The 57,121-nt window shown below is 69.3% G+C and carries 53 protein-coding genes and 1 tRNA gene (1 of these 54 cut by a window edge); 23 read left to right on the top strand and 31 right to left on the bottom strand.

Annotated elements, in window-relative coordinates; all coding sequences use genetic code 11:
- Positions 1-283: the 5' portion of a transketolase gene (gene tkt, locus MHY20_RS05015; RefSeq protein ID WP_239375366.1), read on the bottom strand. 1,808 nt of this gene lie to the left of the window's left edge; the window shows 283 of its 2,091 coding nt (coding positions 1-283); the start codon lies at positions 281-283; the stop codon falls past the left edge of the window.
- Positions 284-636: 353 nt separating this feature from the next.
- Here tkt and MHY20_RS05010 point away from each other — a divergent pair, with 353 nt between their 5' ends.
- Genes MHY20_RS05010 through MHY20_RS04980 form a run of 7 tightly spaced genes read left to right on the top strand, consistent with a single transcriptional unit; the run spans position 637 to position 8,116 of the window.
- Positions 637-1,548 (top strand): heme o synthase, encoded by a 912-nt coding sequence (locus MHY20_RS05010; protein ID WP_239375363.1) that lies wholly within the window; start codon positions 637-639, stop codon positions 1,546-1,548.
- Positions 1,549-1,565: 17 nt separating this feature from the next.
- Complete coding sequence (locus MHY20_RS05005) at positions 1,566-2,555, top strand: site-specific tyrosine recombinase XerD (RefSeq protein WP_239375361.1); 990 nt, start codon at positions 1,566-1,568, stop codon at positions 2,553-2,555.
- Positions 2,552-3,424, top strand: coding sequence for an AAA family ATPase (locus tag MHY20_RS05000; protein ID WP_239375359.1), 873 nt, complete (start codon positions 2,552-2,554; stop codon positions 3,422-3,424). Before MHY20_RS05005 ends, MHY20_RS05000 begins: the two co-directional genes overlap by 4 nt.
- A complete protein-coding gene (locus MHY20_RS04995; protein WP_239375357.1) occupies positions 3,425-4,318 on the top strand; it encodes a pseudouridine synthase in 894 nt (297 codons plus the stop codon).
- Positions 4,315-5,409 carry a prephenate dehydrogenase gene (locus MHY20_RS04990; RefSeq protein ID WP_239375355.1) on the top strand — a complete coding sequence of 365 codons (1,095 nt, stop codon included), beginning with the start codon at positions 4,315-4,317 and terminating at the stop codon, positions 5,407-5,409. Before MHY20_RS04995 ends, MHY20_RS04990 begins: the two co-directional genes overlap by 4 nt.
- Positions 5,410-5,447: 38 nt before the next feature.
- The gene (gene der, locus MHY20_RS04985) at positions 5,448-7,619 is read left to right on the top strand and encodes a bifunctional cytidylate kinase/GTPase Der (protein WP_239375353.1); all 2,172 of its coding nucleotides are present in this window, start codon (positions 5,448-5,450) and stop codon (positions 7,617-7,619) included.
- Between the two features lie 2 nt (positions 7,620-7,621).
- Positions 7,622-8,116: an NUDIX domain-containing protein gene (locus MHY20_RS04980; protein WP_239375351.1), complete on the top strand. Its 495-nt coding sequence runs from the start codon at positions 7,622-7,624 to the stop codon at positions 8,114-8,116.
- 33 nt (positions 8,117-8,149) lie between these two features.
- Here the strand turns inward: MHY20_RS04980 and dhaM are convergent, their stop codons facing one another.
- The 6 genes from dhaM to MHY20_RS04950 all read right to left on the bottom strand — a co-directional run bounded on the left by dhaM (position 8,150) and on the right by MHY20_RS04950 (position 15,533).
- Positions 8,150-8,566, bottom strand: coding sequence for a dihydroxyacetone kinase phosphoryl donor subunit DhaM (dhaM, locus tag MHY20_RS04975; protein WP_239375349.1), 417 nt, complete (start codon positions 8,564-8,566; stop codon positions 8,150-8,152).
- On the bottom strand, positions 8,563-9,204 hold the full coding sequence (gene dhaL, locus MHY20_RS04970; protein ID WP_239375346.1) for a dihydroxyacetone kinase subunit DhaL: 642 nt from the start codon (positions 9,202-9,204) through the stop codon (positions 8,563-8,565). The genes dhaM and dhaL overlap by 4 nt, the downstream gene beginning before the upstream one ends.
- Complete coding sequence (dhaK, locus tag MHY20_RS04965; RefSeq protein ID WP_239375343.1) at positions 9,201-10,202, bottom strand: dihydroxyacetone kinase subunit DhaK; 1,002 nt, start codon at positions 10,200-10,202, stop codon at positions 9,201-9,203. The genes dhaL and dhaK overlap by 4 nt, the downstream gene beginning before the upstream one ends.
- 89 nt (positions 10,203-10,291) lie before the next feature.
- A complete protein-coding gene (locus MHY20_RS04960; protein WP_239375340.1) occupies positions 10,292-12,436 on the bottom strand; it encodes a PhoX family phosphatase in 2,145 nt (714 codons plus the stop codon).
- Positions 12,437-12,696: 260 nt separating this feature from the next.
- Entirely contained in the window at positions 12,697-15,357 is a 2,661-nt protein-coding gene (gene asnB, locus MHY20_RS04955) for an asparagine synthase (glutamine-hydrolyzing) (RefSeq protein ID WP_183374389.1), read from the bottom strand.
- 102 nt (positions 15,358-15,459) lie between these two features.
- Positions 15,460-15,533: transfer RNA gene (locus tag MHY20_RS04950), tRNA-Pro, on the bottom strand.
- A 247-nt stretch (positions 15,534-15,780) separates the two neighbouring features.
- Between MHY20_RS04950 and MHY20_RS04945 the strand changes: the two genes are divergently transcribed.
- The 3 genes from MHY20_RS04945 to MHY20_RS04935 all read left to right on the top strand — a co-directional run bounded on the left by MHY20_RS04945 (position 15,781) and on the right by MHY20_RS04935 (position 17,582).
- A complete protein-coding gene (locus MHY20_RS04945) occupies positions 15,781-16,215 on the top strand; it encodes an FHA domain-containing protein (RefSeq protein WP_183374391.1) in 435 nt (144 codons plus the stop codon).
- Positions 16,212-16,901, top strand: a complete 690-nt coding sequence (locus MHY20_RS04940; RefSeq protein ID WP_183374393.1) for a MerR family transcriptional regulator — start codon at positions 16,212-16,214, stop codon at positions 16,899-16,901. Before MHY20_RS04945 ends, MHY20_RS04940 begins: the two co-directional genes overlap by 4 nt.
- A gap of 105 nt (positions 16,902-17,006) precedes the next feature.
- Positions 17,007-17,582, top strand: a complete 576-nt coding sequence (locus MHY20_RS04935) for a MerR family transcriptional regulator (protein WP_183374395.1) — start codon at positions 17,007-17,009, stop codon at positions 17,580-17,582.
- Between the two features lie 101 nt (positions 17,583-17,683).
- Here the strand turns inward: MHY20_RS04935 and MHY20_RS04930 are convergent, their stop codons facing one another.
- Together MHY20_RS04930 and MHY20_RS04925 are read right to left on the bottom strand one after the other, a co-directional pair.
- Positions 17,684-18,478 carry an AAA family ATPase gene (locus MHY20_RS04930; RefSeq protein WP_183374397.1) on the bottom strand — a complete coding sequence of 265 codons (795 nt, stop codon included), beginning with the start codon at positions 18,476-18,478 and terminating at the stop codon, positions 17,684-17,686.
- A 40-nt stretch (positions 18,479-18,518) separates the two neighbouring features.
- Positions 18,519-19,472 (bottom strand): PAC2 family protein, encoded by a 954-nt coding sequence (locus MHY20_RS04925; protein ID WP_183374399.1) that lies wholly within the window; start codon positions 19,470-19,472, stop codon positions 18,519-18,521.
- Positions 19,473-19,611: 139 nt separating this feature from the next.
- Between MHY20_RS04925 and MHY20_RS04920 the strand changes: the two genes are divergently transcribed.
- Positions 19,612-20,982: a DUF2252 domain-containing protein gene (locus MHY20_RS04920; protein WP_239375337.1), complete on the top strand. Its 1,371-nt coding sequence runs from the start codon at positions 19,612-19,614 to the stop codon at positions 20,980-20,982.
- 23 nt (positions 20,983-21,005) lie between these two features.
- Positions 21,006-21,896, top strand: a complete 891-nt coding sequence (locus tag MHY20_RS04915; protein WP_239375334.1) for a rhodanese-related sulfurtransferase — start codon at positions 21,006-21,008, stop codon at positions 21,894-21,896.
- Positions 21,897-21,990: 94 nt separating this feature from the next.
- Here the strand turns inward: MHY20_RS04915 and MHY20_RS04910 are convergent, their stop codons facing one another.
- From MHY20_RS04910 to MHY20_RS04900, 3 genes are read right to left on the bottom strand one after another with little or no spacing between them, the layout of a single operon-like run.
- Complete coding sequence (locus MHY20_RS04910) at positions 21,991-22,611, bottom strand: isochorismatase family protein (RefSeq protein ID WP_183374405.1); 621 nt, start codon at positions 22,609-22,611, stop codon at positions 21,991-21,993.
- Positions 22,608-23,339, bottom strand: coding sequence for a queuosine precursor transporter (locus MHY20_RS04905; RefSeq protein WP_239375331.1), 732 nt, complete (start codon positions 23,337-23,339; stop codon positions 22,608-22,610). Before MHY20_RS04905 ends, MHY20_RS04910 begins: the two co-directional genes overlap by 4 nt.
- A gap of 16 nt (positions 23,340-23,355) precedes the next feature.
- Positions 23,356-23,985, bottom strand: coding sequence for a TetR/AcrR family transcriptional regulator (locus MHY20_RS04900; protein WP_239375328.1), 630 nt, complete (start codon positions 23,983-23,985; stop codon positions 23,356-23,358).
- A gap of 85 nt (positions 23,986-24,070) precedes the next feature.
- Between MHY20_RS04900 and MHY20_RS04895 the strand changes: the two genes are divergently transcribed.
- Both MHY20_RS04895 and MHY20_RS04890 read left to right on the top strand, forming a co-directional pair.
- On the top strand, positions 24,071-26,821 hold the full coding sequence (locus MHY20_RS04895) for an MMPL family transporter (RefSeq protein ID WP_239375325.1): 2,751 nt from the start codon (positions 24,071-24,073) through the stop codon (positions 26,819-26,821).
- Entirely contained in the window at positions 26,818-29,622 is a 2,805-nt protein-coding gene (locus MHY20_RS04890) for a YhgE/Pip domain-containing protein (protein WP_239375322.1), read from the top strand. The genes MHY20_RS04895 and MHY20_RS04890 overlap by 4 nt, the downstream gene beginning before the upstream one ends.
- A gap of 47 nt (positions 29,623-29,669) precedes the next feature.
- On the opposite strand, the gene MHY20_RS04885 is transcribed toward MHY20_RS04890, so the two are convergent.
- The 8 genes from MHY20_RS04885 to MHY20_RS04850 form a co-directional block, all read right to left on the bottom strand.
- Positions 29,670-33,056, bottom strand: coding sequence for an error-prone DNA polymerase (locus MHY20_RS04885; protein ID WP_239375320.1), 3,387 nt, complete (start codon positions 33,054-33,056; stop codon positions 29,670-29,672).
- The gene (locus MHY20_RS04880) at positions 33,049-34,725 is read right to left on the bottom strand and encodes a DNA polymerase Y family protein (protein WP_239375318.1); all 1,677 of its coding nucleotides are present in this window, start codon (positions 34,723-34,725) and stop codon (positions 33,049-33,051) included. Before MHY20_RS04880 ends, MHY20_RS04885 begins: the two co-directional genes overlap by 8 nt.
- Entirely contained in the window at positions 34,725-35,459 is a 735-nt protein-coding gene (locus tag MHY20_RS04875) for a hypothetical protein (protein ID WP_183374420.1), read from the bottom strand. The genes MHY20_RS04880 and MHY20_RS04875 overlap by 1 nt, the downstream gene beginning before the upstream one ends.
- A 547-nt stretch (positions 35,460-36,006) precedes the next feature.
- Entirely contained in the window at positions 36,007-36,921 is a 915-nt protein-coding gene (locus MHY20_RS04870; protein WP_183374422.1) for an acyltransferase, read from the bottom strand.
- Between the two features lie 394 nt (positions 36,922-37,315).
- Positions 37,316-37,489: a hypothetical protein gene (locus tag MHY20_RS04865; RefSeq protein WP_239375316.1), complete on the bottom strand. Its 174-nt coding sequence runs from the start codon at positions 37,487-37,489 to the stop codon at positions 37,316-37,318.
- Positions 37,490-37,546: 57 nt separating this feature from the next.
- A complete protein-coding gene (locus MHY20_RS04860; protein WP_221187092.1) occupies positions 37,547-37,828 on the bottom strand; it encodes a type II secretion system F family protein in 282 nt (93 codons plus the stop codon).
- Between the two features lie 82 nt (positions 37,829-37,910).
- Positions 37,911-38,672 (bottom strand): RNA methyltransferase, encoded by a 762-nt coding sequence (locus tag MHY20_RS04855; protein ID WP_239375404.1) that lies wholly within the window; start codon positions 38,670-38,672, stop codon positions 37,911-37,913.
- 50 nt (positions 38,673-38,722) lie between these two features.
- Complete coding sequence (locus MHY20_RS04850; RefSeq protein WP_183374435.1) at positions 38,723-39,514, bottom strand: ABC transporter ATP-binding protein; 792 nt, start codon at positions 39,512-39,514, stop codon at positions 38,723-38,725.
- Positions 39,515-39,578: 64 nt separating this feature from the next.
- Between MHY20_RS04850 and MHY20_RS04845 the strand changes: the two genes are divergently transcribed.
- From MHY20_RS04845 to serB, 3 genes are read left to right on the top strand one after another with little or no spacing between them, the layout of a single operon-like run.
- The gene (locus tag MHY20_RS04845) at positions 39,579-41,063 is read left to right on the top strand and encodes an RNB domain-containing ribonuclease (RefSeq protein ID WP_239375314.1); all 1,485 of its coding nucleotides are present in this window, start codon (positions 39,579-39,581) and stop codon (positions 41,061-41,063) included.
- Complete coding sequence (locus MHY20_RS04840; protein WP_183374438.1) at positions 41,060-41,767, top strand: hypothetical protein; 708 nt, start codon at positions 41,060-41,062, stop codon at positions 41,765-41,767. Before MHY20_RS04845 ends, MHY20_RS04840 begins: the two co-directional genes overlap by 4 nt.
- 46 nt (positions 41,768-41,813) lie before the next feature.
- Positions 41,814-42,470: a phosphoserine phosphatase SerB gene (serB, locus tag MHY20_RS04835; protein ID WP_239375312.1), complete on the top strand. Its 657-nt coding sequence runs from the start codon at positions 41,814-41,816 to the stop codon at positions 42,468-42,470.
- 27 nt (positions 42,471-42,497) lie between these two features.
- Here serB and MHY20_RS04830 read toward each other — a convergent pair whose 3' ends face one another.
- Together MHY20_RS04830 and fabG are read right to left on the bottom strand one after the other, a co-directional pair.
- Complete coding sequence (locus MHY20_RS04830) at positions 42,498-42,986, bottom strand: histidine phosphatase family protein (RefSeq protein ID WP_239375310.1); 489 nt, start codon at positions 42,984-42,986, stop codon at positions 42,498-42,500.
- A gap of 70 nt (positions 42,987-43,056) precedes the next feature.
- Positions 43,057-43,791, bottom strand: a complete 735-nt coding sequence (fabG, locus tag MHY20_RS04825) for a 3-oxoacyl-ACP reductase FabG (RefSeq protein ID WP_183374449.1) — start codon at positions 43,789-43,791, stop codon at positions 43,057-43,059.
- A gap of 131 nt (positions 43,792-43,922) precedes the next feature.
- On the opposite strand from fabG, the gene MHY20_RS04820 reads away from it, so the two are divergent.
- The 6 genes from MHY20_RS04820 to MHY20_RS04795 are packed head-to-tail and all read left to right on the top strand — an operon-like array spanning position 43,923 to position 47,702.
- Entirely contained in the window at positions 43,923-44,891 is a 969-nt protein-coding gene (locus tag MHY20_RS04820; protein WP_183374450.1) for a hypothetical protein, read from the top strand.
- Positions 44,892-44,893: 2 nt separating this feature from the next.
- Entirely contained in the window at positions 44,894-45,295 is a 402-nt protein-coding gene (locus tag MHY20_RS04815; RefSeq protein ID WP_183374452.1) for a hypothetical protein, read from the top strand.
- Positions 45,292-45,636 (top strand): DUF3099 domain-containing protein, encoded by a 345-nt coding sequence (locus MHY20_RS04810; protein WP_183374454.1) that lies wholly within the window; start codon positions 45,292-45,294, stop codon positions 45,634-45,636. Before MHY20_RS04815 ends, MHY20_RS04810 begins: the two co-directional genes overlap by 4 nt.
- Positions 45,633-46,529, top strand: coding sequence for an SURF1 family protein (locus MHY20_RS04805; RefSeq protein ID WP_183374456.1), 897 nt, complete (start codon positions 45,633-45,635; stop codon positions 46,527-46,529). Before MHY20_RS04810 ends, MHY20_RS04805 begins: the two co-directional genes overlap by 4 nt.
- Positions 46,526-47,302 carry a glycerophosphodiester phosphodiesterase family protein gene (locus MHY20_RS04800; protein ID WP_239375308.1) on the top strand — a complete coding sequence of 259 codons (777 nt, stop codon included), beginning with the start codon at positions 46,526-46,528 and terminating at the stop codon, positions 47,300-47,302. Before MHY20_RS04805 ends, MHY20_RS04800 begins: the two co-directional genes overlap by 4 nt.
- A 46-nt stretch (positions 47,303-47,348) precedes the next feature.
- The gene (locus tag MHY20_RS04795; protein ID WP_183374458.1) at positions 47,349-47,702 is read left to right on the top strand and encodes an RNA polymerase-binding protein RbpA; all 354 of its coding nucleotides are present in this window, start codon (positions 47,349-47,351) and stop codon (positions 47,700-47,702) included.
- A 47-nt stretch (positions 47,703-47,749) separates the two neighbouring features.
- On the opposite strand, the gene MHY20_RS04790 is transcribed toward MHY20_RS04795, so the two are convergent.
- The 9 genes from MHY20_RS04790 to MHY20_RS04750 all read right to left on the bottom strand — a co-directional run.
- A complete protein-coding gene (locus tag MHY20_RS04790) occupies positions 47,750-48,292 on the bottom strand; it encodes an FxsA family protein (protein WP_183374460.1) in 543 nt (180 codons plus the stop codon).
- On the bottom strand, positions 48,289-49,083 hold the full coding sequence (locus MHY20_RS04785; protein ID WP_239375306.1) for a polyprenol monophosphomannose synthase: 795 nt from the start codon (positions 49,081-49,083) through the stop codon (positions 48,289-48,291). The genes MHY20_RS04790 and MHY20_RS04785 overlap by 4 nt, the downstream gene beginning before the upstream one ends.
- Complete coding sequence (gene lnt, locus MHY20_RS04780; RefSeq protein WP_239375304.1) at positions 49,080-50,702, bottom strand: apolipoprotein N-acyltransferase; 1,623 nt, start codon at positions 50,700-50,702, stop codon at positions 49,080-49,082. Before lnt ends, MHY20_RS04785 begins: the two co-directional genes overlap by 4 nt.
- Complete coding sequence (locus tag MHY20_RS04775; RefSeq protein WP_183374466.1) at positions 50,699-51,502, bottom strand: amidohydrolase family protein; 804 nt, start codon at positions 51,500-51,502, stop codon at positions 50,699-50,701. The genes lnt and MHY20_RS04775 overlap by 4 nt, the downstream gene beginning before the upstream one ends.
- A gap of 9 nt (positions 51,503-51,511) precedes the next feature.
- Positions 51,512-54,244, bottom strand: a complete 2,733-nt coding sequence (locus MHY20_RS04770) for a DEAD/DEAH box helicase (RefSeq protein WP_239375302.1) — start codon at positions 54,242-54,244, stop codon at positions 51,512-51,514.
- The gene (locus MHY20_RS04765; RefSeq protein ID WP_239375299.1) at positions 54,244-55,182 is read right to left on the bottom strand and encodes a diacylglycerol kinase family protein; all 939 of its coding nucleotides are present in this window, start codon (positions 55,180-55,182) and stop codon (positions 54,244-54,246) included. The genes MHY20_RS04770 and MHY20_RS04765 overlap by 1 nt, the downstream gene beginning before the upstream one ends.
- Complete coding sequence (gene tatC, locus MHY20_RS04760; RefSeq protein WP_239375296.1) at positions 55,179-56,072, bottom strand: twin-arginine translocase subunit TatC; 894 nt, start codon at positions 56,070-56,072, stop codon at positions 55,179-55,181. The genes MHY20_RS04765 and tatC overlap by 4 nt, the downstream gene beginning before the upstream one ends.
- Before the next feature lie 77 nt (positions 56,073-56,149).
- Positions 56,150-56,458, bottom strand: a complete 309-nt coding sequence (locus tag MHY20_RS04755) for a Sec-independent protein translocase subunit TatA (protein WP_239375293.1) — start codon at positions 56,456-56,458, stop codon at positions 56,150-56,152.
- Between the two features lie 84 nt (positions 56,459-56,542).
- A partial coding sequence (locus MHY20_RS04750) for a WYL domain-containing protein (RefSeq protein ID WP_239375290.1) occupies positions 56,543-57,121 on the bottom strand: 579 nt, incomplete at its 5' end.

Raw genomic sequence — 57,121 nt, 5'->3', positions numbered from 1 at the left:
GCTCGAGGCCGACTCCGGCGAGGAACAGCTGGGCGTACTGGGTGATGCTGGAGTGGCCGGCGGAGAGCACGAAGCGGTCTCGGCCCAGCCAGTTCGGGTCCTTCGGGTCGTACGCCATGACGTCCTGGTAGAGGAGGTAGGCGGCCGGGGCGAGGCTGACGGCGGTGCCGGGGTGGCCGTTGCCGACCTTCTCGACGGCGTCCACAGCGAGGGTGCGGGCGGTGTCAACGGCGCGGCGGTCGAGGTCGGTCCAGCCCTCGGGAGCGATGAAGTCAGTGGTCATGAACAGTTTCCTTTCGGGAGTTTTCGGCTCGGCCCGCTCGCGGCCGCCGATGCGGCGGGGGCGGAGGAGGAGCTCAGGCATCAGCGCATCCGAGCCTAACGCTTCCCACTCGGCTCACTCTGCGAGGTCCACGTCTCGCGCACCCTCTCATCACGGCAGGGCCGGGACCGAGTGGGCGTGACGTGCAACGCCCCTCAGATGCTGGCCCACCAGCGCAACCGCCGATACACTGGCCGGGCCCGTGGCCCTTGGAGCGCGGGTGTGTCGGACAGCGAGAAGACGAGGTCGGTGACGTGACGAAACCCGTGGACAGCCCAGTGCAGGCAGGGCCCGCCGCACCTGAAGCAGTGCAGGTGAGCGCGCCGCAGCGGCCCCGGTCCGTCAAGCGCACCGTGCTCAACTACGTGGCGCTGACCAAGCCGCGCATCATCGAGCTGCTGCTCATCACCACCGTGCCCACCATGTTCCTCGCGGCCGGTGGCTTCCCGCCGTTCCTGCTGATCCTCAACACGATCATCGGCGGCTACCTCGCCGCCGGCGGCGCCAACGTGCTCAACATGTTCTTCGACCGCGACATCGACGCGAAGATGAAGCGCACGAAGAACCGTCCCCTGGTGACCGGTGAGATCAGCCCCCGCGCCGCCGTCATCTTCGGCCTGGTGCTCTCGGCGCTGTCCACCGTGTACCTGTGGGTGCTGGTCAACGCCGTGTCGGCGATGCTCGCGCTCGGCGCCATCGTCCTGTACGTGGTGTTCTACACCCTGATCCTCAAGCGACGCACCAGCCAGAACATCGTGTGGGGCGGCGTCGCCGGCTGCATGCCCGTGCTGATCGGCTGGTCCTCGGTGACCGGGACCGTGTCCTGGACCGCGTTCCTGCTGTTCCTCGTCATCTTCTTCTGGACGCCGCCGCACTACTGGCCGCTCGCGGAGAAGTTCACCCGCGACTATGAACGCGCCGGTGTGCCGATGCTGCCGGTCGTGTCCTCCCGCCGGAACGTGGCGGTGCAGATGATCGCCCACACCGTCGCCATGGTCGCCTGCTCTCTCGCGATCATCCCTCTCGCACCGACCGGCCCGGTGTACGCCGTCGCCGCCATCGCCGTGGGCTCCTGGTTCCTCGCCCTGATCATCCGCTACGCCGTGCGGGTGTTCCAGGGCCGCACCGGCCGCGACCTCCACCCGATGGGGGTCTTCCACGCCTCCATCACCTACCTGACGCTGCTGTTCGTGGCGCTCGCGCTCGACCCGTTCCTGCGCTTCTGAGCCCCACCACCGGCCCCATGGACGAGCCCCTGCTCCGTGGATTCCTCACCCACATCCGCGTGGAGCGGGGGCTCGCCGCCAACACGGTCCGCGCCTACCAGCGCGACCTCACCCGCTACGCCCACTACCTCCGCAGCCAGGGCCTCGGCATCGCCGACGCCGGCAGCGAGCACATCACCGCCTTCCTCCAGGTCGTCCAGGAGGGGGCCGACGGAGGCCGTGCCCTCGCAGCGTCCTCAGCGAGCCGCATGCTCGCCTCCATCCGAGCCCTGCACCGGTTCGCGGAGGAGGACGGTGCGCGCAGCGATGACCCGTCGGCCCGTCTCACCGGTCCGGCGCGCCCCCTCGACCTCCCCGAAGCGCTCAGCATCGACGAGGTCGCCCGCATCATCGACGCCGGTTCCGGGCCGTTCACCGGCCGCCTCGCCGAGGAGCGGTCCCTGCGCAACCGGGCGCTGCTGGAGATCCTGTACGGCACCGGTGCCCGCATCAGCGAAGCGATCGGCATCGACCTCGACGACCTTCTGCTGGAGGAGAGGGTGCTGCGCCTGCACGGCAAGGGCGACAAGCAGCGCGCCGTCCCGCTGGGGTCCATGGCGATCGACGCCGTCACCGCCTACCAGGTGCGGGCCCGTCCCGTGTTCGCTCAGCGCGGCACCGGCGGCCCAGCCCTGTTCCTCGGCCACCGCGGCACCCGCCTCACCCGTCAGGCGGCGTTCACGATCGTGCACGACGCCGCTGAAGCAGCCAAGATCCCCGCGCAGGTCAGCCCGCACACGCTGAGGCACTCCTACGCCACCCACCTGCTGCAGGGCGGCGCCGATGTGCGCACCGTGCAGGAGCTGCTGGGGCACGCCTCGGTCACCACAACGCAGCTCTACACGCACGTGACACCGGACGCGCTGCGGGAGGTGCACGCCCTCGCCCATCCCCGGGCGCTGGACGCACCTTCGGCAGGTACGATGAACAACTGCACACCGACCGACGAGAATCAGGGAGCGACGTGAAGGACAGAAACGAACTCGAGCTCGAGCTCAGCTACGGCCCCACGGGGCGCCCGCTGCCCGAGTTCCCCGAGCCGACTCCTCTGGACTCCCACGGACCCGCCCGCATCATCTCGATGGTCAACCAGAAGGGCGGGGTCGGCAAGACCACCAGCGTCATCAACCTGGGCGCCGCTCTCGCCGAGTACGGCCGACGGGTTCTGCTCGTGGACCTCGATCCGCAGGGTGCGCTGTCCGCCGGCACCGGCATCAACCCGTACGACCTCGACGTCACCGTCTACAACCTCCTGCTGGAGCGCGAGCACGACATCCGGGACGTGATCCAGGAGACCGGCACGGAGAACATGGACGTGCTGCCGGCGAACATCGACCTGTCCGCTGCGGAAGTGCAGCTGGTCAACGAGGTGGCCCGCGAGATGGCCCTCGCCCGCGTGCTGCGCCCCGTGGTCGACGACTACGACGTCATCATCATCGACTGTCAGCCGTCGCTCGGACTGCTCACCGTCAACGCCCTCGCCGCCAGCCGCGGCGTCATCATCCCGCTGGAAGCGGAGTACTTCGCACTGCGCGGCGTCGCACTGCTGGTGGAGACGATCGAGAAGGTGCAGGATCGCATCAACCCGGCGCTGGAGATCGACGGCATCCTGATCACCATGTTCGATCCGCGCACGCTGCACGCCCGCGAAGTGTGCGCCCGCGTGGTCGAAGCGTTCGACGACAAGGTGTTCCACTCCACCATCAACCGCACCGTGAAGTTCCCCGACGCCTCGGTCGCCGCCGAACCGATCATCTCCTTCGCCTCCTCCACGAAGGGCGCGGACGCCTACCGTCAGCTCGCCCGTGAACTCATCGCCCGGGGGAGCGCTGCCTGAATGACCCAGCCGAAGCGTCGCCGTCGCTCCAGCGACTTCACCGCCCCCAAGCAGATCCGCCTGCGCGACTCCGACGGCGCCGACCGTCCCGCTCCCGCGAAGGACGAGGACCTCGAGGACTTCGGCGGCTCCTGGGGCCCCGAGCCCGGTGACCAGGGGCCGACGGGGGAGCGGCTGCAGAAGATCCTCGCCCGCGCCGGCTTCGGGTCCCGCCGCGCCTGCGAAGCGCTCATCGCCACCGGCCGCGTCGCCGTCGACGGCGAAACGGTCACCACGCAGGGCGTCCGTGTGGACCCTGAGACGCAGGTGGTGCACGTGGACGGTCGCCGCCTGCAGCTCGACGACACGAAGCTGACGATCGCGCTGCACAAGCCGCCGAAGGTGATGTCCACGATGGACGACCCGGAGGGCCGCCGAAGCCTCAGCGAGTTCGTCGAGGAGTACCCGGTGCGGCTCTACCACGTGGGCCGGCTCGACTACGAGACCGAAGGGCTGCTGCTGCTCACCAACGACGGGGAGCTCGCCCACCGCCTGATGCACCCCAGCTTCGAAGTGTCCAAGACGTACGTCTGCCGCTTCGACCTCGACGCCCCGGAGTTCCCCCGCGGCATCCTCAAGCGGCTGCGCGACGGCATCGACCTGGAGGACGGCTCCGCGACCGCGGACCGCGCCGCCCTGCTCGCCCACAACGGCAGCGAAGCGCTCGTGGAGATCACCATCCACGAGGGACGCAACCGAATCGTTCGCCGCATGTTCGAGGCCCTCGGCCACCCGCTGACGGGCCTGGTGCGCACCCGCATCGGCCCCGTGCTGCTCAACGACCTGAAGTCGGGCCAGTCGCGTGAGCTCACCGGCAAGGAGCTCGGCACCCTGATGGCGAGCGTCGGCCTGTGACCGTCCTGGTCATCGGCGCCGGGCTGATCGGCGGCTCCGTCGGCCTCGCCCTGCGTGCCCGCGGCCGCGAGGTCCTGGTCCGCGACTCCTCACCCGGCACCGCCCGCCTCGCCCGCGAACTCGGCGTCGGTGCCGATGAGGGGGAGTCGACCCCCGGCCTCGTCGTCGTCGCCACCCCACCGGATGTCACCGGGCGCATCGTCGTGGACGCGCTGCGGGAGTTCCCCGACGCGATCGTGTGCGATGTCGCCAGCGTAAAGGAGACGATTCAGCGCGCCGTCCTCGACGCCGCCGCAGCGGACCCGGACCTGGACGCCTCCCGGTACGTCGGCGCGCACCCCATGGCCGGGCGCGAGGTCTCCGGCGTGGTCGCCGCCCGTGGCGACCTGTTCTTCGGTCGCCCGTTCGTGCTCGTCCCGCACGACGGCTCGAGCCGGCGCGCCGTCGATGCGGTTGAGAGGCTCGGCCACGAACTCGGCGGCGTCATCGTCCGCTCCGAAGCCGCCGCGCATGACCTCTCCGTCGCCTACGTCTCCCACGCCCCGCAGCTGGTCGCGAGCCTGCTCGCGCGGCAGCTGCAGTCCGCCGCCGACGGGTCCCTCGCCCTCGCCGGGCAGGGGCTGCGCGACACCACTCGCATCGCCCACTCCGATCCGCGCCTCTGGGTGGAGATCCTCGCGGCGAACGCCCCCGCACTGCGGCCCATCCTGCGGGCCTTCCAGGAGGACCTGGGCCGCCTCGTCGGCGCGTTCGACTCCCTGTGCGACGCCGATGGGCCCGGCACGCCGCGGGCGGAGATCGCCCGCACCATCGCCGACGGCAACCTCGGTGTGGCCCGCATCCCCGGCAAGCACGGCGGCTCCGCCGATTCGTTCGCCGCGTTCACCATCCTCGTGCCGGACAGCCCCGGTGCCCTGGCGCGCCTGCTCAGCGATATGGGCGATGCGGGGATCAACATGGAGGACCTGCGGCTGGAGCATTCGATCGGCCAACCGGTGGGCCTTGCGCACATCAGCGTGCTGAAACGTGATGAGGGGCGCATGGTGGCCATGCTGGAGGAGAAAGGCTGGGCCCGCGCGGGCGAAGAGTAACTATCCTGGAGGCTGTTGCCGAACGAATTGGAGGACCAGTGGACCCCGTAACCATTGCGATCGACGGGCCCGCCGGCTCGGGCAAGTCCACCGTGTCGCGAGAGGTCGCCCTCGCCCTGAGCGGCGGCTATCTCGACACCGGCGCCATGTACCGCGCCGCCGCCTGGTCCTGCATGAAGGCCGGCATCGATCTCACTGACGAGAAGGCCGTCACCGAGCACGTCGGCGAGATGCCGCTGCAGATCATCACCGACCCGAGCGACCCGCGCGTCCTCGTCGGCGAGGACGACATCACCGACGCCATCCGCACCGAAGAGGTCTCCACCCGCGTCAGCGCCGTCGCGACGAACCCGCAGGTGCGGATCATCCTGCAGGAGCGGCAGCGCGCCCTGCTGTTCTCCACCGCTCACCGGCTTGGGTTCTGCGTCGCCGAAGGCCGTGACATCACCACTGTGGTCGCCCCGGAAGCGGACGTGCGCGTGCTGCTGACCGCCAGCGAAGAGGCCCGCATGGCGCGCCGCTCCCAGCAGCTGCAGCTCGAGGACAACGAGGAGACCGCGGAGCGCATGCGCGACCAGGTGCTGCGCCGCGACCGCGACGACTCCACCGTCTCGGAGTTCATGACCGCCGCCGACGGCGTCACGACCATCGACACTACCCGCCTCAGCATCGACGACGTCGTCAACGCGGTGCTGGAGCTCGTGCCCGGCATCGAACTGGTCGACGACGATGACGACTGGGAGGACGACGACTGGGCGGAGGACGGCGTCGACGCCGACGACGTCCAGCGCACCCAGGCGCTGCGCGCGGGCCTGGACGACTACGACCTCGACGACGAGGACGCCGCCCTGCTCAGCGGGGAGTTCGCGGACTTCCCCACCGAACAGGAGCAGCGCCTCCTGCCCACCCTCGCGATCGTCGGCCGCCCGAATGTCGGCAAGTCGACGTTCGTCAACCGCATCCTCGGCCACCGCGCCGCCGTCGTCGAGGACACCCCCGGTGTCACCCGCGACCGCGTCTTCTACGAAGCGAACTGGGCGGGCCGCGACTTCATGCTGGTGGACACCGGGGGCTGGGAGGACCGGGTCGCCGGCATCGACCACCGTGTTGCCGAGCAGGCGGAGGCCGCGATCGGCCTGGCCGACGCGGTGGTGTTCATCGTGGACGTCCACGTCGGCATCACCACCACCGACGAACAGTTCGTGAAGGTGCTGCGCCGCTCCAAGAAGCCGGTGCTGCTGGTCGCGAACAAGGTCGATGATGAGCGCGCCGAGCTCGAAGCCGCATCGCTGTGGAACCTGGGCCTGGGGGAGCCGCACATGGTGTCGGCGCTGCACGGGCGCGGCTCCGGTGACGTCCTCGACGCCGTCCTGGAGATCCTGCCCGAGGAGGGCTCCACCCCGGCGAAGCCGGACGGTCCCCGCCGCGTCGCCCTGATCGGCCGCCCGAACGTCGGCAAGTCCTCCCTGCTGAACAAGCTGGCGAAGGAGAACCGCGTGGTGGTGGACAACGTCCCCGGCACCACCCGCGACCCCGTTGACGAGGTCATCACCCTCGCCGGCCGCGAGTGGACCTTCGTGGACACCGCCGGCATCCGCCGACGCGTCAACCAGACCGGCGGCGCTGACTTCTTCGCCTCCATCCGTACGCAGGCGGCGCTGGACCGTGCGGAAGTGGCCGTGGTGCTGCTGGAGGCGACCGAGACGATCTCCACGCAGGACATGAAGATCATTGACATGGTCCTCGAGTCCGGCCGCGCCCTCGTCCTCGCCTTCAACAAGTGGGACCTGATCGACGAAGACCGCCGCAAGGAGCTCGAGTGGGAGATCGAGAAGGACCTCGCGCACGTGGCGTGGGCTCCCCGCATCAACATCTCCGCCGAAACGGGCCGCCACACCGACAAGCTGGTGCCGGCGCTGGACCGCGCCCTTGAATCGTGGGATGCCCGCATCCCCACGGCGCGCCTCAACGCGTTCCTCGGCACTCTGGTGGCGGCGCACCCGCATCCGCTGCGCGGCGGCAAGCAGCCCCGCATCCTGTTCGCGACCCAGGCGCGCTCCCGCCCGCCCCGGTTCGTCATCTTCGCCTCCGGGTTCCTCGAGCACGGGTACCGCCGCTTCATCGAACGCCGCCTCCGGGAGGACTTCGAGTTCACCGGATCGCCGATCGAGATCTCGGTGCGGATCCGCGAGAAGCGCAAGCGGCGCTGACCATGGCGACTCCCGATTTCATCCTCGCGCTGCGGGAGAAGGTCGGCACGGCGCCGCTGTGGTTGTCCGGCGCCACGGCGGTGGTGCTGACCCCGCAGCGGGACCGCGCCCTGTTCGTGCGCCGCTCCGACAACGGCGAATGGACCCCGGTCACCGGCATCATCGACCCGCTGGAGCATCCCGCGCGGGCGGCCCTGCGGGAGATCGAGGAGGAGACCGGGGTGCGGGCGCGGGTGCTGCACCTGGTTGCGCTGGACACCGTCGGCCCCATGACGTACCCCAACGGCGACGAGGCGAGCTACCTCGACCTCGCGTTCGTGTGCGAATGGAAGGCGGGGGAGCCGCACCCGGCCGACGGGGAGAACACCGAGGCGCGCTGGTTCCCGGCGGATCAGCCGCCGCCGATGAATGATCGCTTCACCCGCGTGTATGCGCGCGCCCTCGAGCAGCTCGAGAACGGCGTCACCACCACGGACCTGCCCGCCGACGTGCGCTGACGGCGCGGCGCCGCCTCGGCTGAAGCCCGCGCCTCAGGAGGCGATCTGCGCCCGCTTGGCGTCCACGGCCCGGCCCGCTTCCGCGGCGACGGCCTGAGCGTCCGCACCCGCGGAGGCGGTGACGACCGCACCGATCAGGCCCTCCACCAGCGGCGCATGCGACAGGATCACCCGCTCGGCGACCTGCGGGTCCAGGAACTCCAGCGCCATCTGAGCGGACACCACGGCGGAGCCGATGTCGCACAGCACGACCGCACCGGGGGCGTCCTCACCGGAGGTGACGGTCTCGATCGCGGCTGAGATGGCGGCGGCGTCGGTGCCGGTGGATCCGTCGGCCGTGCCCGCCGCGATCTCGATCGGCGGGCCCTCACCGCGCACCATCTCCATCGCGAGGTCCACGGCGGCGCGCGCCAGGGCGGGGGAGTGGGACACCACCACGATGCCGGTCATGCTGCTGCTCCCGCGGCGGCCTGCAGCGCTTCCAGCAGCAGCACCGCGGACTGCGAACCGGGGTCGATGTGCCCCTTCGCCCGCTCACCCACATAGGAGGCGCGGCCCTTCGTGGCGACCGAGTCGATCACGGCGTCCCGTCCTTCACGGGCGGCTGCGACCGCCGCGGTCAGCATCGCAGTGATATCCGCCCCTTCGGCTGCCGCCTCCTTCGCTGCGTCAGCTGCGGGCCGGAGAGCATCGAGCATCGTCTTCTCCCCGACCTCCGCCTTTCCGCGCTGTGCAACACCAGCCGCTGCGGCGTCGAGGGCAGCGGCGAGCGCTTCGGCATCGAGATCGGCGGCGTTGCCAGCGCCCTGGGCGAAGCGGAGGAAGAACGTGCCGTACAGGGGACCTGAGGCACCGCCGACGGCGGAGACGAGCGACATGCCGACCTTCTTCGCGAGCGCAGCGGGCGTCTCGAACTCAGCGTCGGCGACGGCGTCCGCGGCGGCGCGCATCCCTCGCTTCATGTTGGTGCCGTGGTCCGCATCGCCGATGGCGGCGTCCAGGTCCGTCAGTTCTGCGGCGTGCTCAGCGAGGGAGTCGGCGGCAGTGCTGATCCAGGCGATGAGTTCAGACGTGGTGATGGTGCTCATCGGGAACCTCCCATCGTGAGTCCGGGCGTGGAGGCGGGGGCGTCCCACAGGTCGGCAAGGTCGTCGTCCAGGCGCAGCAGGGTGATCGAGCAGCCGGCCATGTCGAGGCTGGTGATGTAGTCCCCCACCAGGGAGCGCTGCAGGGGGATCTCCGCTTCGCCCAGGACCGCCGCCGCTTCCTTCGCGACGACGTACAGTTCGAGCAGCGGCGTGGCGCCCATACCGTTGACGAACAGCAGCACGCCGCCCTCACCGGGCAGTTCTGCGAGCAGCGGGTCCATCAGGGTGCGGGTGATCTCGGCCGCGCTCGTCAGCTTCTCGCGATGGCGGCCCGGCTCGCCGTGGATGCCGATGCCGATCTCCACCTCGTCGCTCGGAAGGTCGAAGCTGGGCTTGCCGTTCGCGGGGACGGTGACGGAGGTGAGCGCCATGCCCATCGAGCGGGACGCCTCAGCGGCGCGACGCGCGATCTCGGCGACCTGCTGAAGGCTGTCACCGCGTTCGGCTGCTGCGCCGGCGATCTTCTCCACCAGCACGGTGGCGCCCACGCCGCGGCGCCCCGCGGTGAAGGTGGAGTCCTCGACGGCGACGTCGTCGGCGATGACGACGGTTTCGATCTCGATGTCGGATTCGGCGGCGGCGAGTTCGGCGGCCATCTCGAAGTTCATGACGTCACCGGTGTAGTTCTTCACGATGAACAGGACACCGGCGCCGCGGTCAGCGTGCTTCGCCGCGGCCATGATCTGGTCCGGCACGGGGGAGGTGAACACCTCCCCGGAGCAGGCGGCGTCGAGCATGCCCTCGCCGACGAAGCCGGCGTGCAGGGGCTCATGGCCGGAGCCGCCGCCGGAGATGATCCCGACCAGGCCCTCCTTCTTCGGGTGGGCGCGGTGGATCACGCGGTGCTCGGCATCGAGCTGCAGGGAGGGGTGGACGGCCGCCATGCCCGCGAGCGCATCATCGACGATGGTCTGGGGAGTGTTCATCAGGTTCTTCATGACACCAGCCTACGTCTCTGTGACTGTGAGCACAGGGACGCAGGCTGGTGGTGGGCGCCGGTGGCAGCGCCGGATCTCAGGGCTGAGGATCAGTGCTTCTTCCGGCCCTTCCCATTTCCCTTGCCCTTGCCCTTGCCGTGACCGGGCTTGTCCTTGCCCTTGCCGGGCTTCTGATCGGCGTGGTCGGGGCGGTTGCCGCGGCGCGGCAGCACCTGCACCACGGTCGGGCGGGGACCGGTGCCGTTGTAGTCCGGGAAGAAGGAGTGCTGGTCGGCGAAGGTGCCGTCCTCACCGGGGTGCTGGACGGACACGAACACGGACTCGTCGCGGTCGTGGACCACGGGGCCGCAGGTCTCGCCTTCGCGCGGCACGGACAGGAACTGCTCCACACGGCCGCGCTCCTCGCTCTCCAGGGTGACGCGGAAGAGGCCGTCGTTGTAGCCGATGCCGCCGGGGGCGCCGTCGGTGGAGATCCAGAGGTTGCCGACGGAGTCGAAGGCGACGTTGTCCGGGCACGAGATCGGGGAGACCTTGTCCACCGGGAATCCGGAGAAGTACACCGGGTCGCCCTGTGCGGGATCACCGGCCACCAGGAGGATGTTCCAGGCGAAGGTCTGCGACGCCTGGTCGCCGAGCTCGTCGATCTCGATCACGTGGCCGTCGCGGTTCTTGGCGCGCGGGTTCGCTTCGTCGGCGGGTGCCTTGCCGGCGGCGCCGCGGTCGGAGTTCTTCGTGCACGCCATGTACACCTTGCGGCTCACGAGGGACGGCTCGACATCCTCCGGGCGGTCCATCTTCGTGGCGCCGACGGCGTCCGCGGCAGCGCGGGTGTTCACCAGCACCTCCTCCAGCGTGAAGCCCTCAACGGCGGACTCGCCGTCCTTCACCAGGGCGATCCACTCGCCGGAGCCGTCGAAGGCGCCGTCGGAGGGGAGCTCGGCGCTGCCGGTGATCTCAGCGGTGGGGGAGTTGCCGGTGAAGCGGGCGACGTACAGGTCGCCCTTCTCCAGCAGGGTCATGTTGTGGGCGCGATCGCCTTCGCAGTAGCGGTCAGCGGAGACGAACTTGTAGAGGTACTCGAATGCCTCGTCGTCACCGGTGTAGGCGACGGCGCGGCCGTCCTCACCGATGATGATGTTGGCGCCCTCATGCTTGAGGCGTCCGAGAGACGTGTGCTTGCGGGGTGTGGAGGTCGGGTCCCACGGATCCACCTCGACGATGTAGCCGAAACGGTTCGGTTCGTTCTCGTAGCCGTCGATGCGGGAGTCGAAGCGGTCGTACTTCTTCTCCCAGCCGCGGGCGGTGCCCTCGGTATTGGTGACGCCGTAGCGCTTGTTCGACCCGTAGGAGGCGCTGCCCAGGAAGTAGCTGTGGAAGTTCTCCTCACCGGAGAGGATGGTGCCCCACGGGGTGAGGCCGCCGGAGCAGTTGCCGAGGGTGCCGAGCACGCGGCGCCCCTCCGGATCCTCCTTGGTCTTCACGGCGTCGCTGCCGGCGAGGGGGCCGGTGAGTTCGAAGACCTCGTCGAGGAGGATGCGGCGGTTCAGCGGGGCGTCGACGATGGGGGAGTAGGGGCAGGTGCGGTTCTTGCGCTCCAGCTCCACCACGGACAGGCCGTGAGCGGCCATGCCGATCTCGATGACATCGTCGTCGCTGGTGCCCTCGGGCAGCATGATCTGCTCGTTGGTGTATTCGTGGTTGGCGAACATGACGGCCTTCTTCCCGGCCGTGCCCGGCTGCTCCTGGATCGCGGAGTAGTCGTTGTTGTAGCCGAAGGCGCGCTTCTGCTGTTCGGCGGACTGCTTGGCCCAGTCGAACTCGGGTGCGTCGGAGAACAGGCGGTCGCCCCAGCGGATGACGGTGTGCCAGTCGAAGCCCTCGGGCACGGTCAGCTCATCCACGGTGTGCTCGACCGGGGCGATGGCCTCGAAGCGGAGCTTCGAGCCGCCGGGGGCCGACGGCTTCAGGCCGAAGGCGGCGCCGGGGGCCTCGGCAGCGGTGGCAGGAGCAGCGCCCTGGGTACCGGCGGCGGCGATGGCGACTGCGGCAGCGGCGCCGCCGCCGAGGAGGGCGCGGCGGGAGAGGGCGCCGGAGGCGACGTCGCGGAAGTAGGAGTTGTCGGAAGTGTTGCACAGTGCGCCGACGCACTGGTTGCCGCACTTGAGCGCACAGGTGACGGCTGAGCGCTTCCCGGCGACGTGGTCCTTCATCAGCAGGGGCAGACGAATGGGCATGGGGGAGAGATCCTTTCGACGGTGACCGGCGCTTCTGCGCACGGCCGCCATCGATGCTGGACCCCGCGGGTGACCCGATGCCCACACTGCGGTGACCGATGGGTAAACAAGCGGCATGAGATCGGCAATGGGTATTGCCTGCCCGTGACGGAACCGCTAGCCCCGTTATCGGAGCGTGACGAAGGGCCCGGGCAGTCGGCATATGCCGCCCGCTCCGGGCCCCGTCGGCTTCCCCGGTCAGGGCGGGGGAGGCGTGGTCGTCAGTCCTGACGGATCACGATCGCCAGCGGCGTCTGCTGACGCCCCTGGCCCAGCGGGTTGTCCGCGAACATCGCACCGAGGGCCGCTTCGGTGTCGGACACGTCCGAGCCGAGCACGTTGCGGCCGAGGTCGTTGGCGTCCATCACGACAGTGCCCTGGAATCCGGCGAGCACATCCGCGGGCAGATCGAGGCCCCGCACCATGGCGCTGAGGCGGCGGGCCACCGCGTCCGGGTCCTTCGGCGGCAGCTTTGCGGATACGTTGGACGGGTACGCGGAGTACTCGGTGGGGCCGTCGATCGCGCGGACGTTCGCGCCGGCGAGGTCGTAGAACAGGCCCTTGCGGCCCACCAGCTTGCCGACTGCTCCGGCGAGCGCAGCACCGGCGATGCGCGGCAGGCCGGCTTCACGGATCGCCAGCTCCATCGTGAACGGGCTGCCCAGGCCGATGCCGGCGGGGGTGCGGGTCACGAATCGGCTGAGCACGTTTGCGCCGATGGACGGCTTGATCTCCCACGTGAAGTAGGAGCGGCCCTGGGAGATCGCGATGATCTTCTCGCTGATGAACAGATACCAGTCCTTGCCGGCGGGAAGGTCCTCCGGCTTCGCCTGCTGGGCGAAGTCCGCGAGGTACTGTTCGGTGAAGTCCTCGATGCGGGTGTCGCGGTCCACCAGACCGGTCTGGATCGGGTAGCGGCGGTAGGTCTTCTGATCGTGACTGGAGCGGATGTCCAGCTCCTTGCCCGGGTTCGCAACGAACGGGCTCTTGTGCTCGATGACCTTCTCCGCCTTCTTCTCGGCAACGCCGTTCGCGGGGTCGATGAACTGGCGCATCCACAGCTCCACGTTCAGAATGCGCCAGAACAGAAGAGTCCCGTGGTTCTTCGGATGCTTGATGTAGTCCTCGAACAGGGCGATGACGGTCGGAGCATCGAAGTAGGGGCGGGAGGCGAACGAGTCCGACTTGAAGATCGCGTACAGGGAGTTCTTGATGCGGACGAACCACTCCTGCTCCGGGGTCGTGAAGCCGATCTTGTTGCGGCGCTTGGAGATCATGTCCGGCAGCACCGGGTCCATGGACTCGCGCAGGATGCGCTTGTTCCAGCCGTCGGAGAGGATCGCGTCCTCGCTGAGGGTGAACAGGTAGCGCATGAGCTCCTTGTCCACGAACGGGACGCGGCCCTCGAGGCTGAAGCGCATTGTGTTCTTGTCCTCGTAGCGCAGCAGCGACGGCAGCGAGTTGTGGAACGTGTCCTCGATGAGGCGCATCTTCAGGTTGTCCGAGACGGAGGAGACCTTCTCGTTGCGGAAGCGCTCAGCGAACTCGCTGTTGAGCAGCGGCTCCATGCTGGTGGTGTTGCGCAGACGCATCTTCGCCATGAGCAGTTTGCGGGCGATGTCGCGGGAGCGGAACATTTCCTTGGCGAGGGCGAAGAACTGCTTGCGGGCCTTCAGCTGTCGCCAGTACACGTAGTAGTAAGGGTTGTAGCCGGCCATCATCTCGTCCGCGCCCTGGCCGTCCAGCAGCACGGTGACGTGCTTGGTCGCCTCCCGCATCACCACGTACTGGGCGTACGGGCCGGTGGAGATGATCGGCTCCTCCTGGGTGCGCACGAAGTCCTCGAGGTCGGTGAGGAAGCTGCTGGCGTCCGGGTGGATCTTGTGCGCGGCGATCTGGCCGTCGTACCGGTTGAGGAGGGAGTCCACGTAGGCCTCCTCATCGTTGTTCGACTTCGGGAACACGGCACTGAAGGTGTTCTGGCGGGAGCCGACGGAGTCGTACACGTCGTCGTCACCGCCCTGCTTGAGGTGCTCGGCGATGACGGCCGCCACGGCGGAGGAGTCGAGGCCGCCGGACAGGGACGTGCCGACGGAGACGTCCGCCTGCAGGCGCATGCGGATCGACTCGCGCAGGCGCTCACCGTACTCGTCCCGGACCTTCTCGGAGTAGGGGGTGCCAGGAGTCTTCGCCAGCTCCTTCAGGTCCTCTTCGAGGGTGGTGTACTTCTCGGCACTGAGCCCGCCCTCGGTGATGGTGACGACCTCACCGGAGCGGACGCGGCGGATGTCCTGGAAGAAGGTCTCATCGCCTTCGTCCTGCACTCGGAACTTCAGGTAGCGGTAGACGGCGCGGTCGTTCGGCTGGGGCGTGAACTGCTCAGCGGCGAGGATCGACTTGATCTCGGAGCCGAACAGGAGGCGGCCGCTCTGCTCATCGAACCAGTAGTAGACCGGCTTGATGCCGAAGTGGTCACGAGCGATGACCAGGGTGTCGGTCTGCGTATCCGCGATGGCGATGGCGAACATGCCGTTGAAGCGGTCGAACGCCTCGGTGCCCCACTGCATGTAGGAGTGCAGCACGACTTCGGTGTCGCTCGCGGTGGTGAAGGTGTGGCCGAGGGCGGTGAGCTCCTCGCGCAGTTCGGTGAAGTTGTAGACCTCGCCGTTGTACGCCATGGCGTAGCGCCGGTCCTCGCTGTAGAAGGGCTGGGCGCCGCCTTCGTGATCGATCACCGACAGGCGGCGATGCGCCAGGCCGATCGATCCGCCGGTGAAGGTGCCCTCGCCGTCAGGTCCGCGATGGCGCTGCGCATCGTTCATTCGGGCGACGATGTCGCCGGTTGAGGCACCGAAGCCGAAGCTTCCAGCGATTCCGCACATAGATTGTGGCCTTCCTTAGCAGGACTATCCGATTTCCCGATTCTATCGGGGTGAAACAGCAGAGGCGGCCAGGAAAACTCCTGGCCGCCTCTGCATCCACGGTCGGGCTGACAGGATTTGAACCTGCGACCCCACGACCCCCAGTCGTGTGCGCTACCAAACTGCGCCACAGCCCGTGGTCGAACCTCCGTCAACTATAGCGAAGCCCCTGGCCCGGGGCGAATTGAGCTGACGTGACGCTCAGCACCCGTCGGCCGGCAGTGCGTTCTGGGCCCGATGGGAGGGCAGAATGCCCCGATCGAGGCCGATCAGGGCAAAGTCTCCCTAAAATCGGCCACTGTAAGCGACTTTGCAGGCCTCGGCATGACAAGATGGAACCTCCCGGGCGTGGATCCGCCCGCTTGGCCGACAGAAGGAGAGAACATGTCTGACACGTTCGATGCACTGGACCCGTCGACGCAGACCACTGCTCTGTCCCCGTTGGCGGATGTCGACTTCCCCGATGAGCAGGAGCGCGGGCTCAGCCCGAAGGAGCGCTCCGCCGTTGACGCACTGCCGGCGGACTCCGCTCTGCTGATCGTGCGCAAGGGCCCGAACCTGGGTGCCCGCTTCCTGCTGGACGCGGAGAAGACCGTGGCCGGCCGCCACCCCTCCTGCGACATCTTCCTCGACGACGTCACCGTGTCCCGGCGGCACGTCGCATTCCTCCGTCACGGCGGCCAGTTCGTCGTGCGCGACATGGGCTCACTCAACGGCACCTACGTGGAGCGCGAGCGCGTCGACGAGGCGACCCTGGTCAACGGCCAGGAAGTGCAGATCGGCAAGTACCGAATGACCTTCCACCAGATCGTCTCGTGAGCGCCGCCCACAAGCATCGCGCCTCAGCGCTCCTCAGCATCGGGCAGGTCCGCGCGCAGCTGCGCGAGGAGTTCCCCGACCTGACGCACTCCAAACTCCACTTCCTCGAAGCGGAGGGCCTTATCGAGCCGGTGCGCACCGCATCCGGCTACCGGAAGTACTCCGCAGCCGACGTCGATCGCATTCTCCTGGTGCTGCGCGCTCAGCGCGACCTCTTCTGGCCGCTCAAGGTCATCAAGGAGCACCTCGACGAACTGGACCGTGACGGTTCGCCCGTGCGCAGCCTCAGTGTGCGCGCCCTCAGCGAGGGAGAGCGACGCCCCGCGGTCCGGCTCAGCCGACGCGAGCTCGCCCGAGAGGCCCGAGTGTCGGCCGCCTTCGTCACGGAGATGGAGGAGTACGGGTTTCTGGTGAAGGATGCGCCCGTCTACGACCAGCAGGACCTCGACGCGGTGACCGCCTGCCGCGACCTGGCCGAGCACGGCCTGCAGCCGCGCCACCTCTCGCTGGTGCGCTCCTCCGCACAGCGTCAGGCCCATCTCATCCAGTCGGTGCTCACCCCCTCCTCGCACCGCGATGACTCCGTGGCCGAAGGCGAGGCCGAGGATGCGCGAGCCAGTATGTCGGCGTCGCTGACCTCCCTGCACACCGCTCTTCTGACCAGCGCACTGAACCGCTCGCACTGAACGCGACACGTCGGCGCTGCGTGATTCCCAAAACGGGCCCGGAGTCGGTAGGCTGAGCCCTGTGCCGACCACCTTCCCCGACGGGCGGCACCACCTGGAGGCACCATGAACAATCAGAAGAATCCGCGGTCGGCTCAGAGCACCATCCCGGCTGCTGAGCAGGGCGTCCTGTTCGATGATCTCGTCGACACCCCCGGTGAGCTCGGCTACCGCGGCCCCGCCGCCTGCAAGGCCGCCGGCATCACCTACCGCCAGCTCGACTATTGGGCGCGCACCGGCCTGGTGGAGCCGTCGGTCCGCTCCGCCACCGGCTCCGGTTCACAGCGCCTGTACGGCTTCCGCGACATCCTCGTGCTCAAGGTCGTGAAGCGCCTCCTGGACACCGGCGTGTCCCTCCAGCAGATCCGTGTCGCCATCAACGCGCTGCGCGAACGCGGCGCTGATGACCTCGCCCAGATCACCCTGATGAGCGATGGCGCCTCCGTCTACGAATGCACCAGCGCCCAGGACGTGTTCGACCTCGTGCAGGGCGGCCAGGGCGTGTTCGGCATCGCCGTGGGCCGGGTGGCCCGCGAAGTGGAGAACGACCTCGCGATCCTGCCCAGCATCGACCCGGCGGACGACGCCGGCGCCCTCCTGCGCGACGAGCTCGCCGCCCGCCGCGCACGCCGCGCATCCTGATCGTCAGCGGTCGCCCGCGAGCGGCCGCGCACAGCAGAAGACCCCCGCTTCCTCCAGGTGCGGGGGTCTTCTCGTTTCGTGAGTGGGGGGAGTGGCGCTGGTCAGGAGTGCTGGCGCGAGTCCAGAATCGTGCCGAGCAGCGCGTCGAAGTCCTCCGTCAGCTGCTGCGCCGAGGCGCCCTCATAGGCGTGCAGCGGAACAGCGCCGCCCTGCGCCTGCTGCAGACCGATGCGCTCTTCGAGGATCGGGTCGATCACCTGATCGCCGAACAGGTCCTTCAGCTCCTGCACGCGGAACTGGTGCTCCACGCTGCGTGGACGGTACCGGTTCACCAGCACGCCCAGCGGCTGCAGTCGTTGAGCGGCGCCCTGCGCCTTCAGCTCGTCACCGAGCTTCAATGCGCGGTCAGCGGCGGACACAGCGAAGAAGCCGGGCTCGGCGACCACAATGCTGCGGTCCGATGCGGACAGCGCCATCTGCGTCAGCCCGTTCAGCGACGGTGGGCAGTCCACGAGCACGATGTCGTACTGCTGGGTGCGCTTGTCGAGGGCGTCGCGCAGTCGGCGCAGCGCCCGCCGGTCCAGGGCGGGGGAGTCCAGCCGGGAGGAGCGGTGCGACCCGGGGATGATGTCGAGGTGGCTGCGGGCACCGGAGCGGGCCCACGGAGTCTGGATGACGGAGCGGTCGATCGTTTCGGTGCGTGCGGAGGCGATCACCTCGGCGATGTCGGGTTCGCCGCCGGGCTCGCCGAGGAGTCCGAGGGTGGTGTCAGCCTGGGGGTCGAGATCCACGACCAGAGCGTTCACCCCGCGATGCAGCGCCGCAGATGCCAGGCCGAGGGTCACAGACGTCTTGCCGACGCCGCCCTTGAGGGAATACAGACTCACAACAAACACGGTGTCAGGATACCAACCGTCGGGTGGGCGGGAGCCGTGATCAGGCGGGGGAGTGGCCGGTGTCCTGCCCACCGCCGGTCGGGCCGTTGTCCTCGTCCTCGCTCATCCGGCGCAGGAACTCCTCCACGTCCTCGCTGAGCTCCTCGGCCCCCGGAATACGGTCGCCGGAGGTGGGGATCTGCTGCAGGAAGCCGTCGAGCCGGGCGTAGTTCGCCTCGAACTCGCCGATCATGGTCTGCAGCTGCTCATTGGACTCCAGTGCGGCATCCATCTGACGGCGGACCCCGTCGGCCTTCTCCTCCAGCTGGGCGGAGGGCTCGATCGCGGGGCCGCCGGCTGTCTCCACCGCGGACAGCAGCGTCAGCACCGCGGGGAAGTACTCGACCTCGTGGGCGTAGGAGGGGATGTGCGCGGCCAGGCCGACGACGGCGTGATCGGCTTCCGCCAGTCGCATCGCCAGTACGAGCGGGAACGCGGAGCGCAGGCCGACGGGCCCCGGCATCGGGTTGGAGATCGTCAGGTCCTCCGGGCGGGGCGCGAACGTGGTGACGGGCGTCGGGCGCGTATGCGGGGTGGCGGTCGGGAAGCCGGAGACCAGCACGGTGCGGGTCACGCCGAGCTGCTCGGTGACGATGCGGATCGCATGCGCGGTCCGCTCCCACTGGTAGTTCGGTTCGGGGCCGCGCAGCAGCAGGAACCGCGGCTTCGACGGCATCGACACCTCATGCAGTTCGATGCGGGGCGCTTCGTAGCCGGTGAGGCGGTCGGCGTCCAGGGTGATGCCCGGGCGCACCGCGGTGTAGTCGATGACCTGGTCGGCGTCGACCGTGCCGATGAGGCGGTGCTCGAACGAGGACAGGATGTGTTCATCGATCGTGGCCTGCACATGCCCGGAATCGGTGTAGGAACCGAGGGTGACGAGCATGGTGGGCGCGTCGACGGTGCGGGCGTCGACATCGCGCTCATACGAGAAGAGCGTGGTGGGATCGAGCATGGCTCCTCCGTTCGTGGGCTCAGCGCCCGCAGGGGCGGGGTCTCGGATTTGCCACCTGCTGGTGGCGCCGGTCGTGTCCGATCCAACGTCCTCGGCGCGCCCGCTATTCCCGGCCCCGGGCAGCGGTGATAATGGCCTCATGAGCATTCGCCAGTTCCTGCCGCCCGGCGGCAGCGCCCAGGACTCCTTCGACGCCGGCCGGGAGATCCGCGCCGTCCACCCCCTGGGCGACCACGCCGAGCTGGTGATCAAGGAGAACCGCGACCCGCTCACGGTCATCGAACGCACCCACCGCACCCGCATCGAGGACCTCATCGGTGTGCGGGTGAACCGCATGCGGCAGAGCGCCTACGCCTACTACCGCGGCACCGCGGACATGATGTGCGCGGACCTGCGCTACGGCGCCGATTCCGGCATCCGCACCATCATCGACGGCGACGCTCACCTCGGTAACTTCGGTCTGTTCGCCTCCCCGGAGCGCCGCCTCATCTTCGACCTCAACGACTTCGACGAAGCCGGCATCGGCCCCTGGGAGTGGGACCTGAAGCGCCTGCTCACCAGTTATGTCCTCGAACTGCGCGAACAGGGCATGAAGAAGTCCGACATCCCTCAGGAGCTGCGGGACATCTCCCGTGCCTACCGCGACATGCTGCTGGCGCTGTTCTACATGGACGCGACCGACCGGTACTTCGCCTCCGTCGGCGCCCCCGACCTGCTCGCCACCGGATACCGCACGTTCTCCAAGGCGCTGACGAAGGCGCGCCGTCGCACCAGTGAGCAGGTCCTCGGCAAGATCGCCGAAGAGGACGAACGCGGCCGCCTCCGGCTCGCGCTGCAGCCGCCGCTGCTCATCCCGTACCCCGAGGGGCGGCGCGAGCGCATCCGATACCGCCTCAACGAATACCTCGAGACGCTGCTGTCGGACCGCGCCCTGCTGCTCAGCCAGTACCGCCTGGTCGATGTGGCGCGCCGCGTGGTCGGCGTGTCGAGCGTCGGCACGCACTGCTCCGTGGTGCTGCTGCAGGGGCCGCAGGGGGAGCCGCTGGTGCTGCAGGTGAAGGAGGCGCTCACCTCCGTGCTGGAGTCCCACGGCGGCCTCACCGGCGTGACCCCGAAGGGAGCGGAGCTCGCCTCCCGCCACGCCTACCGCGTCACCGAATCGCAGCGTGTGCTGCAGTCCACCTCCGACCCGTTCCTCGGCCGCACCGTGGATCCCGACGGCCGCAACTTCTACTGGCGGCAGTTCCGCGATATGAAGGGCAGCTTCAACCTCACCAGCGCCGAACCGGGGGAGGTGCGCGCCTACGCCGCGCTGTGTGCCCGCCAGCTCGCCCGCGCGCACGCCCAGTCGCCCGACGGCACCGCCATCGCCGGCTACCTGTACGAAGCCAAGAAGTTCGACAAGGCCGTCTCCCAGTGGGCCGTGGACTACGCCGACGTCATCGAGCAGGACTTCGAGGCGTTCACCCAAGCAGTCAAGGACGGGCGCTTCCCGGTCACCGACGGGTAGGTTCCGCCGGTAGGATCAGCGCCATGGCCATCCCGAAGATCCTCCTGTTCTACAAGTTCACCCCGCTGCCCGATCCGGAGGCGATCCGGCTCTGGCAGCGCATCCTGTGTGAGGCGAACAATCTGCGCGGACGGATCATCATCTCCGAGGACGGCATCAACGCGACCGTCGGGGGAGACCTCGACGATGTGAAGCGCTACGTGCGCACCACCCGCGAATACGCCCCCTTCAAGGACGCCGACATCAAGTGGTCCGACGGGCTCGGCGACGACTTCCCTCGCCTCAGCGTGAAGGTGCGCCCCGAGCTGGTCACCTTCACCGTGCCCGAGGAAGTGAAGGTCACCGCCGACGGAGTCCAGGGCGGCGGGGTTCACCTCAAGCCCGAGCAGCTGCACGAGCTGGTGGAGGCCAGGGGAGAGGAGGTGGTGTTCTTCGACGGCCGCAACGCCATGGAGGCGGAGATCGGCCGGATGCGCGGAGCTGTGATCCCGAACACGGACACCACTCGCGACTTCATCGCCGAAATCGAATCCGGCAAGTACGACGATCTGAAGAACCGGCCGGTCGTCACCTACTGCACGGGCGGCATCCGCTGTGAGGTGCTGAGCGTGCTGATGAAGAACCGCGGCTTCACCGACGTGTACCAGATGGACGGCGGGATCGTCCGCTACGGCGAGAAGTACGGCAACGACGGCCTGTGGGACGGGTCGCTGTACGTGTTCGACAAGCGCATGCACATCGAGTTCGGCCAGGGCGCCGAATCGCTCGGGTCCTGTGTGGGATGCGGCGAGCGCACGCCGGTGTTCGTCAACTGTGCGAACCTCGCGTGCCGGAAGCAGTACCTGCGCTGTGAGCAGTGCACCGAGGCCGGGCGTGTGCCCACCTGCGGGCAGTGCGAGGGCGCTCCGGCCTGAGACGAGGGAGGGGCTGGGCCCGATCAGGTTTCAGCGGTCCTGCGCGGGAGCACCCGCTCCCCACTCTCACTTTACATAACGTACATTATCGGCGTTATGCAGAGGGTGTGTTCTGATCACTCGTACCGGTCAGGATCCCATGGCGCTCCAGATCCTCGAGCAGCTCCGCCGATGCCGCCGGATGCACCGCAGCACTCAGATCCGTCAGAACCCGCACACGTGCACCAGCAGCCACCAGATCACGCGCCGTGGCCTGCACGCAGAAGTCCAGCGCCAGACCGGTGACATCGGCCTGCACGTCCTCATGTTCCGCGACCCACTCGGCGAACGACTCCGTCGGCCCGCCGGAGGACGGATCGCCGATCACGCCCTCCATGCCGCTGTACGCCGGCATGCCGTAGCCCTTGCGCACGCGGATCACCTCCAGGTCGTCCGACAGGGCCGCGATCAGAGGATGCAGCTCGCCGCCGCTCGTGCCGGCGACGCAGTGCACCGGCCACGTGTCCTGGAAATCGGGCTCATCAGCGAAGTGTCCGCCGTTGTCGCTGCCCGGCTGATGGAAGTCCTGGGTGAGGACGATGGCGTCGTAGTCGTCGGCGTGGGCGCGCGCATAGCGGTCGATGTGCTCGGCGACCGTGTGGCCGCCCTCAATGCCGAGCGCCCCTCCTTCGCAGAAGTCGTTCTGCACATCGACGATCATCAGCAGGCGGGTCATGGGGCTTCTCCTTCGGTGCGGATATCGGAATGGATGGAACTGTCGGCGGCGCGCATGCGTGCCTGATAGCTCGGATCGGTCCGCTTCATCCAGCGGATCACGGCGGCGGTGGCCGGGACGGCGGCGTACTGCACGAGCACCTTGTAGAGGAATCCGAACGCGGTGTAGTTCGCCCAGTCGCCGAGCGTTGTGATGCCGATCGCGGTGGCGGCGATCGTGCAGAAGATGATGGTGTCCACCAGTTCGCCGAGGCCCGACGCTGAGAACAGGCGCGCCATCAGGCCCTTCTCCCCCATGCGCGCCTTCATGCGCGCCACCACCAGTGAATTGACGGTCTGTCCGGCGAGGAAGCCCGCCAGGGACGCCACCACGATGATCCACACCGGACCGAGAGCGACCTCCAGGCCGTGCTGCTTCTCGATGCCGTAGTCGTCGGTGAAGCCGGGCAGGGCGATGATCACCTGGTACACCAGCACCGCGAGCACGTTCAGCACGAAGCTGGTGAGGATCGCGCGGCGCGCCGCAGCGGGCCCGTACATCTCGGTGATGATGTCGCCCATGATGTAGGCGATCGGGAAGAGGAAGAATGCGGCGTCGGTGATGACCGGTCCGATCAGGACGCCCTTGGCGGCCCCGATTCCCGAGAGGATCACCACCACGGCCTGCACGGCCACGAGGATGTCGAAGTGGGAGTTGCCGCGATCGGCATAGACAGCGGTTCTGCTCATAGCGTCAGCCTACGGTTCAGAGCGGATCCACAAAGGTGTCGAGGATGGCTTCGATGACCCGGTTGGTGGTCTCCACATCGCTGGCGCCGTCGAGCTGTTCACTGAGCATGAGGTTCATGAACACGCCCAGCAGGGTCTCCGCCAGCAGTGTGGGATCGAGGGTGAGGCGCGCCTCTCCCCTGGCCTCCGCGGCGCGGAAGGCGTCCGCCACAGCGGTGCGCAGCCGTCGGCGCTGCACTGTGACATGGCGGGCGAAGGACGGATCCCGCAGCGCATAGCTCACCGCTTCGGAGTGCAGCAGGTACCACGGGATGGCGTTCGGCCGGAGCGCTTTGAGGACGGGGAGGTAGCCGGCCGACGGGTTCTCGTGCAGATCCGGCTTCGCCAGGTGGCCGGCGAGGTCGGCGATCACGCGGTCGGTCACGAGCTCGAACGCTTCGATGAAGACGTCGACCTTGGAGCGGAAGCTCGAGTAGAAGGCGCCGCGCGTGAAACCGGCGGCGCTGGTGAGGGCGTCGACGGTGGCACCGTCCACACCGAAGTCGATGAACATCTGAACACTGGACTCCACCAGCTTCGATCGGGTGTTCTCCTTCGAACGCACGGCACTGGTCGGGTCCTGGACCGCTTCGCGCACTTGGCTCACGTCACTTCTTCCCATCATTGAAACAGGTCTCGATGCATCATAGTATCGAGCCCGATACAGTTCTGTATTGAACGGAAGGTGTTCTGTGTCCTCATCCCTCTACCGCCTCGGACTGCGCGCCTCACACACGCCCAAGCGCATCATCCTCGCCTGGCTCGGCATCATCGTTCTGCTCGGTGCCCTCGCCGGCGCCTTCGGCGACCGCCTCAGCGACGAATTCGCCATCCCCGGCACCGAGGCTCAGCAGGGCCTGGACAACCTCGAGACCCGCTTCCCGGAGATGTCCGGAACCTCCGGCGAAATGGTCTTCCGCACCACGGACGGCTCCCCCATCGACTCCCACCGCGACGAGATCACCGCGGTGATGAAGGAGATCTCCACCTACAAGGACGTCGTCGCCGCGCCCGACCCCTACGGCGAACACACCAAGGGCGTCACCAGTGAGGACGGCACCGCCCTCATGGGCAGCGTCCAGATGGACGGCGGGATCGGCTCCTACGACCCCAACAGCATCGAGAAGATCCAGAAGCTGGCATCGGAGCACACCGGCAACGGCCTCGAAGTCATCCCGTCCGGACAGATGCTGAAGTACCCGTCGGTCCCGATCTCCATCACCGAAGCGCTCGGCGTCTTCGCAGCACTCATCATCCTTGCGGTTTCGTTCCGCTCCCTCGTGGCCGCGTTCATCCCGATCGTCACCGCACTGGTCGGCGTGGGCATCGCGATGCTCCTCATGTTCGCCGGCACCAGCATCCTGACCGTGTCCTCCACCGCGCCCACTCTCGCCGTCATGATCGGCCTGGCAGTCGGCATCGACTACTCCCTGTTCATCGTGTCCCGCCACATCGACCAGCTGCGGGACGGCATGGCCGTGGACGAGTCCATCGGCCGCGCCACCGCCACCAGCGGCAGCGCCGTGGTGTTCGCAGGTATGACGGTGGTCATCGCCCTGATCGGTCTGTTCATCACGGGCATCCCGTTCCTCACCATCATGGGCGTCGTCTCCGCCATCGCTGTGGCGGCGAACGTCGCCGTCGCACTGACTCTCCTGCCGGCGATCCTCGCGCTGCTCGGTGAACGGCTGCGGCCGAAGTCCGCCCGCTCGTCCCGCAACGCGCAGCAGGCCGACGGCCCCGACCATCGCTCAGGCTCGCACGCCGCGAAGCCCGCCCGCACACCCCTGCGGGAGAAGTGGGTCCGCCTCATCACCCGTGTGCCGGCCCTCACTCTCATCGTGGTGCTCGCAGCAACCGCTGCACTCATCATCCCCGCGAAGGACCTGCGCCTCGCCCTGCCCGATCAGGGCACGGAGCCCGTCGGCTCCGCCTCCCGGGTCGGCAACGACGTCGTGGTCGAGGAGTTCGGCGAGGGCTACACCGCGCAGATCCTCGTCACCGCGGACATCGTCAACTCCACCGACCCCGTCGGCGTGGTCGACGAACTCGCCGCGCGCGCGACGAAGCTCGACGGTGTCAGAACCGTCCAGCTCGCCACCCCGAACCGCGGCGCCGACATGGGCGTGGTGGTCCTCATCCCCGAGCACGGCAGCTCCCACCCCTCCACCGCGAAGCTCGTAGAGGACCTGCGGGACCACGCCGCCGGCTGGGAGAAGGATCTGAACATCTCCCAGGTCACGGTCACCGGGTCAACGGCCGCCGCGACCGACATCACCGCCCGCCTGTCCGCCGCTCTGATCCCCTTCGGCATCTTCGTGGTGGGACTGTCGCTCGTGCTGTTGGCGATCGTGTTCCGCTCCATCTGGGTCCCGATCAAAGCGGCCCTCGGATTCTTTCTGTCCATCGGCGTCGCGTTCGGCGTCTCCGCGATGGTGTTCGAGTACGGCTGGGGCGCTGACATGCTGAACATCGCCGCCACCGGGCCCGTCATCTCCTTCATGCCGATCATCGTGATGGGCGTGCTGTTCGGACTCGCCATGGACTACGAAGTGTTCCTCGTATCCCGAATGCGCGAGGACTTCACCCACACGCGCGACGCGAAGGGTGCGATCACCCGCGGCTTCACCCACAGCGCACCCGTGGTCATCGCCGCCGCCCTGATCATGCTGTTCATCTTCGCGGCGTTCGTGCCCGAGTCCACCTTCGAAGTGCAGCCCATCGCCCTGGCCCTCGCCGCCGGCGTGTTCGTGGATGCCTTCATCGTCCGCATGACCCTCGTCCCCGCGGTCCTCGCCCTCATCGGCGAGCGCGCCTGGCACCTGCCCGCTTGGCTGGACCGGCTCCTGCCGAACATGGACGTGGAGGGCGAGGGCCTCGCCACCGTCCTGGAGCACCAGGCATGGACCCGCGAACACGGCCGAGCCGTGATCCGCCTCAATGAGGTGACCGCTCCCCTGCTCAGCGGAACCGGCACCCTCGGCCCGATCAGCGAGCACGTCCGCTCCGGGGAGATCATGTTGGTCACCGCCCCCACCGCCGACGAACGCGACACCTTCACCCTGCTGAGCGCGGGGCGCCTCCTGCCCGAATCCGGGCACGTGGTGATCGGCGACCGCATCATCCCGCTGGAGACCGGTGCCGCGCAGCAGAACGTGCTGCTCACCGGTGAGGACCCCGTCGGCGCCCTCACCCGCCACCGGCCCTCCGACCCGACCGCCACCGCGGTGGTTCTGCCCAGCCTCGCCGCCCTCGTGGAGGCCGACGGAGGCGTCGATGCGCTCCTGTCCCGCACCCGTCAGGGAAGTGCCGCCGTCATCGCGGCGGACACCGACCCCGCAGCCCTGCTCGACCAGATCGACGATCTCGCGGACGTCCGCATCCTCGACCTGGCCGATCTGAGAACCCGCCCAACCGATGAGAATGCTGAGGTGCTCGCATGAGCCGCCGCCTTCGAACCATCCTCGTTGTCCTGCTCCTGCCGCTGCTGATCGCCGGCGCCGGCCTCTGGGCCCTGAAGGACCGCGCTGACGCCATCGACAAGGTGCCTGCCGCCGTCGTCAACCTCGACGAGGGCACCGAACTCACCCAGCCCGACGGGAAGAAGCAGTTCGTGCCCTTCGGGCGCCTCCTGACGGGCGCCCTCACCCACCCCGAGACCGTTGAGGGGTCCGACTCCCCCGACACCGCCGGCTTCGACTGGCAGCTCACCACCGAGGAGGACGCCCGTGAGGGCCTGGACAGCGGCAAGTACTCCGCCGTGGTCATCATTCCGAAGGACTTCTCGAAGAAGCTCGGCACGATGGGGTCGAAGGACGCGGTCCGCTCCCCCGTCACCGTGATCACCAACGATGCCTCCGGCATGCTCGACTCCCTCGTGGGCCAGGCGATCGCACAGGTGGCGACCTCCTCCATGAACAACCAGCTCGCCGAGCAGTACCTCTCCCAGCTGTACGTCGGCTTCAACTCGGCCCAGAAGGGCATGCAGGACGCCGCCGACGGCGCCGGCGAGCTCTCCGACGGCGCCGGCGACCTTGCCGAGGGGACGAAGAAGAACGCGAAGGGCGCTCGCGAGTACTCCGAGGGCGTCGACCAGTACACCAAGGGCGTGGACAAGCTCGCCGGCGGTGTCAGTGATGCCGCCGGCGGCGCGGGGGACCTCTCCACCGGTGTCGGTGAGCTGTCCAAGGGCATGAGCGGCCTCGCCGACGGCACCGGTGACCTCGCGAAGGGGTCAGCGGACCTCGCCGCGGGCGCTGACCGGTACGCCGACGGTGTCCGCACCTACGGCAAGGGCGTGGACGCCCTGGCCGCCGGTGCCGGCGACCTCGACAAGGGCGCCTCCGGTCTCGCGGAGGGCGCCGGAAAGCTCTCCACCGGTGCGTCCGATCTCTCCACCGGCATGGAGGACCTCGTGGACGGATCCGATTCCGTCGCGACCGGCGCGGAGAAGCTGGACGCCGCCGTCAACGGTGAGGACGGGCTCGTCAAGGGCGTCCAGCAGGGCGCCGACATGATGAAGGGCAAGGACGGCCAGCCCGGCTTCGTGGAGGGCGCCACCGCCACGGCCGACGGAGCCGAAGCCTTCGCCGGCGGCGTCTCGAAGCTGCAGCAGAGCACCGGGAAGCTCGCCCAGGGCTCCGACGCCGTCACCGGCGGCCTCAAGGACATGAACGGTGTCCTCAACGGCTCCGGCAGTGCGCAGGACCCGGGCCTGCTGCCGATGCTGCAGCAGATGGAGGCCACCTGCGCCGACTCCGGTGCCTCCCCCGAGTACTGCCAGCAGGTTTCGGCCTCGCTGAAGTACGCGCAGGGCATGGACCAGGGCCTCAACGGCGACGGCGGCAAGGGCGGTCTGATCGACGGCTCCCAGCAGGTCACCGACGGTATCCAGCAGATCGACGGCGCCCTCACCGGGACGTCCGAGAAGCCGGGCCTGGTGGACGGCGCGCAGCAGGTCGCCGACGGCACCCGGGCTCTCGCCGACCACGCTCCCGCCATTGAGAAGGGCTTCCGGGATCTGAACACGCACGTCACGGAGCTCGGTGACGGCGTGCACCAGCTGGCGGTGGGCTCCCGCGGAGTCGCCGACGGTGTCTCCGCCTCCCAGAAGGGCGCCGCGGATCTCGCCACCGGTGCGTCCGGCCTCTCCGACGGAGCCGGGAAGCTCGCCAAGGGCACCGGTGACCTGTCCACCGGCGCCGAGAAGCTGTCCGCCGGCACCGGTCAGATCACCGAGGGCGCCGACGGTCTCGCTGCGGGTGCCCGCGGCGTGTCGGAGGGCTCCTCACAGCTTGCGGAGGGCGCCGATCAGCTCGCCGACGGCTCCGGCAGCGCCGCGAAGGGCGCCTCGGATCTGGCCACCGGTATGGGCGAGCTGGACCGCGGCGGTCAGCAGCTGTCGAAGAACTCCGGGGAGCTGTCGAAGGGCGGGCAGCAGCTCGCTGACGGTGCTGAGCAGATCGATGACGGCACCGGGAAGCTCGCTGACGGCAGCGGTGACCTGCAGAAGGGTCTGCAGGACGGCGCGGACCAGATTCCGACGTACTCGAAGCAGGAGCAGAAGGATCTGGCTGCTGCCTCGACGCAGCCCATCTCAGTGGATTCGCTGCGGCAGAATGCGGTGAACGGCGGTGCGACGGGTGCCTTCCCGTTCGTGACTGCTCTGGCACTGTGGATCGGTGCGTTCGGCATCTTCGTGGTGTGGCCGGCGCTGTCGAAGCGTCGCCTGGATGAGGCGCGTCCGATGTGGCAGGTGGCGCTGCTGTCGCTGGTGCCCGCCGTGGTGATGGGCGCCGCGCAGGCGGTGCTGGTGCTGCTGACGCTGCTGGTGATCGGTGTGAACGCCGCCAGCGTGCTCGGAGTGGTGGCGCTGTCGCTGCTGGCGGCGGTGGTGTTCGCCGCGATCCACCAGATGATGCTGACGGTGTTCGGCACCTCGGTGGGCAGGGTCGCGTCGGTGGTGCTGCTGGTGCTGCAGGTGGTTGCACTGGTGGGCATTCTGCCGCTGGAGACCGCTCCGCAGCTGCTGCAGTCGGCGGCGGGTCTGATGCCGCTGACAGTGGCCACGCAGGGCCTGCTGCATGCGGCGCTCGGCGGGTCGGTGGTGTCGATGTCCAGCACCCTGGCGACTCTGCTGCTGATGGGGCTGGTGTCGGTTGCGGTCACGCTGGTGGCGGCGCGGTCGAAGCGCACGGTCACGGTGGACCCGCTCCCCCGCCGACGGGCACACGCTGCCGCATGACGGTCTGACCGCTTCACCGCTGTATCCTCGGCGCCCGTTCCCCTCCCTCAGCAGAAGTTGCGGGAGGTGGAGCGGGCGCCGAGCGGCATAGCGGCGACGTCATCGGCAAGGACGCTGATCACCCCTTCGTCGCTCTTCTCCAGCCGGCCGCGGATGACGACGGCTGGACAGGTGCGCAGCACGGCCCGGTGACGGCCCCAGAACCCTCGTGAGCAGATGACGTTGAGGATGCCCGTTTCGTCTTCGAGGCTGAGGAATGTGGCGCCGCTGGCGGTGGCGGGCCGCTGACGATGGGTGATGATCCCCGCGGTGCGCAGGCGCGTCCCGTGGTCGTGGTCGCGGAGCCGGGCGATGGGGTGGACTCCGTCGGCCTCCAGTGCGTCCCGCAGCAGCGCGACGGGGTGCTCAGCTGGGGAGATGCCGGTGGCCCAGGTGTCGGCTGCCATCAGTTCGGCGTCGCTCATGCCGGGAAGCATGGGGGCATCAGCGCCGATGTGCACTCCGGGGATGGTGCCGGGGCTCTCGTGGGCGGCGATGCCGGCGGCCCACAGGGCGGTCCGTCGGGACCCGGCGATCTCATCCAGCGCACCGGCGGTGGCGAGGGCTTCGAGTTGGGCGAGGCTGAGCCGCACCCGCCGGGCGAGGTCGATGACGGAGGCGAACCTCCCTCCCCAGGCGCGCTCGTCCACGATCCTCTCCGCCACGGCGGTGGAGATGCCGCGGACACTGGACAGGCCGAGTCGGATCGCGGGGCCCGCGGCGGCTCGCTCTCCCTGCACCTGCTCCCCCGGTGCGAAGCGGTAGGGGCGGTGGTCGTCGGTGAGCTCAAGGGTGGTGAGGGCGTCGCTGGCGTGGAGGTCGGCGCCGAGGGTGACGACGCCGTGGCGGCGCGCATCCGCGACGAGGGACTGCGGGGAGTAGAACCCCATCGGCTGGGATCGCAGCAGTGCGGCGGTGAACGCCGCCGGGAAGTGCGCTTTGAGGAACGCGCTGGCGTACACGAGGTACGCGAAGGAATAGGCGTGGGACTCGGGGAAGCCGTAGTTCGCGAACGCGAGGATCTTGCGGTAGATCATCTCCGCTGCTTCGCCGTCGATGCCGTTGTTCGCCATGCCGTCGAACATGGCGGCGCGCAGCGCCATCACTTTCGCGCTGGAGCGCTTGGATCCCATGGCGCGGCGCAGCTGGTCGGCCTGGGCGGCGCTGAAGTCGGCGACATCGACCACCATCTGCATCAGCTGCTCCTGGAACAGCGGCACCCCGAGTGTGCGGCCGAGTGACTTCTCCAGCCGCGGGTGGGCGAAGGAGATCTCCTCCTCCCCCATGCGCCGACGGATGTAGGGGTGGACGCTGCCGCCCTGGATGGGGCCGGGACGCACGAGCGCCACCTCCACCACGAGGTCGTAGAATTCGCGGGGCCGCAGCCGCGGCAGGGTGGAGATCTGCGCCCGTGACTCCACTTGGAACACGCCGACGCTGTCACCGGCGCACAGCATGTCGTACACCGCCGGGTCCTCCTGCGGGAGGGTTGCGAGGGTGTACTGCTCGCCGTGGTACTGGGAGAGGATGCGCAGGCAGTGGTCGAGTGCGGTGAGCATGCCGAGGCCGAGGAGGTCGAACTTCACCAGGCCGGCGTCGGCGCAGTCGTCCTTGTCCCATTGGACGACTGTGCGGTCGGCCATGCGGGCCCGCTCCACCGGCACCACGTCGATGACGGGGCGGTCGCACAGCACCATGCCGCCGGAGTGGATGCCGAGGTGCCGTGGGGCGTCCCGCAGGCGCCGCGCCATCCGCTGAACGTCCTCGGGCAGGTCGGCGGTGCCGAGGGAGGTGAAGGAGCGTTCGATCCGTCGCGCGAATGCGTCCTGCTGCCCGGGCGCGTATCCGAGGGCGCGGGAGGCGTCCCGCACCGCCATCCGCGCCCGGTAGGTGATGACGTTGGCGACCTGTGCGGCGTTCTGCCTCCCGTACTTGCGGTACACGTACTGGATGACCTCTTCGCGCCGGTCGGAGGCGATGTCGATGTCGATGTCGGGTGGGCCGTCGCGTTCCGGTGCGAGGAACCGTTCGAACAGCAGCCCGTGCATGACGGGGTCGACCGCGGTGATGCCGAGCGCGTAGCAGACGGCGGAGTTCGCCGCTGAACCGCGCCCCTGAGCGAGGATCTCGTTGTCCCGGCAGAAGCGGATGATGTCCTCCACGATGAGGAAGTAGCCGGGGAAGTGCAGGTCGGTGATGACGCGCAGCTCATGCTCGATCTGCGTCCACGCCCGTTCGTTGTCACTGCCGCGCGGTCCGTAGCGCTCCTGCGCCATCTGGTGGGTGAGCTCCCGCAGCCAGGTCGCTTCGGTGTGCCCGTCGGGCACCTCGCAGGGCGGCAGGTCGGGGGCGAGGAGGGTGAGGTCGATGGCGCAGTCGCGGCCGATGATGGCGGCGTTCGCCACGGCCTGCGGGTACCGCCGGTGGATGTGCGCCATCTCTTCGCCGCTGCGCAGGTGCGCGAGGCGGCTCGGCAGGTGCGGGTCGGCGTCCTCGAGGCTCTGCCCGGCGCGGAGGCTGGCATGGACGTCGGCGAGCTGCTTGTCGGTGGGGGCGGCATAGTGGACGTTGCCGGTGGCGACCAGCGGCAGGTCCGCCCCGGTCGACTCCCTCGCGATGCGGGCCCCTTGGGCGAGGGCGTCGTGCAACTCGTCCTGGAGGCCGCTGTGCTCCAGCGGAAGCTCCACCACCACCGCATCCGTCCCGTACTGGTCGACGAGGCGTTCGATCTGCTCCGCGGCGGCCAGTGCCGCCTGCTCGATATCGCCCGTGGCCAGGTGCGGCAGCACGGCTTGCTGAACGGCGCCTTTGCGGCAGCCGGTGAGGATCAGCCAGTGCCCGCCCCGGGCCGCGTCCTGCAGTTCGGTGCGGTTGTAGCGGGGTTCGCCTTTGTCGGCGCCGTCGAGGTGGGCGCGGGCCATCGCAGCGGACAGCCGACGGTACCCGTCCTGACTGCGGGCCAGCACCAGCAGGTGTTCGCCCTGCGGGTCGTGGCTGCCGGTGCGGGGCGCCGACGCGGCGCTCGGCGGGGAGCCGGCGACGGGCAGGGTGAGCTCTGCGCCGTACACGGTGCGCAGGTCGTGCTCGCGGGCGGCCTGCGCGAACCGGATCGCCCCGTAGAACCCGTTGTGGTCGGTGAGGGCGAGCGCATCCAGTCCGAGCCGGTGCGCTTCGGCGACGAGGTCTTCGGGGCTGGAAGCGCCGTCGAGGAAGCTGAAGTGACTGTGGGCGTGCAGTTCCGCGTACGGAACGGCCCGCTCCGGCTCATAGGTGGGAGTGCTGTCCTGCTCACCGGTGTGCTCGATGTGGATCTGGGGCCCGACCGGCACCGACCGGTCCGACAGCACCGCTTCGAGGTCCCGCCAGCTGGGCGGCCCGAGGAACCATCTAGTCATACAGCGCCTCGATCCGCCAGGTGCCGCGTTCGCTCAGCAGCACGAGCGCGAGACCGCTCTCCAGCAGCACCTGCATCCGTGCACCGCGGTGAGCACTGGCAGCGTCCGCGCTGCGCCACCATCCCTGGTCGAGGATCTCGGGGGCGCTGAAGCCGGTGAGGCCGACGGGGGCCGTCCCCGCCAGGTGCGGAGGCAGGCCCTGCTCGCTGGTGAGGTGGGTGGGGTCGGCGCTGAGGACACCGCGGGCGGTGACGACGACGTCGGCCCCGTCAGCGTCGGTCAGCTGCACGGGGATGGTCTCAGCGAACACGGTGGCGGGCAAGGGGGCGGCGGGCCTGCCGGGCCAGGGACCCGTCGGCACCGCGGGTGCTTCGCTCTTCCACGGGATGGTGGCGCTGAGGTCCCGCAGGAGCCGGCCCGTCGCGTTCGGCGCGGGGATCAGCACCGCCTGCTCCCCCGCGATCGACTGGGCGCGAGTGAACGCGCGGTGCGCCCGCAGCGCCTTCTGCCCGGTCTGTCCCCACAGGGCGGGGGCGTGCGTCCCGGCGGGCACCACCTGTTCGGGCAGCAGCTGCAGGTGGGTGAGGGCGCCGGTGCGGATGTCGGTGCGCAGTCGGGCGGTCTGGATCCAGCCGTCGCACTGCCAGCGGACCCGGTCCACGATGTCGGCGGTGGTGAGGGCGCCGTCGTGCCGCCAGGTGCGGGCGGTCTCATGCCCGCCGTCGGCGCGGGCGATGACGGTCAGGCGCGTGCACACCGCCCCGTGCCGGCGCAGCTGCTCCTGCAGCTCCTCCGCCATGGGCTTGGCCACGAACGCCGCCTGGTCCACTCGTTCCAGCGACGGGTCCAGCACTCTGTCCACCTGGATCGGCTGGTCGAGCCGAATGTGCACAGGCGCTGTCGGTTCCTGCCCGTTGGCCAGCAGGTGCAGCAGTGCCACGGCAGGACCGAACCGGTCGGTGACCGAGCGCACCGGCAGGGCGGCGAAGTCGCCGAGGGTGTGCATGCCGAGGCGCTGCAGCAGGTCAACCGTCTCCGGGAGGGACACATCGGTGGTGAGGAAGCGGGAGCTGTGCCCGATCGGCGCCTCCAGCAGCGTCGCGATGGGGTGCGGCGCGAGGTAACGGGCGGCTTCACCGGGGCGCACGATCCGGCCGGTGCGGGCGGCGAGGATCGCCGCGAGTGGTCCATCGGCGATGCCGACGGTGCATTCGAACCCGGTGAGGTCCGCAACCGCGTTGATCAGTGCTTCGGCGAGCTCCTCTTCGCTGCCGGCGTGCCGGGCGGGTCCCCGTGCCGGCATCAGCAGCGCCCCGGGTCGCAGCGCCTCGACCCCGGCGGCGACGGTGTCCACAGCAGCCGCCACGGTTTCGAACAGGGCCGCTTCGGCATCCTCGCTGCGGTCCACGAGAACGAGGTTCGGGCAGGTGGCCTGCGCGGACCGCTTCTTCATCCCCGCATGGACCCCGAGAGCGCGGGCGCTCGCGGACGCGGTGAGGACCCGATGGTGGTCCATCACCGCCAGGAGAGCTGCTGCGCGGTCTGTCTGCAGGGTGTGGTCCCGCTGCGCTTCGAGGGCAGTGAGCAGCGGCCAGTCGGGCACCTGGACGCAGACGGTGCGGGTCGCGGTCGTGGGGGTGGCCGCGGTGCTGGAGGCGGGTGCGGACATCAGGCGGACCGCACGATCGACAGGGCCGGGCGCTTCGACCGCGACGGCGCGGAGGAAGCAGGCGCAGACGCTGCGGTGGTCAGCGGCGATACGACCATGGCGCCGCTGACGCTGGGCAGAGTGATGTCGACACGGCCCGAGGGGAGGCCACGGTTGGTGACGGCAACGGCGACGTCGTGGTGACGAAGCCGCCCGGAGCCGCGGCGCAGGCCGCGCCAGCGCACATGGTCGGCGCTGATCCGCAGGTCGGCACGGCCGGGCGGGTCCGCCGCGAGCAGCAGAGTGTCCTGTGCGCGGGCGCGGGAGATCGCGGCGCGCCACAGCTGGTCGGAGACGGCGCTGCCGATGACGACGACGTCGACCCCGTCGATCATGGCGGAGACGAGCTGGGAGATGCTGGCACCCGGGTCGGGCAGCAGGGCGAGACGGGCGGGATCCACACCGAGGTCGGCGACAGCGCCGAGGCCGAGGTGCGGCATGCCGATGACGGCGCACCAGGACTCCTCCCCCATGGCGGCGCCGGCGAGGGCGAGCAGGAGCGATGTGCTGCCGGTGACGGCGACGCTGCTGCCGGGCCGCAGGCCGGCGAGCACTGAGGCCAGGGCACTGGGGACGGGCAGGGAACCGGTCTCCACGGGCCGACGGATGCCGCCGGTGAGACCGCTGACGCGCGCTTCGGCCGTGCTGAGGACGGCCTGCGCGCGGGCAAGCCGGTCATCGAACGCGATGCTCACTGCAGTCCACCCCTTCCCCGAATTCGAACGTGCGTCCAATCTAGTGGGGCAAGGCGTGTTCGATCAACCCTGTGTTCGAATGTGGTGGTGTGGATGCGGAAGAAGGCGCGGGCGCAGATACGGGTGCGTATCCGGTACCACCACGCTCAACTGCTTTCGATCATTGCGGAGCAGGGGCGCTGGGATGCTTGCTGCTGCGCATTGAGAGCAATGCGGCAACCGCGTTGAGCAGGCCAGCGGAACCGATGACGGACCCCAGCACGACCGAGCGGGTCACGACAAAGCCCCAGGTCGATGTCGCCGAAGCAGACTGCGATCCCGAGGGTTGCGATCGATAGTCCAGCGATGAGGTTCTGCGCGGACCGGAAGCGAGCTTGGGGGGCGTGCGCTGTACCTCATGTTCGCCTCTTTCGAATGGCGTCGAGGTGGACCGGGACTGGACCCACGGGCTCGTCGATGGTCCGGGCCGCTGGCTTCCCTCGACTCCCGCCCCTCCTGACTCGAGGCGCCCCCTGAGCCTCCGGGCCCCGGGGTGGGGGGCGATTCGTCATGCCCGGCCGGCGCGCACGCCCTCACGCTTCGGGACCGGCAACCTGAACAGGAACGACTCCGACAGCCGCGTCAGCGCCAGCGGGACGCCGATCCCGACCACGAGCAGCAGCGGGCCCAGGACCCACCACGTCACGTCTCCGATCAGCAGGTACGCGACACCGATCGCAGGGAAGTGGGCGAGGTAGAAAACGATGGACCGCTCACCGATGAACTGCAGGCCCCGAGACCGGGGCGCACGCGGAGCGATCCACACGGCAGCGAGGATCCCCGCGAGTGAGACGAGGAAGCCGGCGATCGACTCATCCGATCCTTTCATCCAGACGGCCGCCGCAACGGCAGCTACGGCGAGCAGACAGGGGGCCCAGGCGCGGACGCCCTGCCATCGGTCCAGCCACCGCGCGAGGGCCGCGCCGGCAAAGAAGAACGAGCCGAACCAGAGCACTCGAACTACCGCGTTCGTGTCCGGGAACTGCGCCAGGATCACCATGGGGATCGGCCACACCCATGCGGGGATCCAGCGGGTCATCGGTGCGACCAGGTAGCAGGCGAGAAGGACAGCCAGGAACCAGAGGTGCCACGCCCCACCGGCCCAGGCCCAGATAGAGACCAACGTCGCGGGCGACAGCAAGACGATGCAGCTGATCACCATCCACAGCACGTACGGCCAGAGGATCCGCTGAACCTTCCCGGCGTAGAAGTCGCGCAGGGGTTTCGCCACAGACCGTGGGAGAAGCAGGCCCGAGAGTGCGAGCATCACAGGCATCCGGAACGGGAGCAGGAAGTCCATGACGGGCTGCCACGCTGGGGACGCACCGCCGAGGACGGCGGGGACCGTGAGCACGTGGTGGACGATGACGAGGATGATCGCCAGCCCGCGGAGCTCATCCATCCATTCGAGTCGCTTAGCCATGTGCGGATCCTAGCCTGACCTCGCGGTATGTGCGCATCGGTCCCGGGTGGGGGTCTCGGGATGGTCAGTACGCCAAACTGTCGCGGAGTTCGGCCGCGCACTCGTCGGACTCGCAGATCGGGCTCCGCGGGGCGGCAGGGTGGTCGCTGCACATCATGCACCAGCGGGTGCGCGGCGGGAGCCCTAGCAGCGTCCGAATCCAGTTCATGCCCGCATCGCAGCGGCCGGGGTCATACCCGCGTCCACTGCCCACCGATCGTCGGCCCGGACCCGCACGCGCATGTCCGCCAGCCGAGCATCGCCCGCGTCGCCCCGCACGGGCACGGCGTGGGGAGCGGCTCCGCCCAGCCCACACGGATCCGCCGGAGCCACGGGTCGGGGGCCGGGATCGCGGTCACGCCGGCTCCCAGCAGCCTGCGTCCTGCGACTCCTCACCGACTGATGCGAGAGGATCCACCGGCGTGGCCGCGTTCCGCTCGAACCAGGGGATCGGCTTGATTCCGGTCTTCATCTCCTCGACGGCGAGGCGGATACCGTAGGCCCAGTCGCGGTCTGCTTGACTGCTCATGGGCAAGAGCCTGCCGCATCCCTCCAACACTCGAGCATGCGTTCGAGAAAAGGCGGCTCAGGGTTTGAGGCTGATGGCGACGGTGACGCCATCGGTGAACCGGGTGATGGCCTCCAGGGATGTGCGCCGGCCCAGCTGGCGGAGCGCATCCTCCACGTCCGCTCCGGCACGGATATCCGCGACAGTGCGGCCGGGCTCATGCGCCAGGGGGCCGCTCGTGCTTCTACTGCCCCTCTCCATCGCCGCAACAGTGCCTTCACCGGCGCCGACCGCGAGAGCGAGCAGGTCCGCAACCGTCGGGAAGGGGAACAGTCGTGCCCACGACCCCAACCAGCTCACCAGCACCCGCGGGCATGATTCACAGAAATTATGGACAGACCGTGACATCCGGCAGCCAGGAGTTCGACGCCGCGGGGCGGTCTCAGGCCAGTGCGAGCTCCGCCTGCCGCTGCCAGAACACAACAGCGCTCGCCGCCGCGACGTTCAACGAGTCCACTCCCCCGCTCATCGGGATGATGATCGTGCCGTCCACTCGCGACAGGGTGGACCGCTTCAGCCCGTGCCCCTCGGTGCCGAGGATGAACGCGACCTTCTCCCCGGGGCCGAGCTCGGCGTCCTGCAGCGGCACCGACCCCTCTTCCAGCGCCAGCGCGTAACTGGTGAACCCGTGCTCGCGCAGCACATCCAGGCCATGCGGCCACGCTTCCAGGCGGGTCCACGGCACCTGGAACACCGTCCCCATGGAGACCCGAATGGACCGCCGGTACAGCGGGTCCGCGCTCGACGGCGTCACCAGCACCGCATCCACTCCGAGTGCCGCCGCGGAGCGGAACATCGCGCCCAGGTTCGTGTGGTCCACGATGTCCTCGAACACCGCCACAGTGCGTGCACCTGCGAGGACCTCCGCCACCGTCGGCAGCTCGGGGCGGTGCATCGCCGCCAGTGCCCCGCGGTGCACATGGAAACCGGTGGTCTGCTCGAGCACGTCCTCGCTGGCCACGAACACGGGGACCGATGGATCCTTCTCGAACAGCGGCGCGAACTTCTCCAGCCACTTCTCACTCATCATGAACGACCGCGGGCGGCACCCCGACCGCAGCGCCCGGTCGATGACGTTGAAGCTCTCCGCCATGAACAGACCGCGCTCCGTCTCCAGAGCACGGCGCAGGTTCACGTCCGTCATCGAGTGGTAGTCCCGCAGGCGCTCATCCTGCGGGTCCTCGAAGCGGATGATCACGAGAGGGTGAGGGCCCGCGCAGTGAAGCGCTCCCCCTTCTTCTCCGCCACCAGGGGCAGGCCGAACGTCTTCGTCAGGTTCTGGGAGGTCAGCACGTCGCTGATCGCGCCGGCCTTCACGATCTCGCCGCCGCGCAGCAGGACAGCGTGCGTGCAGCCCGGCGGGATCTCCTCCACGTGGTGCGTCACCAGCACGGTCACCGGGGTGGCGGGATCCTTCGCGAGGATGCCGAGGGCGCGCACGAGGTGCTCACGGCCGCCCAGATCGAGGCCGGACGCGGGCTCATCCAGCAGCAGCAGCTCCGGGTCCGTCATCAGAGCGCGCGCCGAGAGCACGCGCTTCTTCTCCCCGGTGGACAGCGTGCCGAAGCGCCGATCGGCGAGCTTCCCAGCGCCGAACACGGTCAGGAGGCGGCGCGCGCGCTCCACATCGGAGTCCTCATACTCTTCGCGCCAGCGGCCCACCACCGAGTACCCGGCGGTGACCACAACGTCCAGCACACGCTCACCGGCGGGAATGGAGTCGGCGAGGGCCTGGCTGGCGAGGCCGATCATGGGGCGCAGCTCGAACACGTCGGTGCGGCCCACGCGCTCATCGAACAGGTCCACGGTGCCGGAGCTGGGGTGCATGCGCGCCGCCAGCAGGGAGATCAGGGTGGACTTCCCAGCGCCATTGGGGCCGAGCACCACCCAGCGCTCCCCCTCGCTGATCGTGAGGGAGACGTCCTTCAGCAGGTGCTTCTCACCTCGGCGAACACTGACGCTGTTCAGCTGCGCAACAGGAACCATGCCACCAACCCTACCGCCCGCTCCCCCCACCCTGGAGGCAGGGCGCGCCCGTACACTGGCGCGCATGACGAACCGAACGGTGAGACTGTCCGCCCACGGCGTCGCGGCCGATGAGATCCGCGCCGCCATCGATGTCCTGGTCGCCGCCAACGAGGTTCCGGTGGAGTTCCCGCCCGCCGTCCTGGAGGCCGCTGAACGCGCCGCCGGCTCCTGGCAGAACGGCGAGGTGGAACGCGAGGACCTGCGGGACATCCCGTTCGTCACCCTCGACCCCGCCTCCTCCACCGACCTCGACCAGGCGCTGCACATCGACCCCGATGGGGACGGCTTCCGCGTCCGCTACGCCATTGCGGATGTGCCCGCCTTCGTGCACCTCGGGGACGTGATCGATCAGGAGGCGCGTCGGCGCGGCGCCACCGTGTACCTCCCGGGCCGACGGGTTCCGCTGCACCCCGAGGTGCTGAGCGAAGGAGCGGCATCCCTGCTGCCGGACCAGGACGCTCCCGCATTCGTGTGGGACATGCGCCTGGACGCGGCCGGCGCCGTCACCGCCTGCAGCCTCACCCGTGCCGTGGTCCGCAGCCGCGAGAAGCTCGCCTACGACGCTGTCCAGCACGACCTCGACGCCGGCCAGGGCCACCCCATGATGCTGCTCCTGCAGCAGGTCGGCGACCTCCGCATCGAACAGGAGAAGCTGCGCGAGGGCGCCTCGCTGAACACGCCGGAGCAGGAGGTGGAGGAGAACGAGGACGGCAGCGTCCGCCTCGCCTGGCGCACCCCGCAGCCGATCGAGGACTCCAACGCGCAGATCTCCCTCATGACGGGCATGGCCGCAGCGCAGATGATGATCGATGCCGGTGTCGGCATCCTGCGCACCATGCCCGCCCCCACCGATGAGGCCCGCACCCGTTTCCGTCTGCAGGCGGAGGCCCTCGGCATCACCTGGGCCGACGGTCAGCCGTACGGGCAGTTCCTCCGCACCCTCGATTGGCGCAACCCGCAGCATCTCGCGCTGCTCAACCACGCAGGGGTGCTGTTCCGCGGTGCCGGATACCTGCCGCTCGGGGCCCCGCCGGCCGACGACGACGCGGACGAGGCGCCCAGCCTGGAGCAGGCCGCGATCGGCGCCCCGTACGCCCACGTCACCGCGCCGCTGCGCCGCCTCGTGGACCGCTTCGGACTCCTCGTCTGCTGGATGATCAGCACCGACCGCGCCATCCCCGCTGAGCTGCGCGCCGCCCTCGGCGAACTGCCGGAGATCATGAAGTCCACCGGTTCCGTCGCCGGGAAGCTGGAGCGCGAAGCGGTGGATCTCGTGGAGGTGCTGAGCCTGAAGCCGTTCGTGGGCCAGGAGTTCACCGGCACCGTCATCAAACGCTCCGACGGGGAGAAGCCGCGCGTGGAGGTGCAGCTCGTGGAACCACCCGTCACCACGTGGGTGGCCGCCGACGCCGACCTCGGCACGCACGTTCGACTCCGCCTGGAACGGATCGCTGAACCGGAGAAGGACGGCGCGATCCCCACCGCCGAGTTCAGCCTCCTGACGTGACGGCGATCCCTGTGCCGCGCCTGGCGGTGCTGTCCTCCTGGACGCACGGTCTGCTGCGCGGCCGCCTCTGCGCCGACGGGCTCCTCGACCAGCTCGACGGCCCCGAGTTCTTCTTCGCTCCCCCGTTCGACCCGGCGGCGTGGCTGCTGGACCTGCAGCTGATGCACCGCCCCATCGTGAACCTCGTGCTGCCGCAGCCCGGGCGGATCGCCGGCCTCATCGGCCCGCCCCCGGCGATCGCGGCGGCGCTGGACGCAGGGCAGGCGCTCGTGGTCGCCGACGGGCCCCTCGCCCACCACACCCTCACGGTCCACCGCCAGGATCCGCACCACCGCACCCTCGTGGTGGATCGGCACAACGCCCCACCGAACCGGCCCGTCACGCCGCAGCGGACCGACGGGGCCCGGGAGCACCTGTTCCGCTGCCTGCAGGACGCGGCTGACCGCGCGCAGCGCCTGGACATCGTGCTGGAGGAACCCGTCGGCCCCGCGGAGCTGCCCGACGACTGGTTCCTGATGGAGCCCCACCCCGGGATCGACGCGGGGCATGTGGAAACCGCGCGGATCGCGGGCCGCGCCGCGGTGCAGTGCGAGCGGCTTCTGGAGGACCCGGACCTCGATACGGCGCGACGGGAGTTGGTGCGGGATCTGCATGATGCTGCCCGCAGCGCCCTCAGCGCGGTCCTCTCCTCCTCACCAGTGTGAGCGCGGCTAGACTGCGCAGACGAGAGCCCCGTCGAAAGGACATGCTGTGGTTGACACCGCCTACCGCGGACTGCTGATCTCCGACGTCGACTCCACCTTCCTCACGCAGGAGGTGATCGAACTGGTCGCCGACTACGCCGGCGTGCGCGACGACGTCGAAGAGGTGACGCTGCGGGCGATGCGCGGCGAACTGGACTTCGCCGAGTCTCTGCACCACCGCGTCGCCGCCCTCAAGGGCCTGCCCGCCACCGTCATCGACGAGGTGCGCGAGCAGCTCGTGCCGACCCCTGGCGCGGTCGAACTCGCCTCCGAGGCGATCGAGCGCGGCTGGCTGGTGGCGCTGGTGTCCGGCGGCTTCGAGGAGATCATCACTCCGCTCGCGGAGCAGGTCGGCATCCAGTCGGTGCTGGCGAATCGCTTCGAGGTGGCCGACGGGCACCTCACCGGCAGGGTCGACGGCCCGATCGTGGACCGCGAAGCGAAGGCGATGCAGGCGCGGTTCCTGTCCGCCGCGCACGGTGTGCCGCGCGAGCGCATCATCGCCCTCGGCGACGGCGCCAACGACATCGACCTCATGGCGGAGGCCGGCCTCGCGGTGGGGTTCCACCCGAAGCCGGCCCTGCGGGAGGTTGTGGACCTCGTGATCGACGGCCCGTCCCTCGACCCGGTGCGTGAGCACCTGGCCCGACTCGACGGGTTCTGAGCGACGGCCCGGCCGTTCGCTGGGCCGTCAGCCGCGCAGCAGCGCGTGCAGGCTCAGCGAATCCTCACCGAGCTCAGCCCACGAGCCGAGGCGGCCGCTGAAGACGCTGACGGACCCCGTCGGCATCCCCAGCCGCACCTGTGCGGTCGCACCCGAATCGGACGACTCCTCATCGGCGAGGTGGGAGGCGAGCGAGGACATGACCGGCTCGTGGCCTATCACCAGCACCACCGATTCGTCGGCGGGCAGGCGGTGGAGCTCCTCGAGCACCTCAGCAGGTCCGGTGGCGTAGAACTCGTCGTGGACGCTGACGTCCCCGTCGAAGTCCGGAAGACCGGGGCGCAGCGCATCCCACGTGTCGCGGGTGCGCTGCGCGGAGGAGACGAGGACTCGGGTCGGGCAGATGCCCTGCGAACGGAGGTAGTCGCCGACGGCGCGGGCCTGAGTGACACCCTTGGAGGCCAGAGGGCGCTCCTTATCGGTGGGGGCGGAGTTCTCCGCCTTGCCGTGGCGCATGAGCAGAAGCATCCGACTCGGAGGTTCGTCGTTCACAAGTCCTCTTCCTGTGTGATGGTGACGGTCCGAATCAGTGTCCCATACCGAGGCCGCCGTCGACCGGGATGACAGCACCGGAGATGTAGGCGGCGTCATCGGAGGCGAGGAACGCGGCGACCTTCGCCACCTCCTCCGGCTGGGCGAAGCGGCCCGCCGGGATCGCCTTCTGGTACTCCTTCTTCAGATCGTCGCTGAGCTGCTGGGTCATCTCCGTGTCGATGTAGCCGGGGGCGATGACATTCGCGGTGATGCCGCGGGAGCCGAGCTCACGGGTGATGGAGCGCGCCATGCCGACCAGGCCGGACTTGGAGGCGGCGTAGTTGACCTGGCCCGGGGAGCCGTACAGGCCCACCACGGAGGAGATCAGGATGATGCGGCCCTTCTTCTTTCGCATCATGCCCTTGATGGCGCGCTTCACGGAGCGGAACGCACCCGTGAGGTTGGTGCCGAGGACGTTCTCGAAGGAGTCGTCGCTCATGCGCAGCAGCAGCTGGTCGTCGGTGATGCCGGCGTTGGCGACCAGCACCTCGATCGGGCCGTTCTTCTCCTCCGCCTCAGCGAACGCGGCGTCCATGGAGGCGGAGTCGGTGACGTCCGCAGCCACGGTGAGCGCGCCGTCGGGGCCGCCCGTGCCGGAGCGGGAGGTGACGGCGACCTTGTCGCCGAGGGACAGGAAGTGCTCTGCGAGGGCGTAGCCGATGCCTCGGTTGCCGCCGGTGATCAGGACGCTGCGTGCAGTCACCGCGTTCTCCTTCGATGGGGTCATGAATGGGCCCCGCTACCCTATCGCGGCCGCCTGGTGCGCTGATCGCCCCCGCGAACCCGACACGGTCGTACACTGGTGGCCGCACCCACTGACCGATGCATCCCTGCAGCAGGGGAAGGGACACGACCACTATGGCACTGCGCTTCAACCCACCGCCCAACTGGCCGCCGGCAGAACCGGGCTGGACACCGCCCGAAGGCTGGCAGCCGGACCCCGCGTGGGGCGAAGCGCCCGCCGACTGGCAGTACTGGGTGGAGGACGACGCGGACGACTCCGCCTCCCACGCCGGTGCCGCAGGCTCCGCGTCCGAAACAGGTTCGTCCGCGACGGGCTCCTCCGCGGCGAGCGCCGCCCCCGCCCCGATGTTCGGCGCCGGTGACAGTGAGCCCTCCGGCGCGACCACGCAGAACTGGACACCGATCCAGGCGCAGGGCGTGCCGGAGAAGAAGGGCTTCTTCGCCCGGTTCTGGTGGCTGACCTGCCTGGTGCTGCCGCTGCTGCTCGCGATCCTTGCCGCAATCGCCCTGTCCTTCTACTTCTTCAAGGGCGACGACGAGGCGACAGCTGACCCGTCGCCCAGCCCCAGCTCCAGCTCCAGCGCACCGGCTGACCCGACCACCACGTCTGAGGCCCCGTCACCCACTGAGACTGCTGAGCCCACGCCGAAGGAACCGCTGGTCAAGCCGGACAAGAACGCTGAGAAGAAATCTGTGGTCACCTTCTCCGGCTCCGGTGAGGTGGTCCTCTCCACCCGCTGGTCCGACGGCAGCGACATCAAGACGAGCGACGGCGAACCGGTGGACAAGCCCACCAACGGCACCTACCTCGTGGTGACGGTTCAGACCACCTCGAAGTCCGGAAAGATCCACCAGAACCCGCTGAACGTCCGGGTCAACACCCCGTACGGCGGTGTGGTGGATGTCGCGCGCACCTCCTACAGCCAGTCCGATGAAGCGGGTCTGAACACGTTGGACTACGACCTCGAAGAGGGCGAGTCCGGCACCATGCGCATCCTGTACGACATCAAGAAGGTCCCGGACCTCACCATCACCTGGAACGGTGACAAGTCCGGCGCCAAGTGGGCAGTCCCCGAGAAGTGACCGTGTCCCGCTTCAACCCCGCCCCCGCCTGGCCGGAGCCGCCCAGTGCCGACTGGGAGCCTCCGGCCGGGTGGGTGCCTCCCGCTGACTGGCCCACCCCGCCGGCGGGGTGGCGCTGGAACGCGGAGGAGCTGCCGACGGATGCTCCCCTGGCGCCGAGCGGCTCGCTGCGCGCCAGCGGAGCCCGCCTCCAGCGCGGCACCGACCTCGACTATCCCCTGGCCGTGACCGCACCGGGCGTCCTCGCCGATTCCCCCACCGCCCAGGACATTCCCGAGGCTGAGATCCGCCGCCCATCCCGCCGCGTGGACGCGGTCATCGCGGTGATCAGCACCGGGATCGTGGGCGGCACCGTGTACCTGTTCCTGCGACTCCTCGACCACGCGGCCGTGCTGCCGCAATGACCGACCAGTTCGCCGCTCCCCCGCCTCCGGCTCCGAAGGCCCGCTCCGAGGACGTCTCGCACCGCCTGCGGATCTACTCCATCAACATGGCGATCCGCATGATCTGCTTCGTGCTGATCCTCATCGTGCCCGGCTGGTGGAAGCTCGTGATGCTGGTCGCTGCGGTCCTCATCCCCCTGTTCGCGGTGATGTTCGCCAATGACCAGGACCGCGAGGGGCAGAGCTCCCCTCCGCCCGAGCCGTCGGGCGGACCTCTGCTCCTGGAGTCATCAGCGCCCGTGGTTATCATCGACTCCGACGGCCGCATCATCGACGAGGACAGCACGACCAGCGAAGAATGAAGACCCTGCTCACACCCCGGTGGGCGCTCGCCCTCCTCCTCGTGCTCGCCGCCGTCACCGCGTGCATCCTGCTCGGCCGCTGGCAGTTCCACCGCTACGAAGCGAAGGCTGAGGCCGTCGCCACCATCGAACGCAACTACGACGCCGCACCCGTCGACCCCGCCGGTCCACTCCCCTCCCCGACCTCTGCGCTGCGGGCTGAGGACGACTACACCCAGGTCACCATGACCGGGCAGTACCGGTCCGAGGACACCCTGTTCGTGCGCAACCGCACCCGTGCCTCCCAGGTCGGGTTCCTGCAGCTCGTCCCCTTCACCGACGGCGAGCGCACCCTGCTGGTGGTGCGCGGCTGGGTACCCGCTGCGAAGGTCGAGTCGACACCGGCGGGCTCACCCCCGCTGCCGGACGGCACCGTCACCCTCACCGCCCACCTGAGGCCGACGGAGCCCCGCCTCGGCCGGGCGCAGACCGACGGCCAGGTGCAGTCGATCAACGTCCCCGATGTCCAGGGGCAGACCGGGCCGCTGCCCGGAGTCATGACGGGCGCCTACGGCACGATGATCAGTGAGGACCCGTCGGCACCACCGGCCGATGCGTCCGCGCCGCTGATGCCGGTGGAGCGGCCCGAGACCGACACCGGACCACACCTGTCGTACGCGTTCCAGTGGTGGGTGTTCGCGGCGTTCTTCCCCGTCGGATTCGTGGTGGCGGCGCGCCGCGCCGTCCTGGATGAGCGCGATGCCCGCGCCGAGAGCGGTGACCCAGACGCGGAGGCGGCCGACGGATCTCGGACCGATGGCCCTTCCGCCCGCAGCGCCGGCGCGAAGCGGCCGCGGCGACGACTCAGCGACGAAGACGAAGAGGACATGCTGGTGACAGGAGAAGGACTGTGAGAAGCGGGTTCATGCCCGGTGAGCTGCCGCGCGGCATCGCCCACCGCGGCTTCGCCCCGGACGGTGACGAGAACACGCTGGAGGCCTTCCACCGGGCCGTCGCAAACGGCGCGGACGTCATCGAAACCGACGTGCACGCCACCGCCGACGGCATCGCCCTCACCGTGCACGATCCGCAGATCCGCTGCGGCGCCACGGGCGACGAGCACACCGTCGCCGAGAGCCGCCTGCAGGACCTGCGCGGAGTGCGCGTGGGCGGCCTCAGCCCCATTCCCACCCTCGAGGACGTCCTCGGGGACCTGGACGTCCCGGTCAACATCGACATCAAAGCGGAGCAGGCGATCCTGCCGACCGCCCGAGCGATCGTCCGCGCCGGCGCGCAGGACAGGGTGTGCCTCGCGGGCTTCACCGGTGCCTATCCGCGGCGGGCGGCGGCGATGATCACCGGCATGACCGGGGTGCGGGTGAGGCGCAGCCCGTCACTCGCGCCGATGGCGGCGATCCGCCTGGCCGACGCGCTCGAACTGCCCGGCACGGATACCCTGCTGCGCCGCTGGGACGCACTGCAGGTGCCGGAGCAGGTGCGGGGTGTGCGGGTGGTGACCGAGCGCCTCATCGCGAAGGCGCACCGGGCAGGCTGCGAGGTGCACGTGTGGACGGTGGATCACCCCGGGGACATGCGGCGCCTGCTGGAGATGGGGGCGGATGGTATTATCACTAACCGCATCGATCTGTGGAATACACAGGTCAGCCCGCGCGTTGACCGGGTGTGAGCAGATCGCCACACGCACCGAATCAGTGGAAGAAGGCTGGAACTAGATGAGCTCTCGCTCGCTGAGAGGAACCCGGCTGGGTTCGCTGTCCATGGAGACCGATGAGGGCGTCCTCGCGGCACCCCGCCAGGAGTCGCCGTACGACTGCCCCAACGGCCACACCACGATCCTCCCGTTCTCCGTGGAGGCGGATGTTCCGCTCGTGTGGGAGTGCCGCTGCGGCGCCACCGCCGTGCTGCGCGACCACGAGAAGCCCGATGAGAAGCCGGGTCGCCCCGTCCGCACCCACTGGGACATGCTGCTGGAGCGCCGCTCCGAGGAAGAGCTGCAGGTCCTCCTGGACAAGCGCCTCGACCTGCTGCGCCGCGGCCGCCTCCACTCCAACCGTCACTTCCTGTGACGCTGTGAGGCTCCGCGCACGCTGAGATGCGCACGCGGTCCGCAGCCTCAGGCGCGGGGGTCCTCCCCCTTCTCACGCACCACGCCGCCCTCGATCATCGGGGGCGGCGTCTGCGTTGCCGCATGCGACCCGGTGGAGGACGCCCGGTCATCCGAGGTCACCACGATCTCCCCCTCGATCACCCCGCCGCGGCCCCGGAAGAACAGCTGCCGACGATTCGCGGACCCCAGGCCCGCCTTCTTCATTGCGGAGTCCTGCACCGGGGTCAACAGCAGAGCGAGGCCCGCCAGGTCCGTGAGGATACCGGGGAAGAAGAACAGCAGCGCCGCCATCAGAGTGAACACGGGACGGGACCGGCGCGAGGAGGAACGGGAGCCGTCGCGCAGCGTGCGGATCAGCGCACCGAGGCGACTCATCGACTGCTGCGTGGCCAGCACCAGCAGGGCGATGCCGATCAGCCAGCCGATCACCACGATGAGAACCGGCCACCAGAAGCTCGTGTTGACCCCGATCGCGATCAGGATCGCGAGCTCCGCCAGGCCGATCAGCAGAATCCACAGCGGCAGCAGGGACATCGCCTTCTCTTTCACCGTCGACTCCTTCGGGCCTGGACGATACGGTCGGCCCATCCTCCCACCGTGGCCTGGAGGCGACGCCCATGATGGGCCGCGCCCCACTGAGTGACCCGAACGAGCGCCTCGCGGACGATCGCAGAGCTCATCTTCGAAGCGCCCTCGGTGCGCTCATCGAAGTCGATCGGGACCTCCACGATGCGGGCCCCGGCACCGTCGGCACGACGCGTCATGTCGACCTGGAAGCAGTACCCCTGGGACGCGACCGCATCCCCGGCCAGGACAGTGCGCAGCAGGTCGGCGCGGAATGCTCGGAAGCCCGCGGTGGCGTCGTGAACGGTCAGGCCGAGCATGAGGCGTGCGTAGATGTTGGCACCGCGGGACAGTACCTCCCGGTGCGCCGGCCAGTTGTGCACGCGCCCGCCCGGCACCCACCGTGACCCGATGGCGAGGTCCGCGCCGGCGTCCACGGCATCGAGGAGCCGATGCAGCTGCTCGGGGCGGTGGGAGGCGTCTGCGTCCATTTCACCGATGACCTCGTAGCCGCGCTCCAGCGCCCACGCGAACCCCTCCAGGTAGGCGGGGCCCAGGCCCTGTTTGCTGGCCCGGTGCAGGACATGGATCCGTCGGCGGCCCTCGGCGGCCTCATCGCGCAGCGCTTCCTGTTCGGCCCAGGTGCCGGTTCCATCGGGTGAGCCGTCGTCCACGATGAGGGTGTCCACGTGCGGCAGCGCGGTCAGCAGGCGGCGCAGGGTGCCCGGCAGGGCCTCGCGTTCGTTGAATGTGGGGGTGACGATGATGGTCCTCATCGGGTCTTCCTCCTGCGTTGGGGCATCGTGCGTGAGGGCTGTGCGGGGGCGGGGCTGCGCTCCGGAATAAGGGCGAGCAGCACGAGGACGGCGGCGGAGCCGACCACGGGAGCCCACCGGATCAGGGTGCCGAACCGCATCGCCGGGGTGATGCCGGTGTGCAGGGGAACATCCGCCTGCATCGACCCGGCGACCCAATGGTCGAGGGAGGCGATGGTGCGGCCGTTCGGGGTGAACACGGCGGAGTGCCCCACGGTGGAGATGTGCACCACTGAGCGGCCGGAGACCACCGCCATCACCTTCGCTTCGGCGAGCTGCTGGATCGCTTCGTCGGAGTCGCCGAACAGCGCGTTGTTGGACTGCACCACGATCATCTGTGCATCATCGGCGACGACGTCCTGGACAAGGTTCTCGTAGGCGATCTCGAAGCAGATGAGGACGCCGACGGGTGCCCCCGCAACCTGCATCACCCCGACTTCACTGCCGGCGACCATGTCGGTGGCGACGAGTTCGACCTTGTCGGTGATGCGGGAGAAGAACCCGCGCGCCGGAATGTACTCCCCGAAGGGCACGGGGTGGCGCTTCGCGTACTGCTGGGCGGTGGGGCCGTTCTCGTCCACGAGGATCGCCATGTTCCTGCGGTTGTCGCGGCCGTGCGGCACCTGCGCGCCGATGAGGATGGGTGCACCGGCCTGCCGGGAGAGGTCGGCGACCTGAGCCATGCGGGACGGCTGCGAAGGCGCGTTCCAGCCGGTGGAGTCCTCCGGCCACACCACGAGGTCCGGCTCATGCGCGGGCCGGGTCCCGGACGCTGCTGCTCCGCGGCTGGACAGCGCGGTCCGGGTCGCCGCGACATGGTTGTCGAACATCTCCTCCGGCAGGTAGTACGAGCCCGGTGGCGGCGGCTTCACATTGCCCTGCACCGCGGTGACCGCAAGGCTGCGCGGCTCGGTGGCCGACGGATTCCGCGGAAGCGGCACCACCACGGATGCCGCGATGACCAGAGCTGCCGTCAGCAGCGGCAGGAGAGCCCCGAGCCCGTCGAGGCGGTCACGGCGGCGACCGGCGAGCCCCAGCAGGCAGGACGCGACCGCGGCCCCCATCCAGCCGAGCACGACGGCGAGCCCCGGCACCCCGATCCACGGGCCGAGGTTCAGCAGCGGCGAATGGGCGAGGGAGAACGCCGACGCCGCCCACGGCAGGCCGCCCCACGGCACATGCGAGCGGACCGCTTCGGTGCCCGCCCACAGCACACCGATCGCAAGGGCGGGCAGCAGCCCGTGGCCCCAGCGGGCGAGGACCGCGCGGGAACCGAGGGCGAACAGCAGCAGGTAGCAGGCTTCGAACACCGCCAGTGCCGCCCATGGTCCGAGCCCGGCGTAGATGTTTGCCCACGCGAACAGCGGGAGGAAGGCGCACACCCCGAACACGATGGCGACCACTGCAGCGATCGACCGCCGCTTCGTGTGGGAGGCGATGACGAGCAGACCGATCGCCACCGGCAGCAGGAACCACAGGTCCGCGGGTGGGAACGACTGGCTGAACAGGACCCCGCCGACGGCCGCGAGGATCACGGCGACGCCGCCGGGGGTGCGCAGCGAGGTGGGGCGGGAGGTCACTCCCCCGGCTCCAGTGCCTGGGGGGCGTCGAGCTCCCCGGCATCGAACACGACCTCGCCGTCCTTCATGGTGAGCAGGGCGCGCGGTTCGCCGTCGGTGAGGTCCGGCAGCATCGGGGTGCGGGAGCGGGGGTCCGTGGACCAGGTCTGGATGCGTTCGTCATTGCCGCGGACCGTCAGGTCCCACGGCTCCCACACCACCAGGTCAGCGGGCGCGCCCGGGTTCAGGGACCCGGGATGGTGCTGCCCGAGGAGGCGGCGGCCGCCGCGGGTAGCGGCGAGGAACGCGGCCCTTTCGGAGATGCGCTTGTCAGGGTCAGCGTCGATGCTGGCGGCGCGCACCCAGCGCCAGGGTGAGCCGTCCTCCCCTCCGGAGCCGAACGCGATGGCGGTGCCGCCGGAGGCCTCCGCGAGGTAGTCCACCGCGATGTCGATCATCGGCACGATGATGCGCACCCCGTCCTGCATGCCGCGGCCGGAGGCGGCGGGGCCCACATCGGTGATGCCGAGCGCGGCCCGCGGCGCGGCGTACCCGTCGCCGGCGGCGGGGACCGACGGGTCCTCGTGGCCCTCGGCGGAGGCGCCGGAACGACCGGCGATGGTGCGGCCCACCGGCAGGGCGTCCACGAACGACGGGGAGACCAGGCACCCGTCGGCCCGAATCGCGGGTGTGCCGGTGAACAGGGCGCGCGCCGTGGAAGCGGGGCCGGTCCAGGCGATGACGCCGTCGTCGATGAGGACGGCGCTCGCTTCGGGGTCGTCCGAGCTGTACAGAACGATGTCGAGCAGCAGAAGGGGCATGGGCTCTCCTCACATATCCTGGGCGACGATGCCGCGCTGCAGCAGCGAGCGCGCCTGGCGGGCGGTGACGGCAACGGTCAGGGCGTCATCGGAGCCTCCGATGTGCTCCATGTGCTCCAGCAGGTCGATCACCTGCCGCACGTGGCGCACGAAGTCGCCCGGCGCGGCGCCCATCTCCCCTACCGATGACGCGAAGCCCTGACCCAGTGCCCACCGATGCACCGCGCCGGCCATCGTGGCGCACGGCTCCTGGGTGACGTCGAGTCCGCGGGGCCGCTCCTGGGCGTTGATCTGGTCGGTCAGCACGCCGAGGGCGTGCAGAGCACGGCCGAATGCACGGTCGGCGATCTCCTCCGGCGCAGAGTCGTCCCGGCGCGGCTCGTAGCAGAGGGACGAGGCGACAGCGGCCAGCATCGGCGGCTTCAGGCCCGTGAACACCCCCTCGGTGATGCCCTCGCAGATCACGAGGTCGCGGTCGGAGAAGATCCGCTCCAGCAGATGCCCCTTGTCAGTGATCCGTGTGGAGCCGTTATCGGCGCGTTCCACATAGCCGAGGGCATGGAGCACCTCGAGCACCCGATCGAACTCCCGCGCCAGGTAGGAGGTGCGCTGCGTGATCGACCGCAGCGCCTTGTCGCGCTGGCGGGCGGCCTTGCGGTAGCGGGAGATCCACCGCATGTGCGCGTCGATGTCCTCGCAGGAATGGCAGGGGTGCTCCCGCAGGCGGGACCGCAGCTCCAGCAGCACCGTATCCTCAGCGGCGGTGGACGGTTCGCGCTTCGGCGGGCGCGCTGCCGCACCGTGCCCCGCGAGCTGCTTCTTCAGCGCGGCGCCGGTGTCGCGCCGCACCTTCGCCGCCCGCAGACGGTCCGGGTCAGCGGTGCGCATCGTGCCGATCACCGCGGGCCGGGTGCGGAAGTCATCCGCCCGGTACTCGCGGAACTGACCGTCGGTGGTGACGGCGGTGATGTGGGGGCCGTCCACGCGGCGCTCGTTCCAGATCACCACGCCGTAGCCCTGGCGGCGACCACCGGGCAGCTGCACGATGTCACCGCGGCGCAGTTTCTTCACCGCCTGGCGCGCACGGGTGCGCTCCCGCTCCGCGCGGTCCCGACCGAGCGCCTTCTCCCGTTCGGAGATCTGCTCCAGCAGGTCCGCGTACTCGACGATGTCGCCCTGCTCGCAGGTGATCGCCTGGCGGTACTGCTCCGCGGTCTCCTCCAGATCGCGGGCACGGCGCGCCTGGGAGACGACGCTGCGGTCCGTCTGGAACTGCGCGAACGAACTGTCGAGGGTGTCGCGGGCGTCCTCGAGGTTGAACCGGTCCAGCAGGTTCACCGTCATGTTGTACGTGGGGCGGAACGCCGACTTCAGCGGGTAGGTGCGCTTGGACGCCAGACCCGCCACCTCCTGCGCGGACGTGGAGTTCATGACGGCGACCACCGCGTGGCCCTCCGTGTCGATGCCGCGGCGACCCGCGCGGCCCGTCAGCTGCGTGTACTCCCCCGGGGTGATGGGGGCGTGCTCGGTGCCGTTGAACTTCTTCAACTGGTCCAGCACCACTGTGCGGGCCGGCATGTTGATGCCGAGCGCCAGGGTCTCGGTGGCGAACACCAGCTTGATGAGGCCCTCGGCGAACAGGTCCTCCACGATCGTCTTCACCATCGGCAGCTGCCCGGCATGGTGGGAGGCGACACCGGCGAGGGCGGCTCGTTCGATGCGGTGCATGCCGAGGGCGTCGGCGTCAGGCCCGGCGAGGTCGGCGAAGCGGGCGCGGAAGGCGGCCCGGATGCGTCGGCGCTCCTCCGGCGTGGTCAGCTCCACGTTGGCGCGCATCAGCTGCCCCACCGCCTGATCGCAGCCCGCGCGGGAGAAGATGAAGAAGATCGCCGGCAGCAGGTCCGCTTCGGCGAGGGCGTGGACGATGTCCGCTCTGCTCATGCCTCGCGGACGCATCCGCTGCTCGTGGCGGCGCTCGCGGAAGGAGCCGCGGCCCTTCCGATTCCTTCCCCGGTACACGGGGCGCTCGTGTCCGCCGAGGCGCTGCAGCGCGGGGTTGATCTCCCGGTAGCGGGTGTTGACCTCGGGACCGTGGGCGGGTGTCGGGTTGCCGTCGAGGTCGAGGAAGACGTCGACCAGGTCGTGGTCGAACAGGACGTGCTGCCACAGCGGCACGGGGCGACGGTCCGACACGATCACTTCGGTGGTGCCGCGCACCTCATCGACCCAGGCCCCGAACTCCTCAATGTTGGACACGGTCGCGGACAGGGCGACCAGCGCCACGGTGCGCGGCAGGTGGATGATCAGCTCCTCCCACACGGGGCCGCGGAACCGGTCGGCGAGGTAGTGGACCTCGTCCATCACTACGAACCCGAGGTCCATCAGCGCTGGGGAGTCGGCGTACATCATGTTGCGGAGGATCTCGGTGGTCATCACGACCACGTCCGCCATGGGGTTGATGGAGGTGTCGCCGGTGATGAGGCCGACCCGGTCGTGCCCGAGCCACTCCACCAGCTCCTGATGCTTCTGGTTCGACAGCGCCTTGATCGGCGCGGTGTAGAACACCTTCACGCCTTGGGAGATGGCGCGGTGCACGGCGTATTCGCCGACGATGGTCTTGCCGGCACCCGTCGGCGCCGCCACCACGACGGAGGAGCCGCGGTCGATGGCGTCCATGCCGTCGATCTGGAACGGGTCGAGGTCGAAGCTGAAGCGGTCGAGGAATTCGCGGCGGGTGCTCATCAGGTCTCCTGCTCCACGAGGATCCGCACCGCGCCCTTCTTCAGCCGTGCGGTCATCGGCAGGAAGCAGCGGGGTTCGCCGTCGGAGAAGGCGCGCAGCACCGTCCCGCTGGCGGCAGCGGTGTCCTGCAGCCCGATGCGGAGTGACTCGGTGACGGGGATGGTGCGGAACTCAGGACGGTCGATGTGGGTTCCGCGGTACACGCGGGGCAGCAGCCGCAGCAGGCGCGCACGGCTGAGAGGCGAGACCACGGCGAGTTCGAGGCGGCCGTCGAACGGGTCGGACTGAGGGGAGAGACGCAGGCCGCCGCCCATGGCGCCGGAGTTGCACAGTGCGATCAGCGGGGAGGTGATCTCCTGCCGCTCCCCGCCGTCCACTTCGATCCAGTAGTCGACGGTGCCGTAGGTGAGCGCTTCGCGCAGCACCGCCGACGGGTACCGCAGAGCCCGGGGCGCCGCGGAGACGGCAGCGCGGGCGTTGACGCGGGCATCGAAGCCGAGGTTGACGTTGCCGACGGCGAGGGAGACCTGGTCGCACTCATCGCAGGTCACCGCGATCGCGTCGATCGGAGTGACGGGGCGGGAGAGGGCGTGCAGGAGGATGCGGACCGCTTCGTCCGCATCGCCGATGGGAAGGCCGAGCGCGCGGGCGAGGTCGTTGCCGGATCCGGCGGGCACGATGCCGAGGCGGACGGGGGTGTCCGCGACGATGGAGGCGCCGAGGGCGACGGTGCCGTCACCGCCGACGACGACGAGGGCGGCGAGGTCGTGGGCGACGTCCTGCACGCGCAAACGGGCGACCTCGGCGCTGGGGCCGGAGAGGTCCACGACGGACAGGCCCGCCATCGTCAGCAGATGGTGGACTCGGCGGCCGATGCGGCCGGCGGAGCCGGAAGCGGCGGTGGGGTTCGTCAGCAGGCCGACGCGCAACCGGCTCACCGGTCCGACTCCCGGTAGGAGTCCTCCACAGACTCCGGGAGATCGATGGGAGCGGGGGCGTCCACAATGGTGGACGCGGTGCCGGCGTCCAGGTCCGCCTCCAGCGCGGCTTCGCGCTTGGCACGGCGGCGGTCGTTGACGGCCGAGATGCCGACAGCGGCGAAGAACAGGATGATCAGCGGCACGGACATCGCGATCAGGGTGATCGGGTCCGGGGTCGGCACCAGGACGGCCACGAACACGAACGATAGGAAGATCGCCCAGCGCCAGCCCTTGATCATCGTGCGGGCCGGCAGGACCCCGACCATGTTGAGGGCCACCAGAAGCACCGGATAGATGAACGCCAGCCCGAACGCGAGGACCACCTTGATGACGAGGTCCAGGTACATCCCGAACTCCACCAGCTGTGAGACCTCCGAATTGGGGCGGAAGCCCAGCAGCACGGGAACCAGCTTGGTGGTGGCGAAGTATCCGGCGGCGCAGCCGATCAGGAACAGCGGCGCGGAGGCGCCGACGAAGCCGATGGCGTACTTCTTCTCGTTCGTGTGCAGACCCGGCGTGATGAACCGCCAGATCTGGTACAGGACGATGGGGCTCGCCAGGCCCAGGCCGATGTAGACGGCCAGACGGATGTGCACCTCAAGAGTGGTGCCGATGCCGCCGAAGTTGAGGTTGACGTTGTACCCGTCCTTCGCGAGCTGCGCGAACGGGTGGTAGATGGCATCGAAGACCGGGTAGTAGATCCACCAGCCGGCGATGGCGCACACGAGGACCGCCGCGGCGCTGATGAGCAGTCGGTTGCGCAGCTCAAGGAGGTGCTCACCGAGCGTCATCCGCCCTTCGGGGTTCTTCGGTGTTCTCTGCTTCTTCGGCTTCGCGTTCTTCGCCACGCCTCAGGCCATCCTTCATCTCCTCTCGGGCCCGACCATGAGGCCGGGCCCGAGAAGCATGTCAACAGTTGTGGGGTTCAGCGACGCAGGTCGTCGTCCTCCCGACGCGTCTGAACCCGCTCGGTCTCCACGGCGCGCTCGGAGCGGGGATCGTACTCGCGGGTGCGCTCACGCTCCACGACCTGGTCGCCGTCGCGGACGGCGTCGTCCTTGGCGGCGTTGGGGCCGCGGCGCTCATCGTCGTTGCGCAGCTCCTCGACCTCACTCTTGAAGATGCGCATGGACTGACCCAGGTTGCGCGCGAGGCTCGGCAGCTTGCCGGCACCGAACAGCAGGATGGCCAGGACGATCAGACCGCCGATGATCCACGGACTCTTGGGACCCATGATTGATTCTCCACTTGTTGTCGAGCAGGTGTTGCAGTGCCCCTATGCTCGCACACGCGAGGAGAAGGGACTGCGGCTGTCAGCTTACAGCGTCGCGGCACCGATCACGCTCTCGGAAACCCGGCGGATGCGCTCCCTCAGCTCCGGCGGGTGCAGCGCTTCGGCTGCCCCGGCCGCTTCCAGCACCGCGGTGACGATCGCCTGCTGCGAGGACGAGGTGATCCGCGCGATCACCTCCTGCTCGCCCGGCACCTGCCGCTCATCACGGACGGTGAACGCCTCGAGGATCCACTGCGCTGCGGGATCCAGGCGCAGCCAGATCGGTGCGGCCTTCTCCCACGGGCGCAGCCCCGCCTCGACGGCGGCATCGGTGCCGTCGTCTTCGCGGGCGCCGCTGCCGATCGCGGTGGGTTCGGGTGAGGCGTCGCCGTCGGCCCACGCCTCCACGATTCGGTCGGTGCGGAAGCGCCGTTCGGCCCCCGCGGACACACAGAAGGCGGTGACGTAGGCGGCGCCGTTCGCGACTGTCACCCCGCGCGGACGGATGCGCCGCACCGATGTGCCGCGCGCGTCCGGCGGCGAGTATCGGATCACCACGGGGCGCTGCCGTGACTGGGCGTCGGTCAGCATCTCAGCGATGCGCCGACGGTCATCGCTGGTTGC

Source organism: Helcobacillus sp. ACRRO, from assembly GCF_022347125.1.
Classification (GTDB): domain Bacteria; phylum Actinomycetota; class Actinomycetes; order Actinomycetales; family Dermabacteraceae; genus Helcobacillus; species Helcobacillus massiliensis.
Note: the sequence above shows the minus strand (reverse complement) of the source record. Positions and strands in the feature narration are given on the sequence as shown.

What these genes read in the sequence shown, in the direction of transcription:
- MHY20_RS04770 (WP_239375302.1), bottom strand. Translation starts at nt 54,244, where the DNA reads ATGAGCACCCGCCGCGAATTCCTCGACCGCTTCAGCTTCGACCTCGAC.
- MHY20_RS04910 (WP_183374405.1), bottom strand. Translation starts at nt 22,611, where the DNA reads ATGACCCGCCTGCTGATGATCGTCGATGTGCAGAACGACTTCTGCGAA.
- MHY20_RS04870 (WP_183374422.1), bottom strand. Translation starts at nt 36,921, where the DNA reads ATGGCTAAGCGACTCGAATGGATGGATGAGCTCCGCGGGCTGGCGATC.
- fabG (WP_183374449.1), bottom strand. Translation starts at nt 43,791, where the DNA reads ATGACCCCATCGAAGGAGAACGCGGTGACTGCACGCAGCGTCCTGATC.
- MHY20_RS04865 (WP_239375316.1), bottom strand. Translation starts at nt 37,489, where the DNA reads ATGAGCAGTCAAGCAGACCGCGACTGGGCCTACGGTATCCGCCTCGCC.
- MHY20_RS04995 (WP_239375357.1), top strand. Translation starts at nt 3,425, where the DNA reads ATGACCCAGCCGAAGCGTCGCCGTCGCTCCAGCGACTTCACCGCCCCC.
- MHY20_RS04945 (WP_183374391.1), top strand. Translation starts at nt 15,781, where the DNA reads ATGTCTGACACGTTCGATGCACTGGACCCGTCGACGCAGACCACTGCT.
- MHY20_RS04925 (WP_183374399.1), bottom strand. Translation starts at nt 19,472, where the DNA reads ATGCTCGATCCCACCACGCTCTTCTCGTATGAGCGCGATGTCGACGCC.
- MHY20_RS04810 (WP_183374454.1), top strand. Translation starts at nt 45,292, where the DNA reads ATGACCGACCAGTTCGCCGCTCCCCCGCCTCCGGCTCCGAAGGCCCGC.
- MHY20_RS04890 (WP_239375322.1), top strand. Translation starts at nt 26,818, where the DNA reads ATGAGCCGCCGCCTTCGAACCATCCTCGTTGTCCTGCTCCTGCCGCTG.
- MHY20_RS04805 (WP_183374456.1), top strand. Translation starts at nt 45,633, where the DNA reads ATGAAGACCCTGCTCACACCCCGGTGGGCGCTCGCCCTCCTCCTCGTG.
- MHY20_RS04855 (WP_239375404.1), bottom strand. Translation starts at nt 38,672, where the DNA reads ATGACGGACGTGAACCTGCGCCGTGCTCTGGAGACGGAGCGCGGTCTG.
- MHY20_RS04905 (WP_239375331.1), bottom strand. Translation starts at nt 23,339, where the DNA reads ATGAGCAGAACCGCTGTCTATGCCGATCGCGGCAACTCCCACTTCGAC.
- MHY20_RS04960 (WP_239375340.1), bottom strand. Translation starts at nt 12,436, where the DNA reads ATGCCCATTCGTCTGCCCCTGCTGATGAAGGACCACGTCGCCGGGAAG.
- MHY20_RS04755 (WP_239375293.1), bottom strand. Translation starts at nt 56,458, where the DNA reads ATGGGTCCCAAGAGTCCGTGGATCATCGGCGGTCTGATCGTCCTGGCC.
- MHY20_RS04980 (WP_239375351.1), top strand. Translation starts at nt 7,622, where the DNA reads ATGGCGACTCCCGATTTCATCCTCGCGCTGCGGGAGAAGGTCGGCACG.
- MHY20_RS04920 (WP_239375337.1), top strand. Translation starts at nt 19,612, where the DNA reads ATGAGCATTCGCCAGTTCCTGCCGCCCGGCGGCAGCGCCCAGGACTCC.
- MHY20_RS04885 (WP_239375320.1), bottom strand. Translation starts at nt 33,056, where the DNA reads ATGACTAGATGGTTCCTCGGGCCGCCCAGCTGGCGGGACCTCGAAGCG.
- MHY20_RS05005 (WP_239375361.1), top strand. Translation starts at nt 1,566, where the DNA reads ATGGACGAGCCCCTGCTCCGTGGATTCCTCACCCACATCCGCGTGGAG.
- dhaK (WP_239375343.1), bottom strand. Translation starts at nt 10,202, where the DNA reads ATGAAGAACCTGATGAACACTCCCCAGACCATCGTCGATGATGCGCTC.
- MHY20_RS04850 (WP_183374435.1), bottom strand. Translation starts at nt 39,514, where the DNA reads ATGGTTCCTGTTGCGCAGCTGAACAGCGTCAGTGTTCGCCGAGGTGAG.
- MHY20_RS04880 (WP_239375318.1), bottom strand. Translation starts at nt 34,725, where the DNA reads ATGTCCGCACCCGCCTCCAGCACCGCGGCCACCCCCACGACCGCGACC.
- asnB (WP_183374389.1), bottom strand. Translation starts at nt 15,357, where the DNA reads ATGTGCGGAATCGCTGGAAGCTTCGGCTTCGGTGCCTCAACCGGCGAC.
- MHY20_RS04775 (WP_183374466.1), bottom strand. Translation starts at nt 51,502, where the DNA reads ATGCCCCTTCTGCTGCTCGACATCGTTCTGTACAGCTCGGACGACCCC.
- MHY20_RS04785 (WP_239375306.1), bottom strand. Translation starts at nt 49,083, where the DNA reads ATGAGGACCATCATCGTCACCCCCACATTCAACGAACGCGAGGCCCTG.
- MHY20_RS04820 (WP_183374450.1), top strand. Translation starts at nt 43,923, where the DNA reads ATGGCACTGCGCTTCAACCCACCGCCCAACTGGCCGCCGGCAGAACCG.
- MHY20_RS04915 (WP_239375334.1), top strand. Translation starts at nt 21,006, where the DNA reads ATGGCCATCCCGAAGATCCTCCTGTTCTACAAGTTCACCCCGCTGCCC.
- dhaM (WP_239375349.1), bottom strand. Translation starts at nt 8,566, where the DNA reads ATGACCGGCATCGTGGTGGTGTCCCACTCCCCCGCCCTGGCGCGCGCC.
- MHY20_RS04845 (WP_239375314.1), top strand. Translation starts at nt 39,579, where the DNA reads ATGACGAACCGAACGGTGAGACTGTCCGCCCACGGCGTCGCGGCCGAT.
- MHY20_RS04795 (WP_183374458.1), top strand. Translation starts at nt 47,349, where the DNA reads ATGAGCTCTCGCTCGCTGAGAGGAACCCGGCTGGGTTCGCTGTCCATG.
- MHY20_RS04830 (WP_239375310.1), bottom strand. Translation starts at nt 42,986, where the DNA reads ATGCGCCACGGCAAGGCGGAGAACTCCGCCCCCACCGATAAGGAGCGC.
- dhaL (WP_239375346.1), bottom strand. Translation starts at nt 9,204, where the DNA reads ATGAGCACCATCACCACGTCTGAACTCATCGCCTGGATCAGCACTGCC.
- MHY20_RS04935 (WP_183374395.1), top strand. Translation starts at nt 17,007, where the DNA reads ATGAACAATCAGAAGAATCCGCGGTCGGCTCAGAGCACCATCCCGGCT.